Origin of the sequence: Agromyces italicus DSM 16388 (genome assembly GCF_000421545.1) — a bacterium.
GTDB classification, from domain to species: Bacteria; Actinomycetota; Actinomycetes; order Actinomycetales; family Microbacteriaceae; genus Agromyces; species Agromyces italicus.
Genome location: NZ_ATXF01000006.1, coordinates 455,639 through 511,427, shown reverse-complemented (window position 1 = coordinate 511,427; position 55,789 = coordinate 455,639). Strand labels below are relative to the sequence as shown.

General features: G+C 72.4%; 43 protein-coding genes, 2 rRNA genes and 1 pseudogene (1 of these 46 only partly in view). 31 read left to right on the top strand and 15 right to left on the bottom strand.

Annotation, left to right across the window (positions count from 1 at the left end):
• The 3 genes from H516_RS0110375 to H516_RS0110365 form a co-directional block, all read left to right on the top strand.
• Window positions 1-135: ribosomal RNA gene (locus tag H516_RS0110375) — 23S ribosomal RNA — on the top strand; the annotation flags it as partial.
• 188 nt (window positions 136-323) lie between these two features.
• Window positions 324-440, top strand: a 5S ribosomal RNA gene (gene rrf, locus H516_RS0110370).
• Window positions 441-625: 185 nt separating this feature from the next.
• On the top strand, window positions 626-2,557 hold the full coding sequence (locus H516_RS0110365; protein WP_022889653.1) for a thioredoxin domain-containing protein: 1,932 nt from the start codon (window positions 626-628) through the stop codon (window positions 2,555-2,557).
• Between the two features lie 64 nt (window positions 2,558-2,621).
• Here H516_RS0110365 and H516_RS0110360 read toward each other — a convergent pair whose 3' ends face one another.
• A complete protein-coding gene (locus tag H516_RS0110360) occupies window positions 2,622-3,308 on the bottom strand; it encodes a GNAT family N-acetyltransferase (RefSeq protein WP_022889652.1) in 687 nt (228 codons plus the stop codon).
• Between the two features lie 64 nt (window positions 3,309-3,372).
• Entirely contained in the window at window positions 3,373-4,413 is a 1,041-nt protein-coding gene (locus H516_RS0110355; RefSeq protein ID WP_022889651.1) for a LacI family DNA-binding transcriptional regulator, read from the bottom strand.
• Window positions 4,414-4,613: 200 nt separating this feature from the next.
• On the opposite strand from H516_RS0110355, the gene H516_RS0110350 reads away from it, so the two are divergent.
• From H516_RS0110350 to H516_RS19595, 5 genes are all read left to right on the top strand, one after another.
• Complete coding sequence (locus H516_RS0110350; RefSeq protein WP_022889650.1) at window positions 4,614-5,900, top strand: ABC transporter substrate-binding protein; 1,287 nt, start codon at window positions 4,614-4,616, stop codon at window positions 5,898-5,900.
• Between the two features lie 127 nt (window positions 5,901-6,027).
• Window positions 6,028-7,014, top strand: coding sequence for a carbohydrate ABC transporter permease (locus tag H516_RS0110345; RefSeq protein WP_022889649.1), 987 nt, complete (start codon window positions 6,028-6,030; stop codon window positions 7,012-7,014).
• Window positions 7,011-7,925, top strand: coding sequence for a carbohydrate ABC transporter permease (locus H516_RS0110340; protein ID WP_022889648.1), 915 nt, complete (start codon window positions 7,011-7,013; stop codon window positions 7,923-7,925). Before H516_RS0110345 ends, H516_RS0110340 begins: the two co-directional genes overlap by 4 nt.
• A complete protein-coding gene (locus H516_RS0110335) occupies window positions 7,922-9,859 on the top strand; it encodes a glycoside hydrolase family 35 protein (protein ID WP_022889647.1) in 1,938 nt (645 codons plus the stop codon). The genes H516_RS0110340 and H516_RS0110335 overlap by 4 nt, the downstream gene beginning before the upstream one ends.
• 127 nt (window positions 9,860-9,986) lie before the next feature.
• Window positions 9,987-14,285: an endo-alpha-N-acetylgalactosaminidase family protein gene (locus H516_RS19595; RefSeq protein ID WP_084620603.1), complete on the top strand. Its 4,299-nt coding sequence runs from the start codon at window positions 9,987-9,989 to the stop codon at window positions 14,283-14,285.
• 129 nt (window positions 14,286-14,414) lie between these two features.
• On the opposite strand, the gene H516_RS0110325 is transcribed toward H516_RS19595, so the two are convergent.
• Window positions 14,415-15,224: a helix-turn-helix domain-containing protein gene (locus H516_RS0110325; RefSeq protein WP_022889645.1), complete on the bottom strand. Its 810-nt coding sequence runs from the start codon at window positions 15,222-15,224 to the stop codon at window positions 14,415-14,417.
• 66 nt (window positions 15,225-15,290) lie between these two features.
• On the opposite strand from H516_RS0110325, the gene H516_RS0110320 reads away from it, so the two are divergent.
• Together H516_RS0110320 and H516_RS0110315 are read left to right on the top strand one after the other, a co-directional pair.
• Window positions 15,291-16,142: a phytanoyl-CoA dioxygenase family protein gene (locus H516_RS0110320; RefSeq protein ID WP_022889644.1), complete on the top strand. Its 852-nt coding sequence runs from the start codon at window positions 15,291-15,293 to the stop codon at window positions 16,140-16,142.
• A 53-nt stretch (window positions 16,143-16,195) separates the two neighbouring features.
• Entirely contained in the window at window positions 16,196-16,546 is a 351-nt protein-coding gene (locus H516_RS0110315) for a hypothetical protein (protein WP_157432218.1), read from the top strand.
• Between the two features lie 33 nt (window positions 16,547-16,579).
• Here H516_RS0110315 and H516_RS19590 read toward each other — a convergent pair whose 3' ends face one another.
• Complete coding sequence (locus H516_RS19590) at window positions 16,580-17,932, bottom strand: glutamyl-tRNA reductase (protein ID WP_022889642.1); 1,353 nt, start codon at window positions 17,930-17,932, stop codon at window positions 16,580-16,582.
• A 92-nt stretch (window positions 17,933-18,024) separates the two neighbouring features.
• Window positions 18,025-18,747 (bottom strand): hypothetical protein, encoded by a 723-nt coding sequence (locus H516_RS0110305; RefSeq protein WP_022889641.1) that lies wholly within the window; start codon window positions 18,745-18,747, stop codon window positions 18,025-18,027.
• A gap of 223 nt (window positions 18,748-18,970) precedes the next feature.
• Between H516_RS0110305 and H516_RS0110300 the strand changes: the two genes are divergently transcribed.
• The 21 genes from H516_RS0110300 (at window position 18,971) to H516_RS0110200 (ending at window position 45,543) form a co-directional block, all read left to right on the top strand.
• Window positions 18,971-20,167 carry a uroporphyrinogen decarboxylase gene (locus H516_RS0110300; RefSeq protein ID WP_022889640.1) on the top strand — a complete coding sequence of 399 codons (1,197 nt, stop codon included), beginning with the start codon at window positions 18,971-18,973 and terminating at the stop codon, window positions 20,165-20,167.
• Window positions 20,164-21,675, top strand: a complete 1,512-nt coding sequence (gene hemG, locus H516_RS0110295) for a protoporphyrinogen oxidase (protein WP_022889639.1) — start codon at window positions 20,164-20,166, stop codon at window positions 21,673-21,675. Before H516_RS0110300 ends, hemG begins: the two co-directional genes overlap by 4 nt.
• A gap of 103 nt (window positions 21,676-21,778) precedes the next feature.
• On the top strand, window positions 21,779-22,282 hold the full coding sequence (locus tag H516_RS0110290) for a hypothetical protein (RefSeq protein ID WP_022889638.1): 504 nt from the start codon (window positions 21,779-21,781) through the stop codon (window positions 22,280-22,282).
• A gap of 39 nt (window positions 22,283-22,321) precedes the next feature.
• Entirely contained in the window at window positions 22,322-22,729 is a 408-nt protein-coding gene (locus H516_RS0110285; RefSeq protein ID WP_022889637.1) for a phage holin family protein, read from the top strand.
• The gene (locus H516_RS21350) at window positions 22,713-23,021 is read left to right on the top strand and encodes a DUF3618 domain-containing protein (RefSeq protein ID WP_022889636.1); all 309 of its coding nucleotides are present in this window, start codon (window positions 22,713-22,715) and stop codon (window positions 23,019-23,021) included. Before H516_RS0110285 ends, H516_RS21350 begins: the two co-directional genes overlap by 17 nt.
• A gap of 23 nt (window positions 23,022-23,044) precedes the next feature.
• On the top strand, window positions 23,045-23,728 hold the full coding sequence (locus H516_RS0110275) for a GntR family transcriptional regulator (RefSeq protein WP_022889635.1): 684 nt from the start codon (window positions 23,045-23,047) through the stop codon (window positions 23,726-23,728).
• A gap of 237 nt (window positions 23,729-23,965) precedes the next feature.
• The gene (hemQ, locus tag H516_RS0110270) at window positions 23,966-24,715 is read left to right on the top strand and encodes a hydrogen peroxide-dependent heme synthase (RefSeq protein WP_022889634.1); all 750 of its coding nucleotides are present in this window, start codon (window positions 23,966-23,968) and stop codon (window positions 24,713-24,715) included.
• Window positions 24,715-25,818, top strand: coding sequence for a ferrochelatase (locus H516_RS19580; RefSeq protein WP_022889633.1), 1,104 nt, complete (start codon window positions 24,715-24,717; stop codon window positions 25,816-25,818). The genes hemQ and H516_RS19580 overlap by 1 nt, the downstream gene beginning before the upstream one ends.
• The gene (gene hemC, locus H516_RS0110260; RefSeq protein ID WP_022889632.1) at window positions 25,815-26,792 is read left to right on the top strand and encodes a hydroxymethylbilane synthase; all 978 of its coding nucleotides are present in this window, start codon (window positions 25,815-25,817) and stop codon (window positions 26,790-26,792) included. Before H516_RS19580 ends, hemC begins: the two co-directional genes overlap by 4 nt.
• A gap of 14 nt (window positions 26,793-26,806) precedes the next feature.
• On the top strand, window positions 26,807-27,607 hold the full coding sequence (locus H516_RS0110255; protein WP_022889631.1) for a uroporphyrinogen-III synthase: 801 nt from the start codon (window positions 26,807-26,809) through the stop codon (window positions 27,605-27,607).
• A 113-nt stretch (window positions 27,608-27,720) separates the two neighbouring features.
• Window positions 27,721-28,719, top strand: a complete 999-nt coding sequence (gene hemB, locus H516_RS0110250; protein ID WP_022889630.1) for a porphobilinogen synthase — start codon at window positions 27,721-27,723, stop codon at window positions 28,717-28,719.
• Window positions 28,716-30,047 (top strand): glutamate-1-semialdehyde 2,1-aminomutase, encoded by a 1,332-nt coding sequence (hemL, locus tag H516_RS0110245; protein WP_022889629.1) that lies wholly within the window; start codon window positions 28,716-28,718, stop codon window positions 30,045-30,047. Before hemB ends, hemL begins: the two co-directional genes overlap by 4 nt.
• Window positions 30,048-30,126: 79 nt before the next feature.
• Entirely contained in the window at window positions 30,127-30,507 is a 381-nt protein-coding gene (locus tag H516_RS0110240) for a hypothetical protein (RefSeq protein ID WP_026378657.1), read from the top strand.
• 194 nt (window positions 30,508-30,701) lie between these two features.
• The gene (locus H516_RS0110235) at window positions 30,702-31,841 is read left to right on the top strand and encodes a serine/threonine-protein kinase (RefSeq protein ID WP_022889627.1); all 1,140 of its coding nucleotides are present in this window, start codon (window positions 30,702-30,704) and stop codon (window positions 31,839-31,841) included.
• An 8-nt stretch (window positions 31,842-31,849) separates the two neighbouring features.
• The gene (locus tag H516_RS19575; RefSeq protein ID WP_157432217.1) at window positions 31,850-37,822 is read left to right on the top strand and encodes an Ig-like domain-containing protein; all 5,973 of its coding nucleotides are present in this window, start codon (window positions 31,850-31,852) and stop codon (window positions 37,820-37,822) included.
• 58 nt (window positions 37,823-37,880) lie between these two features.
• On the top strand, window positions 37,881-38,846 hold the full coding sequence (locus tag H516_RS0110225) for an AAA family ATPase (protein WP_022889625.1): 966 nt from the start codon (window positions 37,881-37,883) through the stop codon (window positions 38,844-38,846).
• Window positions 38,843-40,231: a DUF58 domain-containing protein gene (locus tag H516_RS19570; protein WP_022889624.1), complete on the top strand. Its 1,389-nt coding sequence runs from the start codon at window positions 38,843-38,845 to the stop codon at window positions 40,229-40,231. The genes H516_RS0110225 and H516_RS19570 overlap by 4 nt, the downstream gene beginning before the upstream one ends.
• Window positions 40,228-42,756, top strand: coding sequence for a transglutaminase domain-containing protein (locus H516_RS19565; RefSeq protein ID WP_022889623.1), 2,529 nt, complete (start codon window positions 40,228-40,230; stop codon window positions 42,754-42,756). The genes H516_RS19570 and H516_RS19565 overlap by 4 nt, the downstream gene beginning before the upstream one ends.
• Window positions 42,753-44,126, top strand: a complete 1,374-nt coding sequence (locus H516_RS0110210) for a DUF5684 domain-containing protein (RefSeq protein WP_022889622.1) — start codon at window positions 42,753-42,755, stop codon at window positions 44,124-44,126. Before H516_RS19565 ends, H516_RS0110210 begins: the two co-directional genes overlap by 4 nt.
• A complete protein-coding gene (locus H516_RS0110205; RefSeq protein WP_022889621.1) occupies window positions 44,126-44,968 on the top strand; it encodes a PP2C family protein-serine/threonine phosphatase in 843 nt (280 codons plus the stop codon). The genes H516_RS0110210 and H516_RS0110205 overlap by 1 nt, the downstream gene beginning before the upstream one ends.
• Window positions 44,965-45,543: a hypothetical protein gene (locus H516_RS0110200; RefSeq protein WP_022889620.1), complete on the top strand. Its 579-nt coding sequence runs from the start codon at window positions 44,965-44,967 to the stop codon at window positions 45,541-45,543. The genes H516_RS0110205 and H516_RS0110200 overlap by 4 nt, the downstream gene beginning before the upstream one ends.
• Window positions 45,544-45,558: 15 nt before the next feature.
• Here the strand turns inward: H516_RS0110200 and H516_RS19560 are convergent, their stop codons facing one another.
• The 10 genes and pseudogenes from H516_RS19560 to H516_RS19540 form a co-directional block, all read right to left on the bottom strand.
• On the bottom strand, window positions 45,559-46,734 hold the full coding sequence (locus H516_RS19560) for a winged helix DNA-binding domain-containing protein (RefSeq protein WP_022889619.1): 1,176 nt from the start codon (window positions 46,732-46,734) through the stop codon (window positions 45,559-45,561).
• Entirely contained in the window at window positions 46,735-47,562 is an 828-nt protein-coding gene (locus H516_RS0110190; RefSeq protein ID WP_022889618.1) for an ABC transporter permease, read from the bottom strand.
• Complete coding sequence (locus H516_RS19555; protein WP_022889617.1) at window positions 47,559-48,515, bottom strand: ABC transporter ATP-binding protein; 957 nt, start codon at window positions 48,513-48,515, stop codon at window positions 47,559-47,561. Before H516_RS19555 ends, H516_RS0110190 begins: the two co-directional genes overlap by 4 nt.
• Before the next feature lie 407 nt (window positions 48,516-48,922).
• Window positions 48,923-49,696: pseudogene (locus H516_RS20950) on the bottom strand (isocitrate lyase/PEP mutase family protein).
• A gap of 68 nt (window positions 49,697-49,764) precedes the next feature.
• Window positions 49,765-50,538 carry a siderophore-interacting protein gene (locus H516_RS0110175; protein WP_022889616.1) on the bottom strand — a complete coding sequence of 258 codons (774 nt, stop codon included), beginning with the start codon at window positions 50,536-50,538 and terminating at the stop codon, window positions 49,765-49,767.
• Window positions 50,535-51,371, bottom strand: a complete 837-nt coding sequence (locus tag H516_RS19545; RefSeq protein WP_022889615.1) for an iron ABC transporter ATP-binding protein — start codon at window positions 51,369-51,371, stop codon at window positions 50,535-50,537. The genes H516_RS0110175 and H516_RS19545 overlap by 4 nt, the downstream gene beginning before the upstream one ends.
• A 20-nt stretch (window positions 51,372-51,391) precedes the next feature.
• Window positions 51,392-52,390, bottom strand: a complete 999-nt coding sequence (locus tag H516_RS0110165) for an iron chelate uptake ABC transporter family permease subunit (RefSeq protein WP_051138762.1) — start codon at window positions 52,388-52,390, stop codon at window positions 51,392-51,394.
• Between the two features lie 4 nt (window positions 52,391-52,394).
• Entirely contained in the window at window positions 52,395-53,405 is a 1,011-nt protein-coding gene (locus H516_RS0110160) for an ABC transporter permease (RefSeq protein WP_022889613.1), read from the bottom strand.
• Window positions 53,406-53,412: 7 nt separating this feature from the next.
• Window positions 53,413-54,405, bottom strand: a complete 993-nt coding sequence (locus H516_RS0110155) for a siderophore ABC transporter substrate-binding protein (RefSeq protein ID WP_033197091.1) — start codon at window positions 54,403-54,405, stop codon at window positions 53,413-53,415.
• A 321-nt stretch (window positions 54,406-54,726) separates the two neighbouring features.
• Window positions 54,727-55,789, bottom strand: partial view of an FAD-dependent monooxygenase gene (locus H516_RS19540; RefSeq protein ID WP_022889611.1) — the 3' portion only. 200 nt of this gene lie beyond the right edge of the window; 1,063 of the gene's 1,263 nt are visible here — the last part of the coding sequence; the start codon falls outside the window, past its right edge — the gene reads right to left on this strand; the stop codon is at window positions 54,727-54,729.

Here is a 55,789-nt window from a genome sequence, read left to right as displayed (position 1 = left end):
GGCCTCAAGATGAGATTTCCATCCCCTCGGGGGAGAGGCTCCCAGCCAGACGACTGGGTTGATAGGCCGGATGTGGAAGACAGGACTAAAGACTGTCGGAGCTGACCGGTACTAATAAGCCGATAACTTGATAATCACTACACCCACACGATTTGAACTCATTCAAGTAAAGGCCGTGTGCGTGGCCCAAGATATCTCGCGTCCACTCTGTGGTTCCCTTCAGACGGAAAACACACAACAACTCAACACGACCCCCGCCACGGTGCGGGGTCCCACCGAGACCACCAACCCCACACCACGTGTGGCCCAGTTGGTTCTAGAGTTTCGGCGGCCATAGCGCGAGGGAAACGCCCGGACACATTCCGAACCCGGAAGCTAAGACTCGCAGCGCCGATGGTACTGCAGGGGGGACCCTGTGGGAGAGTAGGACACCGCCGGACAAACATTACGAAGAGCCGCCCACCACGTGGGCGGCTCTTCGCCTTTAACACCAACCCGAGCCGCACAACATCCCCGTCATGGGCGGCTCTTCGCCTTTAACACCAACCACCACAACTGAGCCGCACAGCATCCCCGTCATGGGGCGGCTGGGCGGCTTTCTTCGTGAGCACGTACTCTGGGGATCATGGGCGTTCGACTCACCGACGCCGTGAGTCCTTACCTCCGGGCTCACGCGGGGAACCCCGTCGACTGGTTCCCCTGGGGAGACGCGGCTTTCGCGGAGGCCCGCCGGCGTGACGTGCCGGTGCTGATCTCGATCGGCTACGCCACGTGCCACTGGTGTCATGTGATGGCCCGCGAGAGCTTCAGCGACGCCCTGACGGCGCACGAGCTCAACGAGCTCTTCGTCGCGATCAAGGTCGACCGTGAGGAGCATCCCGATGTCGACGCGAGCTATCTCGCCGCGGCATCCGCCTTCACCCGCGAGCTGGGATGGCCGCTCACCGTCTTCGCGACGCCCGGAGGCCGTGCGTTCTACGCCGGCACCTACTTCCCACCTCTCCCGCAACGCGGGATGCCGTCGTTCCGACAGGTGATCGCCGCGGTCGCTGAGGCGTGGCGCGAGCGTCGGGGGCAGCTCGAGGAGACGGCGTCGGCCGTGGCGAGCGCCCTGGCCGAGGCTTCCCTCGCGCCGACCGCCGGGCCGTTGCCGGGTGACGCGGAGCTCCGCTCGGCGGTGGCCGCCCTCGTGGCCGATGAGGATCGGGTGCATGGCGGGTTCGGCCGGGCCCCGAAGTTCCCGATCGCGCCGGTGCTCGGCTTCCTGGCGCAGCGCAGGGGCGAGGGGCGGGCGCTTGCGCGTCGTACGCTGCTCGCCATGGCGGGCTCGCCGCTGCGCGATGCCGTCGACGGCGGGTTCTTCCGATACGCGACGCGCGTCGACTGGAGCGAGCCGCATTACGAGCGGATGCTCACCGACAATGCGCTGCTGCTCGGCGTCGCGTCCGAGCTCGCCCGCGGTGCGAGCGGCGGTGACGAGGTCCTCGCGGTCGGGCGCGGAATCGCCGACTACCTGGTGGAGACGCTGCAGTTGCCCGGGGGCGGATTCGCCGCGGCGCAGGATTCGGAGAGCATGGTCGACGGCGTACGCACCGAAGGCGGCTACGCCACCGCCGACGCCGAGCGGAGGCGCACGCTCGAGCCGCCCCCACTCGACGAGAAGGTGCTCACCGGCTGGAACGGCCTGGCGATCGGCGCTCTCGCTCGGGCGTCGGCGCCGCTCGACGCCCCAGACCTGCTCGGCGCGGCCCGACGCGCAGCCGATTTCGTGCTCGCCGGCCATCTCGAGTCCGGCGGGGTGGTGCGCCGGACCTCGCGGGACGGGATCGTCTCATCGGCCCGAGCCGCGCTCGAGGACGTCGGGATGCTGGCCGACGGTCTGCTCGATCTCGCCGTCGCGAGCGGTGCGGCCCAGGATGCGGTCATCGCGCGCACCCTCATCGATGCGTCGCTCGACGCGGCCCGCGATGCAGCCAGAGGTCCAGGCGACGCCGGTGTCGGTGCCACTGAGCCGGATGCCGCGCCTCACGTGTTCGCAGTGCCGGGCGGTGCCGACCCGGTGCTCGCCGAGCGGGGGCTCGCGCTGCCGACCGATCCAGCCGAGGGGGCGGTGCCCTCGGGGATCACCGCATGCGCGAGCGCCGCTTGGAAACTCTGGCTTCTCGGTGCGGGGGAACGCTACCGTGCGGCGGCCGAGCGGGCGATGCGGCAGCTCGCGGGTGCCGCGCTCGAGCGCCCCATCGCCTTCGGCGCCGCACTCGAGCTCATGACGCGCTTCGCCGCACCCGTCGTGCAGCTGGTCGTCGTGGCACCCGAGCGGGACGGAGCAGGGAGGCCCCGAGGCGGCGACGAACTCGTCGGTGCGGCGTGGCGGACCGAGACATCCATCACCGTGATCGTCACCGCGGCGGAGGCGGCGGCCTTCGCCGACGCCGGCTTCGAGCTCTTCGCGGGGCGACGGCTGCTCGAGGGGCGAGCGGCGGCATACCGCTGCCGCGAGTTCGTGTGCGCGCTTCCCGTCGCTGACGCGCCGTCGCTCGCCGCGCTCGCGCGGTGATCCACCCTGTCGGGTTACATTCGAATGCGAGTTCGAACAGGTGTGGATAAGCCTGTGGAGAACTTCAGGAGGCCGTCGCGCCGCCGCGCGCCTCCCACTCGCCACGGAGCAACCCGAAGATCGCGCTGTCCTGCCAGCCCTCGTCCCACACGTCTTCGACGAGCGTCGCCTCGAGGCGCATGCCGAGCCGGCGGCAGAGGGCGGCCGAGGCCGTGTTGCGCACGTCGACGTGGGCGTTCAGCCGATGCGGGTTCAGCGACTCGAACGCGAAACGCACGACCTCGCTCGTCGCCTCCGCGGCGAGCCCGCGGCCCTGGAATGCCGGGTGCAGCACCCACCCGAGCTCGAGTTGGGCGTGCTCGGCACTCGTCACGCGCAGCATGATGTCGCCGACGACGCGATCGCGGGGCTCGGACCCCTCGCCGCGCGCCAGCGATCGTTCGCCGCGCAGCGACATGGCGAAGTGGAACGCGTCCCCGTCCTCGCCGAGCCGACGCATGCCGGCGCGCTTCAGCGTGTGCACGTGCGCCTCCTCGCGGCTGCGCACCGGCCAGGGGATGTAACGCAGCACCTCCGGCAGACGCTGGTACTCCCAGATGTCGTCGCTGTCGCGGGGTTCGATGGGACGCAGCGTCATTCGCGCGGTGCCGAGCGGGGCCGCGAGCGAGTCGGCGTCGAAGGGGAGTGCCATGGCGGGCCCGCGGGCCGCCGTGGCAGTGGTGGCGGCAGCAGCGCCGTGATCGTCGGTCATCCTCCGACGCTAGCGGCCCGAGTGAGCGGCGCGCCGGGCCGGTTCGCGAATCGATCGTGCGCGGTCAGCCGGCGAACGGCGCGGTGCTCGCGCGAATCACGAGCGAGGCCTCGACATCGGTCGACGTGGGCGGCGAGCTCGGGTCGTCGATACGACGCAGCAGGTGCTCGACGGCGAGGGCCGCGATCTCGCCGAACGGCTGAGCCACGGTGGTGAGGGCAGGGCTGCAGTAGGCCGCGAGGGCGATGTCGTCGACGCCGACGACCGAGACGTCGTCGGGCACACGGCGGCCGAGTTCGTGCAGTGCGCGGATCGCGCCGAACGCCATCTCGTCGCTCGCGACGAACACGGCGGACGCCTCGGGGATGCGGCCGAGCAGCAGGCCGGCCTGGTAGCCCGATTCGGGGGACCAGTCGCCGTGCAGCAGCGGGGGGATCTCGCGGCCCGCCTCGGCGAGGGCGGCACGCCACCCGGCAGCGCGCCCCGTCGAGTCGAGCCACTCGTCGGGGCCGGCGAGGTGCCAGACCGTGGGGTGCCCGAGTTCGAGCAGGTGTTCGGTCGCGAGTCGGCCGACCTCGAACTGGTCGATCGCGACGACCTCGCTCGACACGGTGCGCGAACCGTCGATCGTGACGGTCGGGATGCGCCGGGCGATCGTCTCGACGGCGTCGGTGCCGGTCGGAACGGGGACGACGAGCACGATGCCCTCGACCGACTGCTCGTCGAGGCGGGTCATCGCCGCGGCGATCGCGGCAGGGTCGAGTGAGCTCGCGGTCGAGATGTTCACGGCGTAGCCGGCACGACGGGCGGCGGACTCGACCCCGTGGGTGACCGCGGAACCGGAGTAGTCGGCCGTGGGCAGCACCACCACGCCGATCGTGCGCGTGCGACCCGACGACAGCGCGCGTGCGGCACTGTTCATGCGGTAGCCGAGCTGGTCGACCGAGCGCAGCACCCGCTCCCGGGTCGCGGACTGCACGTTGGGGTGGTCGCTGAGCACGCGCGAGACCGTCTGCGCCGAGACCCCGGCGTGATGGGCGACGTCGGCCATGCTCGGCGAACGTGTTCGGCCGCTCGCGTCGAGCCGCCGGGTGTTGGTCGTCACGTGGCCCCTCCCAGTGGTAGCGGAAACATACTATCGCCATCAGGAGCATTCGACAGTGAAGCTCCCATTTGAAATCAGGCTTGTTATCGATAACAACATGTGGCAGCATCGGAACACGCCCCGCGGAACCCGCACCCGAGACCGCGACGGTATGGATCGTTGCACGACGCATTCCGAGCTCATTCAAAGGAGAGGCAGCAGTGAAGAAGACAGTCATGCGCACGGTAGGCATCACCGGTGCGTTGGGCCTCGGCCTGGCGCTGGCCGGATGCTCCGGAGCAGCCGAGCCCGCGGCATCGGGCCCCAGCGAGGTCACGTTCTGGGGTTGGGCCCCGGGTTACGCCGACGCCGTCGACGCGTACAACGCCTCCCAGGACGACGTGGTGGTCACCTACGAAGAGGTCGCCCCCGGCGCGAAGGGCGGGTACGACAAGATGCTGAACGCGGTCACCGCCGGCAACGCCCCCTGCCTCGCGCAGGTCGGCTACGAGACCCTCACGAGCTTCGCCGCACAGGGCGCGCTCGAAGATGTGTCGGAGTTCGCGAACGCGAACAAGGACGAGTTCACCCCCGCGACGTGGTCGTCGGTCTCGATCGGCGACGGCGTCTACGGCGCCCCCGTCGACCAGGGCCCGATGGCGCTGTTCTACAACAAGGAGGTGTTCGACCAGCTCGGCATCGCCGTGCCGACCACCTGGGCCGAGTACCAGGCCGCGGGCGAGAAGCTCAAAGCCGCCGGCAAGTCGCTCTCGGCGAGCTACCTCAACTACGACTACGCCGGTTTCGACTGGCAGGCCGAGGCCCCATGGTTCTCGGTCGACGGCGACAGCTGGAAGGTCTCGATCGACTCGGCCGAGGGCCAGAAGGTCGCCGACTACTGGCAGGGTCTCACCGACGCCGGCCTCATCAGCCAGGCCCCCATGTGGGACCAGTCCTGGTACACCGGGCTCGGCGACGGCAGCATCGCGACGCACGTCGGAGCGGTCTGGATCGCGGGCATCCTGAAGGGCAGCGCGCCCGACGGTGCCGGCAAGTGGGCGGTCGCACCCATGCCGCAGTGGGAGGCCGGCGACGACAAGGTCGGCAACGTCGGCGGTTCGGCCACGGCCGTGCTGAAGGGCTGCGACAACCCCGAGGCCGCGTGGGCGTTCGCGCACGCGATGAGCACCGACCCCGACATCTACACCGGCCTCATCGAGGCGGCCGCGCTCTACCCGGCGGCCACCGAGCTGCTCGACCTGCCGGCGCTCACCGAGCCCGACCCGTACTTCGGCGACCAGGTCATCTTCGACGTCTTCGCCGAGGCCTCGCCGCTCGTCACCACCGGCTGGACGTGGGGCCCGAACATGCCCGAGACCGTCGGCTTCCTCGACGACGGGCTCGGCAAGGCCTGGTCGGGCAAGGGAACGTTCGCCGACGCGCTGGCGAGCACCCAGCAGCAGACCGTCGACGCGCTCGAGGCCCAGGGCCTCTCCGTCGCGGAATAACCCACCGAGGGCCCGGTCGGGGCGGCGCACGCCGTCGCCCCGGCCCGACCCCGGGGCATCCGCGCCGAACCCACGCAGCCCCCGACCCGACCCGGGCGGGCCCACCATCGCACTGACGCAGGACGACATGGACACCTCATCGACTCGGGCGGTCACCACCGCCGACAGCGGGCGCCGCGGCATCGGCCGCTCGGGCGCCGGCGCCCCGGCACCCGGCGGCACCACGCGCCGCTCCGGCGGCCGCTGGCGTACGCCGCTGCTGTTCCTGCTGCCCTTCGGCGTGCTGTTCATCGCGATGTACCTCGTGCCGATCGTGTTCGCGTTCGTCCAGAGCCTGTTCACGCTGCGGCGCTCGGGCCTCGGGCTCGAAGCGCCGACCCTCGACTTCACGCCGTTCGCGAACTACGCGCGCCTCTTCGGCGACACCGAGTTCCTCGCCTCGCTCGGCCGGGTCGCCCTGTTCGGCATCGTGCAGGTGCCGGTGATGCTCGGCCTCGCGCTCCTGCTCGCGCTCCTCCTCGATTCGCGCTCGGCCCGGGGCAAGGGCTTCTTCCGGCTCGCGGCCTTCCTCCCGTACGCGGTGCCGGGCGTCATCGCCGCCGTCATGTGGTCGTTCCTCTACTCGCCGGTGACGAGCCCCATCAACAACTTCCTCGAGAGCGCCGTCGGCGCGGGCATCCCCTTCTTCAGCCCCGAACTCGTGCTCTGGTCGATCGCCAACATCGTGACGTGGGGGTGGACGGGCTACAACATGCTCATCATCTACTCCTCGCTCCAGACGATCCCCGCGGAGACGATCGAGGCGGCCCGCCTCGACGGAGCGGGCGCGTTCCGCATCGCGTGGAACATCAAGATCCCGATGGTCCGCCCGGCACTCGTGCTCACGACCGTGTTCTCGATCATCGGCTCGGCCCAGCTCTACAACGAGCCCAAGGTGCTGCAGACCATCTCGGGCGGTGCGATCAGCAACACCTTCACCCCGCTGATGGCGGCGCAGGCGCAGGTCACCGCGCAGAACTACCCGTACGCCGCAGCCCAGTCGGTCGTGCTCGCCCTCGTCGTCGGCGTGCTCTCGTTCACCTTCTTCAAGCTCACGAATCGAGGCGAGCGATGACCGCCCCCACTCTGGCATCGGCGACGCGAACGCCGCGTTCAGACCGGTCGGATGCCTCGCGCCCCCGCCGCTCGAACCGCGACGCGAACCTCGCGAGCCGCCTCGGCGTCTTCGCCCTGCTCGGGCTCTCCGCGTTCTACTTCATCATGCCCATCTGGTGGCTCGTCGTCGCCTCGACCAAGCCCGCCGGGCACCAGTTCTCGGAGCCGGGGCTCTGGTTCGACGGGTTCGGCCTGTTCGACAACATCGCGCTCGTGTTCGCCGAATCCGACGGCATCTTCGGTCAGTGGATGCTCAACAGCGTCTTCTACGCGGGCACGTCGGCGCTCGTCGGAACCCTGCTCTCGGCCATGGCGGGCTATGCCCTCGCGAAGTACGACTTCCGCGGCCGCGGCGTCGTCTTCGGCGTCATCCTCGCCGCGGTGCTCATCCCGAAGGTGATGTTCACTCTCCCGCTCTTCCTGCTCTTCAACCAGGTGGGCCTGCTCAACAACCCGCTCGCCGTCCTGCTGCCGAGCGTGGTGAGCCCGTTCGGCGTGTACCTGGCGCGCGTGTTCGCCGCCCAGTCGGTGCCCGACGAGCTCATCGAGGCCGGGCGCATCGACGGTGCGGGCGAATTCCGCATCTTCTTCTCGATCGGTGTGCGCATCATGTCGCCGGCCCTCGTCACGATCTTCCTGTTCCAGTTCGTCGAGGTGTGGAACAACTTCCTCCTGCCGCTCATGGTGTTGAACGACAGCTCGTTGCAGCCGGTCACGGTCGGCCTCGTCGGCTGGGCGGGCAGCAACGGGCAGGTGCCCGCCGGCACCGTCGTGGTCGCCGCGCTGCTCTCGGTCGTGCCGCTCATCATCGCGTTCCTCGGACTCCAGCGCTTCTGGCGCGCCGGCCTCACCGCGGGGGCGGTCAAGTGAGCGCGGGCGAGACCACGATCGTGAATTCGGATGCGACGGGGCCCGCGCCGAAGCATCCGCAGCCGCTGCTCACGATCGTCGACGGCGAGCTCCACCGCGACGCCCGCCCGCACCGCATCCTCTCGGGCTCGCTGCACTACTTCCGCGTGCACCCCGAGCAGTGGCGCGACCGCCTCGAGCGGCTCGTCGCGCTCGGCCTCAACACCGTCGACACGTATGTCGCCTGGAACTTCCACGAGCGCCGTCGCGGCGAGCTCGACTGGAGCGACTGGCGCGACCTCGAGGGCTTCATCGCGCTCGCCGCCGAACTGGGCCTCGACGTGATCGTGCGCCCGGGCCCGTACATCTGCGCCGAGTGGGACAACGGCGGCTTCCCCGCCTGGCTCTCGGGCTCGCCCGGCATGCGCTTGCGGTCGAGTCATCCGGCCTATCTCGACGCGGTCGACGCCTGGTTCGACGAGCTGCTGCCGCGCCTCGTGCCCCTGCAGGCGACGCACGGCGGACCGATCGTCGCCGTGCAGCTCGAGAACGAGTACGGCAGCTACGGCGACGACGCCGACTACCTCGAGTGGCTCCGCGACCGTCTCGTCGCGGGCGGCATCTCCGAACTGATCTACACGGCCGACGGCCCCACCGAGCTCATGCAGGACGGCGGCAGCCTGCCGGGCGTGCTGGCCACGGCGACCTTCGGCTCGCGCGCGGCGCCGGCGGCGTCGATGCTCCGCGCGCGGCGCGACGGTGAACCGTTCGTCTGCGCCGAGCTCTGGAACGGCTGGTTCGACCACTGGGGCGACCCGCACCACGTGCGCACGCCGGCCGGGGCCGCAGGCGTCGTCGCCGACATCCTCGCCGAGGGCGGTTCGCTGAGCCTCTACATGGCCCACGGCGGCACGAACTTCGGACTCTGGTCGGGCGCGAACCACGACGGCGTGCGGCTCCAGCCGACGCAGACGAGCTACGATTCGCACGCGCCCGTCGCCGAGAACGGCGCGATCACCGAGAAGTTCCGGTTGATCCGCGAGGTGCTGGTGGATGCCGCGGGGCGGGTGCCGGACGAGGCATCCCCGACGCCGCCCGTGCTGCCTGCCGCGAGGCTGGCGTTGCGCCCGGTCGCGGGCCTCCTCGAGACGGTGCGGCGGGCGGGCCGCGAGCTGCGCACCGCGATGCCGCCGAGCTTCGAGGAGCTCGGACTCGACGCCGGGCTCGCGCTCTACCGGGCCGATCCGATCGTGCCGCGCGGCGGGGCGCTACTCACCGTGCGCGGACTCCGCGACCGCGCCGTCGTCTTCGCCGACGGCGTCCGCGTCGCCGTGCTCGACGCCGAGCAGGCGGCCGCGGGCGTGCGGATCGCGGGCGAGGGGCGGGCCGTCGTGCTCGAACTCCTCGTCGAGAACCAGGGCCGCATCAACTACGGGCCGCTGCTCGGCGAGGGCAAGGGCATCCTCGGCGGGGTGCAGCTCGACCGCAGGCTCGTGCAGCGCTGGACGACGCGGGCGCTGCCGCTCGACGAGTGGGACGCGGAAGTTCTGGAGGCGCTCGCCGAGCCCGCCCCGCATCTTGTTCCTCAGGATGCCGGCCCGAATTCTGCGGTTTCTCAGGACGAGTCCCGGCAAAATCCCGGCCACGGGCCAGATTCTCCTGAGAAACACGATGGGGCGGGGCTCGCGAGCGCGACGCTGCATGTCGACCAGCCGGCCGATGCGTTCCTCGCGTTCCCCGGCTCGGGCAAGGGCTTCGTCTGGGTGAACGGGTTCCTGCTCGGTCGCTACTGGGAGATCGGCCCGCAACTGACGTACTACGTGCCCGCGCCGCTCGTGCGCGCGGGCGAGAACACCATCACCGTGCTCGAGCTCGAACACCTCGGCGACCACGTCGAGCTGCGTGAAGCGGCCGAGCTCGGACCCGAACAGGAGTACATCGAGACCTTCGACTGAACTGCGCCGTCGGCGCGGGTCGATATGGACGCGTCGACTCGACGCGGGAATGGAGACGAAGATGCCTTCATCACGCCCACCGGGCCGCCTCTGGCGCCTCGGGCTCGCGTGCGCGGTAGCGAGTGGAATGCTCGTACCGATCGTGGCGACACCCGCCGCTGCGACCGAGACCGCCACGGCCGACGGGTTCAACGCGCCCGCACCGGGTGCCTCGTTCGGACTGCGGACGAGTGACCTCGCCGTCACCGCGGATGCCGCGTTCCCGCAGGTGATCGCGTACACCGACCGCGACACCGGCGCCGTCATGCGCGGCAACGACACGACGATCTCGTCGGTGACGATCAACGGCGAGGCGCGACCCGTCGAGGTGGTGTCGCAGGCCGACGGCGGCAGCGCGGTCGAATACGTGCTCACCCCGACGGCGCTGCCCGGCGTCTCGATCGAGGCGCGGTTGTCGGTCAAGGGCAACGTCGTCACCATCGAGGTCACGAAGATCGTCGACCCCGACGGGGTCGTCAAGACCCTGCAGATCCCCGACCACCGGCTCGTGACGGTCTCGTCCGACGAGGCCGGCGCGGCGGTCGCGGCGGCGAACCTGTCGGTCGACCGCGGCGTGTCGGGCGACGCGTTCATTCCCGTGACCGCGGACACCCCGCTCGACGCGGCCCCCAAGGGGTCGAACACCGTCATCGCCAACACCGGCGAGCTCGCCGCGGCCTTCGCCACCAATGCGCTCTACGACACCTCCTCGGGCCCCAGCAACAAGGACTCGGGCAACTTCTGGCGTCAGGCGGTCGCCGACGGCGACGGGGTCGAGGTGGGCATCGCGAGCGGCCCCTGGCTGTATCGCGCACAGCGGTCGGATGCCACGGAGGAACTGCCGTGGGTCAAGGTGGCGATCACGCCAGACGCCAACGACGACGACGTCGTCGACTGGCAGGACGGCGCGATCGCGATGCGCGACATCCGCATCGCCCCCTACAAGGGCGAGCAGACACCAGAGAACGTCATCACCCACATTCCGTTCAACTTCGCCTCGCAGGCCACGCACCCGTTCCTGCGCACGCTCGACGACGTGAAGCGCATCGCGCTGAACACCGACGGGCTCGGCCAGGTGGCCATGCTCAAGGGCTACACGAGCGAGGGCCACGACTCGGCGAACACCGACTACGGCGACAACTTCAACGAGCGAGCCGGCGGACTCGACGAGTTGAACGCCACGGTGAAGGCGGGCAAGAAGTGGAACGCCTCGTTCGGCGTGCACCTCAACGCGACCGAGATCTACCCCGAGGCGAACTCGTTCAGCGACGATCTCGCCGACGAGGGCGCCAAGGGCTGGAACTGGCTCGACCAGTCGTACTACATGGACCAGCGCTTCGACATCGTCTCGGGCGAGCTCGATGAGCGCATCGGCGAACTGGCCGAGGCGACCGACGACAACCTCGACTTCGCGTACATCGACGTGTACTACCAGTACGGGTGGCTCGCGCAGAAGATCCAGGACTCGCTCGTGAAGCACGGCTTCCGCGTCGGCTCGGAGTGGGCCGACAAGCTTTCTGAGAACAACACCTGGTCGCACTGGGCGAACGACGAGAACTACGGCGGCTCGTCGAACAAGGGGGTGAACTCGCAGATCCTGCGCTTCGTGAACAACACGCAGGCCGACGTCTGGAACCCGCATCCCCTGCTCGGCACGAGTCACATCGTCGAGTTCGAGGGGTGGACGGGCCAGAACGACCTCCCCGGGTTCCTCGAGAACGTGTGGACGGCGAACGTGCCGGCCAAGTTCCTCCAGCACCACGAGATCACGCGCTGGACGGCCGATCGCATCGACTTCGAGGACGGCGTGAGCGTGACCGGCACGAGTGCCGCAGACCGTTCGATCACCGTCGACGGCGCCGAGGTGCTGCGTGGCGGCACCTACCTGCTGCCGTGGTCGTCGAAGCCGGACAAGGACGCCGACAAGCTGTACCACGTCAACCCGGCGGGCGGGCAGACCAGCTGGCAGCTCACCGACGAGTTCGCGGATGCCTCGTCGTTGCAGCTCTTCGCGCTCGGCGACGCCGGACGCACGAAGGTCGCCGACCTGCCCGTCACGGACGGTGCGGTCACGATCGACGCCGAGGCGGGCCAGGCTTACGTGCTCGTGCCCGGCAAGAAGGCGACCGGGGCGTCCACGCTGCCGAAGAAGGCGTCGTTCGGTCAGGGCACCTCGGTCGAGGACCCCGGCTTCAACGAGACGACCCTCGACGGGTGGAACCCAAAGGGCGCCGCGACCGTCGAACGCGACGACCGCGGCCGCCGCGCGGCGGTGCTCGGCGCAGGGGAGGCATCCATCAGCCAGCGGCTCGGTGAGCTCGAGCCCGGCACCTACGCGGTCTCGGCCGACCTCGGCGTCGCAGCAGGCCAGACGCGTGCGACGACCCTCTCGGTCGACGTACGCGGCGATGACGGCGAGGATGCCGCGACGAGCGTCGACAGCTCGGGTGCCGTCAACCTCATGGCGGCCGACGAGTGGCGCGACACGACCCTCCAGCGCCTGCGGACGTACGTCACGGTGACCGACGACACGCGGCCGACGCTCACGATCGCCGCGGCTGAGGGCGATGCCGCGGTGCGCATCGACAACGTGCGCGTCGTCGCGACCGACGACCCGGCCACGGGCGAGGGAGTGCTCGTCGACGAGGACTTCGAGCAGGTCGACCAGGGCTGGGGCCCGTTCTTCAAGGGCGACGCCGGCGGTTCGACCGACCCGCGCACGCACATCGCGAAGCGCAACGAGCCCTTCACCCAGCAGGGCTGGAACGGTCGCAAGTTCGACATGGTGCTCGGCGGCGACTACTCGCTGATGGCACACGAGGAGAACCGCGGACTCGTGTATCGCACGAGCGAGTACACCGCGCCCTTCGAAGCCGGACACCGCTACCGCGTCTCGTTCGACTACCAGAGCGGCGTCGCGGGAGCCTACTCGTTCGTGACCGGCGTCGACCAGATCGCCGCCGGCGCACCGAAGGCCGTCGACCTCACCTCGACCGAGTTCGGGGCCGTGCACGAGACCACCGAGTTCGTGCACGAGTTCGACGCGCCGGCGTGCGGCGACCCGTTCGTGGGTCTTCGTCGCAACGCGGCCGGCGGCACCGGCTCCGACCTGATCCTCGACAACCTGCGCATCGTCGACCTCGGCGAGAGCGAGACCTCGGGCGCCTGCGCCCGGCTCACGCTCGCAGGTCCGGCCAGCGGGCTCGTCCCGGGCGAGGCCAACGCCTTCACGACGAGCTTCACGAACCATGAGGCCGAATCGGCCACCCAGGTCGAGACCACGCTCGCCGCGCCCGAAGGGTGGGAGGTCGCACCCATCGGTGCAGCTTCGTTCGAGTCGGTCGCGCCGGGCGCCACCGTGAAGACCACGTGGTGGGTGTCGGCCCCGGCCGACATCGAGCAGGGCGGCTACGAGGTCTCGGCCACCACCGGCTACGGCGTCGCGGGCGGAACACGGACGGTCGAGGCATCCGTCTCGGTGCCGACCCTGCCGCCGGGGTTGATCCCGCAGTCGCGACTCGCGATCGCGGGAGTCAGCGACGCCGAGCCCGGAACCGGCGACGGCAGCGCACAGGCGGCGATCGACGGCAACGCGGCGACGATGTGGCACTCGGCCTGGTCGCGGGTGCACCCCGATGCCCCGTACCCGCACTGGATCGCGCTCGACCTCGGCGACACGTACGCCGTCGAGGGGTTCGACTACCAGGTGCGCGTGGGCAACGGCTCGATCAAGAACTACGAGCTCTACCTCAGCGCCGACGGCACGAACTGGGGAACCCCGGTGAAGACCGGCGCATTCGCGAGCACCACGGGCGTGCAGCACCTGTCGTTCGACGCGACCGACGCGCGGTACGTCAAGTTCGTGGGACTCAGCGCGATCAACGGGGCGGCGTTCGCGGGAGCGAACGAGCTCAACGTCTGGGGCACCCGCGAGGCAGCGCCGACCCCGCTGCCGCGGGATGCGATGTCGATCGCCGACGTCTCCTCCGAGGAGACCGAGGGTGAGAACGGGGCCGCGGCGAACGTGCTCGACGGTGACGCCGGGACCATCTGGTCCTCCGAGTGGCTCGGCGGGTCGCCCGACTACCCGCACCACGTGTCGGTCGACCTCGGCGGCTCGCACGAGCTCCGCGGCATCTCGATCCAGCAGCGTCAGGGCTCGGAGCCCAACGGCCGCATCAAGGGGTACGAGGTGTTCGTGAGCGCCGACGGCACCGACTGGGGCTCGCCCGTCGCACGCGGTGAGCTCGGCGCCGGCAACGCGCCGCAGCAGGTCACCTTCGACGCACCGGTCACGGCGGGCTTCGTCAAGGTCGTCGGCACGAGTTCGCACAACGGGCAGCCGTGGGCCGCGCTCGCCGAGTTGGAGTTCTTCGGCACCGAGTGAACGACCGGTGCCGGGCGGGGCCGACTCGTCGCCCGCTCGGCACCATCCGGCGCGAACGCCCCGCGATCCTCACCGCGGGGGCGTTCGCGCGCGGCGCGGCGAGCGGCGGTGCGCCGACCGGGTGTGCGACTACCGGCGGTGCCGCTTGCGGAACTGCGCAGGTCCCATGCCGACGCGCTGCGCGAACAGTCGAGAGAAGTACGCGGCGTCGTCGTACCCCACGCTCGCCGCGACCGCCTGCACCGAGAGCTGCGTGGATGCGAGCAACCCGCAGGCGCGGTCGATCCGCGTGCCGATGACGAGTTCGTTGGGGGTGCCGCCGGTGACCTCTCGGACCTGGTCGCGGAGCGCGCTCACGCTGACGCCCGCCAGCGCGGCCCTGGCTGCGACTGAGCGGTGCAGGGCCGCGTCGGCCTGCACAGCTGCGACCGTCGCCTCGCTCGCCGTCGATGCGGCACGGTCGGCGACCGAGTCGGCGAGGAGCTGCTGAGTGAGCGTCGACGCCTCGACGGCGGCCCGCCAGCCGGGGCGGCCGAGGGCATCGTGCAGCCGCTCGAATCGACCGGCCAAGTCGGACGGGAGTCGCGCACCGTGCTGGACCGGCCGGCGCCGGTCGAGCACGCCCATGCCTTCGAATGCGGCGACGGTCGCGCCCGAGTAGAGCACCCAGTGCTCGGTCCAGCCGTGCGGCGAGGCGTAGTCGTGGGGGCGCTGCGGGAAGACCTGAATCGTCGCGGGCGCGTTCACGTCGAGGCGACCGACGAACGGATCGCGGTACACGCCCGTGCCGCTGGAGATGAAGACGATCGCGTAGTCACCGAGGCGGCGTCGGCCTCCGAACCCCGACGAAGGACCGGAGTGCTGCCCGGCGCCGAGGCACGCCAGGCCATGTTCGGTGAGCAGCCGATGCGACTGCGAGTAGATCGCCCAGTCGGTCATGAAAATCCAATTCTGTGGTTCTGGAAGTCTATTCCGCCCGGCGTGCGCCGAGTTCAAGATGGATTCATGCTGACGTCGAACGGGTATGTGCTCGAAGAAACTCCATCACGTCTGGGTGAGCTCGAGCCGGTGCCGACCGCGGAGCGCGGAGATCGAGACGCCCTCTGGACGAGACTGCGTCGCGACGGCTACCTCTATCTCACGGGGCACCTCGCGCCCGAGGAGGTCGTCGAGTTCCGCCGCTACTACTTCGAGGCGCTCTCGGGCGCCGGGCTCATCGCCGAGGGCTCCGACCCTGTCGAGGGCATCGCCGCGAGCGACGACGTCGACCGGGCCTCGTACCGGCGCATCCTGTTCGACCAGATCGTGCCGGGTGCCCGGTACGAGGCGCTCTGCCGGTCGCCGCGCATCGCCGAGTGGTTCGCCTGGCTCCTCGGCGACGACGTGCACCTGCACCGGCGCAAGATCATCCGTCACACCAAGCCGGGCGAGCGCGGCATCGGCACCGCCACCCAGGCCCACTACGACCTCGTGTACCTCCGCGAGGGCAGCGACCGGGTGCTGTCGATGTGGATCCCGCTCGGTGACATCCCGCTCGAACGCGGCGGGCTCGCCTACCTCGAGGGCAGCCATCGGCGGGTCATGGCGCAGGAGGCCGCCGGCGAGCTCCGACACCCCGCCGCGTCGATCACCGCCGACCTGCCGGGTCTCGCCGACGAGTACGACGCGCGCTGGCTCGTCACCGACTACGCCGCCGGCGACGTCATGGTGCACTCGGCGCACATGGTGCACGCCGGCCTCGACAACGTCGACGCGGGGGGCCGCATGCGCCTGTCGACCGACATCCGCTACCAGCGCAGGTCGGAGCCGATCGACTGGCGCTGGCAGGAGCACTGGCACCTGGACGACGGGTTGTGAGCGCGCCGGCCGCGTATCCGGGAGGCGCAGCGGCTCCGCCGCCGCTCGTGCTCATGTCGGACTGGGGGAGCGACCTCGAGCCGGCGGCGCTGCCGGCGGCCGCGCTGGCCGAGGGGTACGACGGGGTCGAGCTGTGGTGGCCGTCCGGCCGCCGCACGCAGGGGGAGCTCGCGGACGCCGCGGCGTCGGCCGGAGCCGTGCTCGCGCTGCTCGTCACGAGCCCGGCTGAAGACCCGAGGGCGCACGCCGACGAGATCGAGCGCCGGATCATCGAGATCGACGGGTCCGGGCTCCCGGTCGAGCACCTCACTCCACCTCGGGCGCGACCACTGGACGGGCGCGCCGTGGTCGACCCGGCGCGGTCGAACCGCTGGGTCGCGCAGGAGGTCAGGCGCCGGGTCTGAACGGCCGCCATCGCGAAGCTCGAGGTCGCGGGGTCAGTGCAGCTCGTCGGCGCGCACGCCGAAGACGGCCTCGAGGCCGTCGATCCAGGCGCGCTGCTCGCCCGAGCGGGCGTACTCGCGCGAGCGCACCATGGGGGTGTGCAGAAGCACGCCCGCCATGTGCCGCAGCGCCGCCTCGACGCGATCATCGGCCGCGGCGTCGCCGGTGCTCCGCGAGCGCGCCCGGGCGATCTCGGCGTCGAGCACCTCCTGCACGTGCGAGCGCAGTGCGACGACCGAGGGGGCGAGGTCGAGCTCTTCGCCGACCGCGCCGAAGTTGCGGGCCGCGCGGTCGACGATGACGCGGGCGTCGTCGGTCGCGCCGAGCTCTTCGAGCGGGGCGTGGCGGCGGATCGTCTCGAGATCGAGGAGTTCGACGCCGTCGACGCCCGCGACATCGGTCGCGACGTTGCGCGGCATGCCGAGGTCGATGACGAGCTGGCGCGCGTCGTGCGCGGCCTCGGGCACCGGGCACCAGGCGCGGAACTCGGCGAGCACGGCCGACGACGAGGCATCCGCTGCTCTGTGCGAGGCGGCGAGCGTCGCGCGCCCGCCCTCGAGCAGCACCCCGTCGACGACGTGGTGGTCGGCGGTCGTGCACGTGATGATGACGTCGGCGGCGGCCGCCGCGACCGCGTAGCCGGCGTGCGAGACGGCGGTGATCTCGTGGCTTCGGGTGAACTTCGCGGCCCGCCCCGAGGGCGAGTAGACGCGGACGTCGTTCGCGCCGCGGTCGCGGAGCGCGGCGAGCGTCGCCCCCGCGTACTGGCCGGTGCCGACGAGCAGCACGCGCGCCGCCGACCAGTCGCTGACGCGGCTCGACGCGAGCTCGAGGGCGAGGCGCACGAGCGAGCGGCCTGCGCCGCCGACGCCGGTCTGGTTCTTCACCCGACGCGAGGTCTGCGAGGCGCGCTGGAAGAGCCGCTCGAGCTCGGGGGTCGTGGTGCCTTCGGCGCGGGCGCGCTCGAGCGAACGGCGAACCTGGCCGGCGATCTCGCCCTCGCCGACGACGACCGATTCGAGACCGGATGCCACGGAGAAGAGGTGGCCCGCGACGGCGTTGCCGTGCACGAACCCGAAGGTCGCGCGCAGTTCGTCGGGCTCGAGGCCGGCGACGTCGCTCACGGCGCGGATGGCCTCGTGCACCGCGGGCACGGGGGAGTGCCCCTCGGGGGCGTCGAGGTCGAGGTAGGCCTCGAAGCGGTTGCAGGTCGCAACGACGACCGCGCCCTGGAGCGTGTCATGACGGTCGAGGATGCGCGGCGCGGCGGAGTCCGCGTGCGCCGAAAGACGCTCGAGTGTGGCGAACCCGGCGTTCTTGTGGCTCGCGGTCAGGCAGATGAGCACGCGAAGATTCTACCCGCCGTCGAAGGCGAGGATGACTCGGGGGGCAACGCTGCGTCGAACGCCCCGCTCGGACTTCGGTTCTCGGGCTTCGGTTATCGGGCTTCGGCGTAGGCCTGCCCGGGTCGGATCACCGGGATGGCCCCGGTCACGGGCGGCGGCTCGATGCCCTCGGCGCGCAGCGCCTCTCGGTGCAGCGCCTTCCAGCTGCGCACGAGCGCGTAGAACGGGGCATCCGTCAGCGCGTACGCACCCGGGCGCGGTGCGCTCAAGATGATCGGCAACTCGGCGCTGGTGCCGCCGCGGCGCACGCGGAGCACGAGCGCCGGCACGACCGAACCGCCGACGACGATCGAGTCGCTGCGGATGTTGCGCACCTCGCGCCAGGGGAACAGCGCCGCGCGGCGAGGCCGGCGCCCGCCGTTCCAGAACGAGACGCCGAGTTCGTCGACGACGATCGAGTACCGTGCGGCGAGACGGATCTCGCGCGGTTCGGCGGTGCGCAGCTCGTTGAGCTCCGCGACCAGCAGACGGGTGCGGATGCCGCAGCTCACGTGCCCCCGGACGCTCGCCTCGAGCGCTCGCCTGCGGGCCCGGCAGCGTGCGCTCTGCGCGAGCCGCACGAACAGCCAGATCGCCGCGCCGACGGCGACCCCTGCGGCCACGGTGGCGGCGGCGCCTCCCGTCGGAATCGCGGGCAGCAGCGGCACGAGGTGTTCGACGCGGCCGGCGCCGAACACGAGCCCGCCGACGACGAGCGCCGCGCAGAGCGTGATGATGACGGTGAGCGCAGCGCGATGGGGGGCGGCGGCGTTCATCGGGCGCCTCTCGGGGCGGGCGCGACGGGCAGGGCGGACGACATCGTTCGGGACATGCGGATCTCCGTGGGGGGCGGAGGCGCACCGCGGCGGGTGCGTCGCCGTGCGTGGGTGGCGCACAACGACTCCGACCTTAGCGCGCCGAGCGCCGCCGGGGGAAGCATCTGTGAGCTTTCCTTCCTCTTGTCGGTCGGTGGCCGCCCTCCCAGCCCGATGCGAGACAATGTCGGGCGTGATCCTCTCCCCGCAGCACCCGCTCTCCGCAGGCCTCACCTCCGACTCGCGACTCGTGCGGGCCTACCGCGGAGAACGTGCCGACACCACTCCCGTCTGGTTCATGCGGCAGGCCGGCCGCTCGCTGCCCGAGTACCGCGATCTGCGAGTCGGCACGCGCATGCTCGACGCCTGCCTCGACCCGGCGATGGCGAGCGAGATCACCCTGCAGCCCGTGCGGCGCCACCGGGTCGACGCGGGCATCTTCTTCAGCGACATCGTCGTGCCGCTGAAGCTCGTCGGCGTCGACGTCGAGATTCAGCCGGGCCGCGGGCCCGTCTTCGGCAAGGGCTACGGGGATGCCTCTGCGGTCGCCGAGCTGACGGCGATCGACCCCGCACGCCTCGACGAGGCATCCGGCCCGATCACCGAGGCGGTGCAGCGCACGATCGCCGAGCTCAACACGACTGCGGTGGCCGGGTCTCGAGACGCGTCCGACTTCGGCGGGCGCTCCTCGACCAGCAGTGGTACGACCCCGCTCATCGGCTTCGCCGGTGCGCCCTTCACGCTCGCGGCGTACCTCACCGAGGGCGGCCCCTCGAAGGACCACCTCGCCGCCCGGACCCTCATGCACGCCGACCCCGGCGCGTGGCGCGCGCTCATGGAGTGGACGGCCGAACTCACCGGGCGCTTCCTGCGCACCCAGGTGCTCGCAGGCGCCTCGGCCGCCCAGCTCTTCGACTCGTGGGCCGGCGCGCTCTCGCTCGCCGACTACGAGACGCACGTCGCGCCCGCCTCGGCGAAGGCGCTCAGCCACGTGCACGACCTCGAGTACCGGACGACGGATGCCGCGGGGCAGGCGCAGGCCGCCCGCCCGGTGCCGGTCGTGCACTTCGGCGTCGGCACCGGCGAGCTGCTCGGCGCGATGAAGGAGGTCGGGGTCGACGTCGTCGGCGTCGACTACCGAGTGCCGCTCTCGATCGCGGCCGAACGGGTCGGCGCGGACGTGCCGTTGCAGGGCAACCTCGACCCCGCGCTGCTGGCGGCGCCGTGGCCCGTGCTCGAGGCCGCGGTGCGCGAGGTGCTGCGCCAGGCCGAAGCCGCGCCGGCCCACGTCTTCAACCTCGGCCACGGCGTGCCGCCCGACACCGACCCGACGGTGCTCACGCGCGTCGTCGAGCTCGTGCACGAGGCGGGTGCGGCGTGAGCGACCCGGCGCCGGCGGGGGTCGAGCGGCGCTCGGCCGACGTCGTCGTGATCGGCGGCGGCGTGGCCGGCATGGTCGCCGCCCTCGAGTGCGCGAAGATCGGCCTCGCCGTCACGATCGTCGAGCGGCGCGACGAGCTCGGCGGATGCGTCGGCCGGATCGTGCTCGACGGGCTCACCCTCGACTCGGGCGCCGAGTCGTTCGCGACCCGCGGCGACGGGGTCGCCGGGCTGCTCGCCTCCCTCGGCCTCGCCGACGACGTCGTCGACCCGAACCGCGCCGGCGCCTGGCTGGTCTGGGGCGGCGGCAGCGGCCTCGACGCCGCACCGCTGCCGAAGACGGGCGTGCTCGGCATCCCCGCGAACCCGCTCGGCGACGACGTGCGCCGCATCATCGGTTGGAGCGGCGCGACCCGCGCCTACCTCGACCGGCTCAAGCCGATCCTCCGCATCGGCCGGGCGCACAGCCTCGGCGAGCTCGTGCGCTCGCGCATGGGCCGGGCGGTGCTCGACCGGCTCGTGGCGCCGATCTCCTCCGGCGTCTACTCGGCCGACCCCGAGCTGCTCGACCTCGACCTGGTCGCCCCCGGGCTCAACGAGGCGATGACCCGCACCGGCTCGCTCTCGGGCGGCGTCGGCCAGCTGGTGGAGCAGCGCAAGGCGGGCGGCGCCGTCCGCGGCCTCCGCGGCGGCATGCACACGCTCGTCGACGCGCTCGCGCGTGAACTCGAGCGCTTCGGGGTGACCGTGCTGACCGGGGTCGAGGCGACCGGGCTCGAACGCGACGGCGACGGGTGGCTCGTCCGCGCCGCCGCCCACGGCGAAGAGGGTCTCGAGACGCGTCCTCCTTCGTCGGGCGCTCCTCGACCGACGGAGGTCGAGCTCAGCGCGCCCGACCTCGTGCTCGCCGCCGCAGCGCACACCTCGCTCGGCCTGCTCGAGGCGGCCGTCGAGGGCTGGGAGTCGACGGCGGACTGGCCGCACGGGGCCTCCATCGAACTCGTGACCCTCGTGCTCGACGCGCCGGCCCTCGATGCGGCACCCCGCGGAACCGGCGTGCTCGTCGCCGCCGACACGCCCGGGGTCGCCGCGAAGGCGCTCACCCACTCGACCGCGAAGTGGTCGTGGCTCGCCGAGGCCGCGGGCGGGCGCCACGTCGTGCGACTCTCCTACGGCCGCGCGGGGCAGCCGAACCCGCTCGACGGGCGCAGCGACGAGGAGGTCACGGCGCTCGCGCTCGCCGACGCGGGCACACTGCTGGGCGTGCCGCTCGAGACGGGGATGCTCCGTGCCGCAGGCCGCACGGTCTGGCGCGACGCCGTCTCGCACGCCGCCCTCGGCCAGCACGAGCGGGTGCGCTCGCTCGAAGAGACGATCGCCGCCGAACCGGGCATCGAGGTGACCGGGTCGTGGGTGTCGGGCACGGGGCTCGCGTCGGTCGTGCCGCATGCGAAGGGCGCTGCGGCGCATGTCCGGCACCGGCGGGTCGCGCCCGACGGCACTGCATAGCCGAAACGGAATATTTCGACGCAACCCCCTTGCGCGGCCCCGCGCGGGGTCTACGCTGGAGAGGTCGCTGCATGCGCCGCAGCGCGGGAAGTCGGGGGTGCACATGAAGGGCAAGGTCCTCTTCGTCGTCGGACTCGGAGTCGGGTACGTCCTCGGCACCCGGGCGGGCCGCGAACGCTACGAGCAGATCAAGCGCGCCGCCGAGGGCGTCTGGAACACCCCGGCCGTGCAGCAGGGCGTCGACACGGTCAAGGGGTTCGCCGCCGACAAGGTCGGCGATCTCTCCGACACCGTGCTCGACGGCGTGAAGTCGTTCATCGGCAACGCGACCCGCGGCTCGGGCGCCACGAAGCGCGACGTCTCCGACGCCGCCGCGAAGGCCAAAGAGGGGGTCTCGAGCGGCGCGCGTGCGACGAAGTCGGCGGTCGACAACGTGGCCGACACGTTGAGCGAGGCGATCGACTCCGCCGCCGACGCGGCCGAGAAGGCCGCGAAGCCGGCGAAGTCCGCCGCGAAGCCGGCGAAGTCCGCCGCGAAGCCGGCGAAGTCCGCCGCGAAGCCGACCACCGCAGCCCCGAAGCGTGGCAGCACGTCGCGCGGCGCCTAGCCCGCGGCATCCGACTCAGAGAACCGAGGTGACCGCGCGATGGCCGCACCGACGAACGACGAACGCTCGCTCTTCACACTGATCGGCGAACTGCCCGACACGATCTCCAGCCTCGTGCGCGCCGAGATCGACCAGATCAAGGCCGAAGTCACGTACAAGGTGAAGCACTTCGGCATCGGCTCGGGCTTCTTCGTCGTCGCCCTGGTCGTGCTGCCCTTCCTGATCTTCACCCTGCTCGCCGCCGCGATCTTCTCGCTCGCACTCGTCATGCCGGCGTGGGCGGCGGCGCTCGTGGTCTCGGGGGTGCTGCTGCTGATCATCGCCGTGCTCGTGTGGATCGGCATCGTGAACTTCAAGCGGGGCTCCGAACCGCTCGAATCGGTCGAGAGCCTGAAGGCCGACCTCGACGCACTGAAGGGGACGGGTGACTATGACCGCCGCTACTGACGCGCCCCGGCCCTCGAAGCGCGAGACCGCGCAGCGCGAGCGCAACCTCACGAGGGTGCAGGCGCGCGTCGCCTCGCGCCGGGCTCGCGACGAGTTCGCCCGCACGCTCGACGCGCTCGAAGACAAGCTCAACGTGCCCAAGCAGGTCGGCATCAGGGTCGACCGGGCCAAGGTGTCGCTCAAGGCGTTCTACGACGAGCAGCCGGGCGTCGCGATCGCGGCCGCCGTCGGCGTCGCCGCAGCGGTCGGCGGCCTCGTCTGGCTCATCGTCCGATCGAAGCTCGGCGACTGAGCCGTACGAGAGAGGATGCCCCGGTGTCGCCGTCCTCCGCAGACACCGCCGTCGAACGGGTGGCTGAGGCGCTGCGCGCCGAGATCCTGAGCGGAGCGGTCGGGCTCGGCTCACCGCTCCGCGAGGAGGCCGCGGCCGAACGGTTCGGGGCGTCGCGGCACACGGTACGGGCGGCGTTCCAACGGCTCGTCGCCGAGCGGCTGGCGGTGGCCGAGGCGTTCCGCGGGGTGCGGGTCGTGAGCTTCGACCGCGACGAGTTCGTCGCCCTCCAGCAACTGCGGGCGGCGCTCGAGGGCGAGGCGGTGCGGATCGCGGGCGAACTCCATGGTGCGGTGTGGCCCGAGCTGGTGCTCGCGCCGGCGCTCGCGGTGCTCGAGCAGCTCGAGGGTCTCGATACGCGTCCTCCTTCGTCCGGCGCTGCGGATCCACCCGAGGGCGGCGACGGAGTCGACTGGCTCGAGGTGGAGCGACTGCACGCCGACTTCCACCGTGCGGTCGTGGCCGTCTCGGCGAGCCCTCGCATCATCGAGGAGCACGACGCGATCGGCAGCGAGCTGCTGCTGTTCCTGCTGCACATCCGGCCCCATCACACCCTCAGGGGGCTCATCGCCGAGCACCGCGAACTGCTCGAGGCCGTGCAGTCGCGAGGGGCCGAGCCCATGCGGGAGCACATCGCCCACTCGACCGAGCAGCTTCTCGAGAGCTGAGGGCGCGCGCACTCCCGTGTCGAGGGGGCTCGGACCCGCCACGGTTTCGGAGATCGCCGCAATCTCGGGGCGATGCCTGCCGGTTGATCCGAGATCGTGGCGATCGCCGAATGCATGGCGGGGGTCGGGCCTGCGGTGGGAGCCGGGGGGCGCCGGCGGCGCGGCGAACGAGCGGCGCGGGCATGCGGCATCCATGATGCTTTTGGCCGTTCGCTCCGAAAGGGGGAGACTGGAGTCATGTCTTCCCCCGCTGCCGAAGCGGCAGCCGACGCGTTCCAGAACCATTCCGATGCTGCAGGGGCCGACGGCCAGCCTCCAGAGGGCTACACGGTCTTCGCGGTGCTCCGTCGCGACCCCGCCCGCCCCGACGACTTCGACGGGCACGACGTGCGCCGCGTCGTCGAAGAGCTCGACGGCGTGATCTCGCTCGTCGAGAACGAGGGCGTGACCCTCCGCGGCATCTACGACGTCTCCGGCCTCCGCGCCGACGCCGACGTCATGCTGTGGCTGCACGGCCCGACCGCCGAGGGCCTGCAATGGGCGCTCCGCGAGCTGCGCCGCGCCCGACTCCTGAAGGCGCTGCTGCCGACGTGGAACGCCATGGGCGTGCACCGCGATGCCGAGTTCAACAAGGCGCACGTGCCCGGGTTCCTGCGCGGCATCGAGCCCAAGAGCTGGCTCACGGTCTACCCGTTCGTGCGCAGCTACGAGTGGTACCTGCTCGACCCGGCCGAGCGCAGCCGGATGCTCGCGGATCACGGCCGCAAGGGCGCCGCGTTCCGCGGTGCGATCGCCAACACCGTCAGCGCCTTCGCGCTCGGCGACTACGAATGGTTGCTGCCGATCGAATCCGACGAGCTCACGGAACTCGTCGACCTCATGCGCGAACTGCGCGCCACCGACGCGCGCAGGCACGTGCGCGAAGAGGTGCCGTTCTACACCGGTCGACGCATCTCGACCGCCGAGCTCGTGGAGGTCCTGCAGTAATGGCCCAGCAGCAATCGGCCCGGTACGACGCGATCCTGCTGTCGTCGTTCGGCGGCCCAGAGGGCCAGGACGACGTGATCCCGTTCCTCCGCAACGTCACCGCCGGCCGCGGCATCCCCGATGAGCGCCTCGAAGAGGTCGCCCACCACTATCGTCACTTCGGCGGCGTGAGCCCCATCAACGAGCAGAACCGGCAGCTGAAGGCCGCGCTCGAGGCCGAGCTCGCCGCACGCGGCATCGAGCTGCCCGTCTATTGGGGCAACCGCAACTGGGCACCGTACTTCGGCGACGTCGTCGCCCGGGCGTCGGCGGCCGGGCACACCCGCCTGCTCGGGCTCGTCACGAGCGCCTACACGAGTTATTCGGGCGTCGGCCAGTACCGCGAGGACTTCGAGAAGGCGACGGCCGGCACCGACGTCGCGATCGACCGGGTGCGCGAGTACTTCGATCACCCCGGCTTCGTGCAGCCCTTCGTCGAGGGCGTCGCGGATGCCACGGCGGAGCTCGCGGCGGAGGGCATCGCGCCCGAGCGCACCCACATCATGTATGTCACCCATTCGATCCCGAACACCGCGGCGAAGGCCTCGGGCGCAGGATTCGAAGACCGGGTGGGCCTTGGCGAGGGCGGCGCGTACGTCGCCCAGCATCTCGCCGTCGCCGCCGTCATCAGCGAGCAGGCGGCGCCCTCGTCGCCGTGGTCGCTCGTGTACCAGTCGCGCTCGGGCGATCCGCGCACCCCCTGGCTCGAGCCCGACATCAACGACGCGATCGAGGAGCTCGCCGAGCGCGGCCAGACCGACGCCGTCGTCATCGTGCCGTTCGGCTTCGTCTCCGACCACATGGAGGTCATGTGGGACCTCGACAACGAGGCGCTCGAGACGGCCGGCGAGCACGGCCTGAAGGCGCGGCGCGTGCCGACGCCCGGGGTGCATCCGGCGTACGTCGCCGGCCTCGTCGACCTCGTGCTCGAACGCGTGAACGACGTGCCCGACGCCGAGCGGCCCCACCTCACCGCGCTCGGCCCCTGGCCCGACCACGCGCGCATCGCGGGCGGCGCGGTCGTCGATCAGGCGGCCGAGTCGCTGGAGGCGGCGTCGCGATGACCGCCGTCATCCGGGTCGGAACCCGCGGCAGTGCACTCGCGATGGCGCAGACGCGTCAGATCTCCGAGCGGATCGCGAAGGCCGCAGGGGCCGAGATCGAGCTTGTTCCGATCACGACCCAGGGCGACACCTCGCGCGCCTCCCTCGCCTCGATCGGCGGCACCGGCGTCTTCGCCGCTGCACTCCGCGAGGCGCTGCTCGCCGGGGAGTGCGACCTCGTCGTGCACTCCCTGAAGGACCTGCCGACGGCGGAGCACGAAGGCCTTCGCCTCGGCGCCGTGCCGAAGCGGGTCGACGCCCGCGACGTGCTGTGCGCCCGCGACGGGCTCACCCTCGCGACGCTGCCCGAGGGCGCGCGCGTCGGCACCGGCTCGCCGCGACGCATCGCGCAGCTCGGCGCCGCACGGCCCGACGTCGTCGCGGTCGACCTCCGCGGCAACATCGACACCCGGCTCGGCCGAGTCTTCGGAGGCGACCCTTCGACGGGCTCAGGGCAGCGGCTCGACGCCGTCGTGCTCGCCGCGGCCGGGCTCGGCCGCATCGGGCGCCTGGATGCCGCGACCGACCACCTCTCGCTCGACGACTGGCCGACCGCACCGGGCCAGGGCGCACTCGCGATCGAGGTGCGTCGCGAGCGCGGCGGACCCGACCTCGAACGGGCGCTCGAGGCGATCGACCACGCCGCCACGAGGGCGACCGTGCTCGCCGAGCGCCTGGTGCTCGCCGGACTCGAGGCGGGTTGCGCGGCCCCGGTCGGGGCGACCGCGTTCCTCGAGGACGAACTTCTGTTCCTGACGGCGAGCGTGTACAGTGCCGACGGGACGCGGCGACTCACCAGTTCGCACGCGGCCACACCCGAAAGCCGCTCGGCCGCCGATCTGGCGGATGCGGCACGCGACGTCGCGGACCGCGTCGTCGACGAACTCCTCGGCAACGGCGCCGCAGACCTCGTTCCCCCTGAGGAGCAGCCGTGACTGAATTCGAACCGATGACGGGCGCCATCAGGCTGCCCGCGTCGGCCGGCATCGCCAAGCCGCTCGCCGGCTGGCGCGTGCTCGTGCCCCGTGGCGGGCCCTGGGGCGACGGCGTCGCCGCGGCACTGCGCTCGCGCGGAGCATCTCCGATCATCGCGCCGCTCATCAACTTCGCACCCGCCGACGACCAGCCGGCGCTCGAGGCCGCCCTCGCGAAGCTCGCCGCGGGCGGGTTCGACTGGCTCACCATCACCAGTGCGACGACGGTCGACGTGCTCTCCTCGTACGGCGCCGTGATCCCCGAGACGACGAAGGTCGCAGCGGTCGGCGAGACCACCGCTGCCGCGCTCGTCGCCGCGGGGTACCACGCCGACATCGTGCCGGCCGAGGACAACTCGGCGCGCGGCATGCTCGAGGAGTGGGAGGCGGCCACGGAGGGCGCCGACGGCCTGCGCGTGCTCGCTCTGCGCTCGGCCATCGCGAAGCAGGTGCTCTCGATCGGCCTCGAGCGCATGGGCCACCACGTGGAGGCGGTCGTCGCCTACCGTACGGTGGGCGTGCCCGTCACCGCGAAGGTCGCCGCCGATGTGCGGGCCGGCCTCGTGAACGCGGTGCTCGTCACCTCGGGCAGCGTCGCCGAACAGGTGCAGGATCAGCTCGGCCCCCTGCCCGAGTCGACGCTCGTCGCGGCGATCGGCCCGCAGACCAAGAAAGATGCAGGGGCCGTCGGCCTCCGTGTCGACGTCGTGGCCCGCGAGCGCACGGCCGAGTCCCTCATCGACGCGGTCGTCCTCGCCGCGACCGCGCTGGCCTGACCGCGACCTTTCCGTTGCGGGGGTGCTTTTCCGCAACTCCGGACGCGATTCGGAGCGGTTCGTTGCGGAAATGCACCCCCACAACGCCGCGCGGGTGCGCGTAGGCTGGTTCGGTGAGTTCCACGCCCGCGCCCCGCATCCGTCCGCGCCGACTCCGTGAGACCCCGGCGCTCCGCCGCCTCGTCTCCGAGACCCGCCTCGACCCCGCCGAACTCGTGCTGCCGATCTTCGTGCGCGAGGGCGCTGTGGCGCCACTGCCGATCGCCTCGATGCCGGGGGTCGTGCAGCACACGCTCGAGAGCCTTCCGCAGGCGATCGAGGAGGCCGCGGCGGCCGGCATCGGCGGCGTGATGTTGTTCGGAGTGCCCGAGGTGCGCGACGCCCGCGGTTCGGGCGCGACCGACCCCGACGGCATCCTGAACCTCGCGACCCGGGTCGCAGCCGGGGCATCCGCGGGCCGTCTCGTGGTGCAGACCGACCTCTGCCTCGACGAGTTCACCGACCACGGCCACTGCGGAGTGCTCGACGAGCGCGGGCGCGTCGACAACGACGCGACGCTCGAGCGGTACACCGCGATGGCGCTCGCCCAGGCCAGGGCCGGCTCGGAGCTGCTCGGCCTCAGCGGCATGATGGACGGGCAGGTCGCCGCCGTGCGCGACGCGCTCGACGACGCCGGCCACCGCGACGTCGCTCTCCTCGCCTACTCGGCCAAGTACGCGAGCGCGTTCTACGGGCCGTTCCGCGACGCGGTCGAGTCGACCCTCGAGGGCGACCGGCGCAGCTACCAGCTCGACCCCGGCAACCGCCGCGAGGGTCTCCGCGAGGCGATGATCGACATCGACGAGGGCGCCGACATCGTGATGGTGAAGCCCGCCGGCAGCTACCTCGACGTGCTCGCCGACGTCGCCGCCGCGAGCGAGGTGCCCGTCTGGGCGTACCAGGTCTCGGGCGAGTACGCGATGATCGAGGCCGCCGCCGCGCACGGCTGGATCGACCGCACGCGCGCCGTCATCGAGTCGGTGCGCGCGATCCGGCGCGCCGGCGCCGACGTCGTGCTCACGTACTGGGCCGTCGAACTGGCCGAATGGATCCGCAAGGGGGACGCAGCATGAACGCCACGAACGCCGAGCTCTTCGCCCGCGCGCAGGCCGCGATCCCGGGTGGGGTGAACTCGCCGGTGCGCGCGTTCCGCTCGGTCGGCGGCACGCCGCGGTTCCTGGTGAGCGCGCGGGGCGCCTACGTGACCGACGTCGAGGGGCGCGAGTACGTCGACCTCGTCGCGGGGTGGGGGCCCGCGATTCTGGGTCACGCCGACGCGCGCGTCGTCGAGGCGGTGGAGGATGCCGCGGGCCGCGGCCTCTCGTTCGGCTCGTCGACGCCCGCCGAGACCGAGCTGGCCGAACTCGTCGAGGCGCGCGTCGCCCCGGTCGAGCAGCTGCGGCTCGTGTCGACCGGCACCGAGGCGACCATGAGCGCCATCCGCCTCGCCCGTGGATTCACCGGCCGCGACCTGCTCGTGAAGTTCGCCGGGCACTACCACGGCCACTCCGACGGGCTGCTCGCCGAGGCCGGATCGGGCCTCGCGACCTTCGCCCTGCCGGGATCGGCGGGGGTTCCCGCCGAGATCGCCGCGCTCACGCTCGTCGTGCCCTACAACGACCTCGACGCGCTCGCCGCGGTGTTCGCCGAGCACGGCGACCGCATCGCCGCGGTCATCGTCGAGGCGGCCGCCGCGAACATGGGCGTCGTGCCGCCCGCGCCCGGGTTCAACCGCGCGCTCGTCGAGCTCGCCCATGCGCACGGCGCGCTCGTCATCAGCGACGAGGTGCTCACCGGGTTCCGTGTGTCGGAGGCGGGATGGTGGGGGCTCGAGGCCCGCCACGAGGCATCCGCGTACACCCCCGACCTCATGACCTTCGGCAAGGTCATCGGCGGCGGCATGCCCGTCGCCGCGCTGGGCGGCCGTGCCGACATCATGCAGCGGCTCGCGCCGCTCGGCCCCGTGTACCAGGCCGGCACGCTCTCGGGGAACCCGGTCGCGGTGGCGGCCGGCGTCGCGACGCTTCGGGCGGCGGATGCCTCGGTGTACGCCTCGCTCGATGCGGCAGCCGTGACGATCAGCGAGGCGACCTCGGCCGCGCTCGCCGCCGAGGGCGTCGCCCACCGGGTGCAGCGCGCCGGCAACCTCTTCAGCTTCGTCTTCGGCGAGGAACTCGCGGGCGCCGAGGTGCGCGACTACGCGACCGTGCTTCGGCAGGAGTCGTGGCGCTACGCCCCGTTCTTCCACGCGATGCTCGACCAGGGCGTCTCACTGCCCCCGTCGGTCTTCGAGGCCTGGTTCGTCACCGCCGCGCACGACGACGGGGCGGTCGCGCGCATCGTCGCCGCGCTTCCGGCGGCTGCGCGCGCGGCCGCCGCCGCAACCCGCCCCCGCCCCTGACCCTGCTCGTTCCTCCTGGTTCGGGGTAGGGGCGGCAGGGCGGGTGAGGCGCGGGCACGGATGCGGCAGTATGGAGGGCATGGCGAAGCTCCGAGTGCACAGCGACCGGGTCGAGGTCCACCTCACCGCGGCCGAGAAGTCGCTCGCGCTCCGCGCCGACGACCTCGTGGTGCGGCGCGACGACATCCGATCGGCGACGATCACCGACGACCCGTGGATCTGGATCCGCGGCATCCGCCGTCGCGGCACCGAGGTGCCGCTCGTCGTGGCCGTCGGCGTCTGGAAGTACCACGGCGGCAGCGACTTCGTCATCGTCAAGGGCAAGCGGCAGGCGGTGGTGCTCGAACTCGCCGACGGCGAATTCGCCCGCATCATCCTGAGCACCAACCACGCCGCAGAGCTGATCGACCGGCTGCGGCTGACACCGCTCGGCGAGCCGGCCGACCCCGCGGGCGAATAACGCGCCGCGTCACGTTCCACAGCCGATTCGGCGGCGGCATCCGCCTCGTTTAGGATGTCCCCCGGATGCCGCGGCTCGACCGCGCCGCCGCCGGGGGGCCTTCGCGATCCCCGCCGGTGTCGGCGAGGCATCCGAGACCCGAACAGCTCCCGGCGCGCCGGTGACCCGACAAGCCGGCAGGAGGCCCCCCGCTCGTGGCGAAGCGTCTGCCCTCCCCACCGCCCGTGCTCTCGGGCTACAGCTACGTCCGCCCCCTCGGCACCGGCGGCTTCGCCGACGTGTTCCTCTACGAGCAGGACCTGCCGCGCCGCGTGACCGCAGTGAAGGTGCTGCTCGTCGACGTCGTCGACGCCGAGGCGCGTCGCGCGTTTACGGCAGAGGCCGACGCGATGGCGCGGCTGAGCGGCCACCCGTCGATCGTGACCATCCACCAGGCGTCGATCTCCGCCGACGGGCGCCCCTACCTCGTCATGGAGTACTGCCCCGAGTCGCTCGGCGCCCGCGCCAAGCGCGGACCGGTTCCGGTGGGAGAGGTGCTCGACATCGGAGTGCGCATGGCCGGCGCACTCGAGACCGCGCACCGCTCCGGCCTGCTGCACCGCGACATCAAGCCCTCGAACCTGCTCGTCAACTCGCTCGGCGCGCCCGTCCTCGCCGACTTCGGCATCGCGGGAACGATCGGCGACGGGGGCGCCGGCGACATCTTCGCGATGTCGATCCCGTGGAGCGCACCCGAGGTGCTCGGCGAACGCACGACCGGCACGGTCGCCACCGAGGTGTGGGGGCTCGGCGCGACCCTCTACACGCTGCTCGCCGGCCACAGTCCGTTCGAGCTCGCCGAGCGCAGCCGCAACAGCGTCGACCAGCTCTCACGTCGGGTGCTCGGCGCGAAGTACACCCCGCTCGCGCCGCGAGGGGTGCCGGCGCGCATCGACACCGTGCTGTCCACGGCGATGCAGCGCGACCCCGCCCGCCGCTACCCGTCGATGACCGAGTTCGGCGGGGCGCTGCGCTGGGCGCAGTACGAGCTCGGCGTCGCCCCCACGAGTCTCGAGGTCGCCTCGCCCGAATGGGCGGCGGCTGCGCCGCTCGGCCTCGCGGATGGCGCGGAGCGAGGCCCGGTCGTGACCACCGTGAACTCCGACTCCCGTCGAGCGGGCCGAGCCGCGGCGGTCGCCGCGGCACGCCCGACCGGCCCCGTGGTCGACGACGGCGGGCTCGCCCCGGCCCGGGCACGCACCGGGTGGCTGAAGCCCGTGCTGATCGGCGCAGGATCGGCCGTCGCGGTGCTCGTCGCCGGTGCGGTCGGGCTCACGGTCGCGGGGGTGATCTGATGGCGGGCGTGGGCGTCGAACGCGCACGCGGCGGTCGCCGGCGCGGTCGGCGCGGAGCCGTCATCGCCTCGGTCGCGGGCCTCGCCGCGGTCGCGACCGTCGTCACCCTCGCGGTCACGGCGAACGGGTATGAAGCGCAGGAGATTCCCCGGCTCGAGACCTCGGTGTGGGTGACGCGCGACAGCGGTCAGTACGCCCGCGTCAACACCGACCTCGCCGAGATCGACCTCGTGCGCGACGTCGATGACCCGAGCGGCGTCGTCCAGGCGGGCTCCGAGACCTCACTCTTCAGCCAGGGCTTCCGCCAGCGGTGGCGCATCGATCCCGCCGGCCCGGTCGACCTCGTCGCCGAGGACGGCGGCGGATCGATGCCGACGCCCGTCGGCACGCGCGACGTCGTCGCCGCCGGAGACTGGATCGCCTACCGCACCGACACCGGGACGGTGCACGCGGGTCGCCTCGACGCCGACGACGCGTTCCCCGTCGACCCGTACGCCGAGGAGCGCGCGAAGGACGACGAGGAGAAGACGTACGCCGCCGCCGCCGTCGGGATCTCGCCCGACGGACTGATGGCCATGTACTCGGCGCGCGAGGAGGCGGTGCGGGTCTTCGACGTCGCGACCGGCGAGTTCGTCGGGCGCGCGTCGGCGATCGCCGAACCGCCCGCTGCGGACGCGCGACTCGAACTCACCGTCGTCGGTGAGCGCTGGGTCATGCTCGACGCCGCCGATTCGCGGGCGTGGGTCTCGGGTCGCGACGACGTCGTGCCGGTCGACGTGGCGGCCGACGCGCGCTTGCAGCAGGGCTCCGAATCCGGGGAGTCCGTGCACATCGCCGACTCGGCGGGGCTCGTGGAGCTGGCGCTCGACGGTGGTGGCGGCGAGCGCGTCGTCGATGCGAGCGGCACCCCGGCCGCTCCGATCGTCGTCGGCGGCGAACTCGCAGCGGCCTGGCTCGGCGTCGACGGCGGCACGATCTGGACGAGCGCGACCGGGGCGACCGTGCCGCTCGAGGCGCCCGAAGGAGAGCGCGATGCCGAGGGGCCGCAGGCGATCACGCCGGTGCTGCGCGGCAACGGCGACCGCGCCGTGCTCAACGAGACCTCCTCGGGGCTCGTCTGGACGGTGCCCGACGGTCGGATGGTGCCGATCGAGGAGTGGGCGCTCGACGACGAGGTCGAGGATCGCGTCGGCACTCGCGAGGTCGAGGACCTCGCCCGGCAGGAGCCGCCCGTGGCGGTCGCCGACGGCTTCGGCGTGCGCGCCGGGCAGCAGGTCGAATTGCCCGTGCTGCTGAACGACCACGATCCGAACGCCAAGGACGTGCTCACGGTCGACCCGGCGTCGATCTCGGAAGGACTCGCCGACGGTGGCTTCGGCGAACTCTCACTCACCTCGAACGACCAGACGCCCGTGGTCCGCGTGCGGGCGACCTCGGGTTCGACGACGTTCAGCTACGCGGTGACCGACGGCGCTGCGACGTCCGCGCCGGCCACCGTGACGCTCACCGTCGTTCCCGACGAGGTCAACAGCGCGCCCGTCTGGTGCGGCGTCGCCGATTGCGCCCAGCGCTGGCCCGAGCCGCAGCTCATGCCCGGAGGGACGGCGCTCGTGCCCGTGCTGCCCGGCTGGGTCGACCCCGAGGGCGACGCCTTCGTGCTCGCCGATGCGCAGCCGATCGACCCGAGCGCGCCGGTCTCGATCGTGCCGATGTCGGACGGCCGTGTCGCCGTCAGGCACACAGACCCGAACGCCGCCGCGGAGAAGGTGCAGGTGCGCGTCACGGTCGCCGACGTGCACGGCGCCGAGGCCGAGGCGACCCTCGACCTCAGGGTGATCTCGAGCGCATCGCTCGCCGTCACCCCGGTCGCCGTCACCACGGGCGCCGGTGAGACCGCCATCGTCGAGATCGTCGAGCATGTGAGCGGCGGATCGGGGTCGGTGCGGCTGCTCGACGCGGTTCCGACGGCGGCGGCGGCGAGCGGCGGGCTCGTCGTCGCGCCGAACGCGGCTGCGGGCGAGGTCGAGCTCTCGGCCGCCGAGCCAGGCGCCTACCTCGCGACCTTCACCGTGCAGGACGTGGTGACGCGCGCCGAGCAGACGGCGACGATCCGGGTGACGGTCGCCGCTCCGGGTGCACCGCTCGCCCTCGCCCCGATGACGGCGTTCGTGCGCGTCGGCGAGGACGCCATGGTCGACGTGCTCGGTGCAGCGCAGAACACGAGCGGGCGCGTGCTCGTGGTGACCGACGCCGTCGCGATGACGCCCGAGCTCGGCGTCGGCGTGGTCGCGCAGTCGCAGGTGAGGGCGACGGGCGTGACGCGCGACGGCCGGCCCGGGCTGGTCGGCCGTGCGAAGGTGACCGTCGCAGACGGGGCCGGTGCGACCGCGGTCGGCGACCTCAACGTCTTCCTCGTGGCTCCCTCGGCCGGTCTCAGCCCCATCGCGATGCCCGACACCGTCACGATGCGCGCGGGCGAGCTCATCTCCATCCCGGTGACGGCCAACGACGTGAGCCCCCGGGCCGAGCGGCTCGTCGTGCACCCCGAGGTGACCTCGTCGGGCGCCGAGGGCGAGCTGGCCTTCGCCTCCGGTGACGAGGTGCGCTACCTCGCCCCGACCGCGCCGGGCACCTACGAGCTCGGCTACGCCGTCGGGCTCGAGCAGGCGCCCGAGCGGCTCGACCACTCGACCGTCACGGTCACGGTGCTGCCCGAGGGTGCGAACCGCGCGCCCGAGCCGCACCCGCTGGTCGCCCGGGTGCTCAGCGGCCAGAGCGTGCGCATCCCCGTCGCCGCGACCGGCATGGACCCCGACGGCGACCGCACGGTGCTCGCCTCGGTGACGCAGCCGAAGGCCGGGCTCGGTACCGCGACGATCTCGGCGGAGGGCGATGCGATCGTGTACACGGCGCCCGAGAACGCCGCGGGCGAGGTGCAGCCCGCGTTCGAGTACACCGTGCGCGACGCCTCAGGTGCCGAGGGCACGGCCCGCGTGCGCGTCGGCGTGCTCGCGGCCGCCGTCACCGACACGGCGCCGGTCACCTTCAGCGACTACGTGCGGGTGCAGCAGTCGGCTGCCGCGCCCGTGACGGTCGAACCGGCCGGCAACGACCTCGACCCCGCGCAGGGTGAGCTCGAGCTCGTGAGGCTCGTGCCGAACGCGCCCGAGGGCAGCGCCGAATACCGGCGACTCGAGGCGCTCGTCGACGAGACGACCTCGCTCGAGGACGGCCGTGCCGTGCTGCGCCCGGGCGACGTGGTCGGCGCCAATTCGTACCGCTACACGGTGAAGTCGTTGCGCAGTTCGAGCACCGCCGAGGGGCTCGTCGTCGTGAACGTGATCGAGGGCGAATCGCCGGATGCGCCGATCGTGACCGACACCGTCGTCACCGCGCGGTCGCGGGCCGACCTCAGCACCGAGGGGCTCGACGTCGTCGCCGGCCACGTCGTGTGGGCGTCGGGCGAACTCGGCGACCTGGAGCTGGAACTCTGGGGGGAGAAGACGGGCGACTACCGGGTCGACGGGCACCGCATCATCGGCCCGCTGCCCGATGACGGCGCGCTCGTGCCGTTCCGCCTGCACGGCGAGGATCGGGCCGGCCGTGAGGCCGAGGCGTTCGGGTTCCTCGTCGTGCCGGCCGCCGACGATCTCCGGGTGCAGCTGCGCGCCGACGTCGAACAGCTCGAGGTGAAAGAGGAGGCGCAGCTCGAGTTCGAGGTGCGCGAGCTCCTCGACCTGCCGAAGGGCGATCGGGTCGAGATCGGTACCGAGGGGTACACGGTGCAGCGGGCGGCGGCGAGCTGTTCGCCCGCCTCCGGCGGTCGCGCGAGCTACTCGGCGGGCGCGGATGCCCCGTGGAGCGACAGCTGCCTCATCCCCGTGCGTCTCGACGGGCAGAAGACCTGGTCGTGGGTCGGCGTTCCCATCGCGATCATCCCGAAGGACCCGCAGGCGATCCTCTCCCCGGTGAGCCGGACGGTGGCGCCCGGCGCGACCGAATCGGTGAAGCTCTACGACGAGATGACGACGTGGGAGGGCGGGCGCGAGGGCGACCGATCGAAGCTCGACTACTCGGTCGAGTACTCGGGCAGCGCGTTCACCGTCGTGCAGTCGGGCGACCGCGTCAGCTTCGAGGCTCGCGCCGACGCCCGCCCCGGCACCCGTGAGACCGCGACGGTCGGCATCAGCGCCTTCGGCGGGATCTCCTCGGCCATCACGCTCGTCGTCGGCCAGGCCCCGGCCGACGCGCCTCGCGGAGCCGTGTTCACCCAGCAGTGCTCGGTGGGCGACGGCGCCTCCTGCACGGTCACCGTGATCGGCGTGGCGGGCGAGTACGACCCCTTCGCGGGCAAGACCGGTGCAGGGCTGAAGCTCGAGGGCCTCGGCGCCGGTGCCAACAGCTGCCAGGTCGCGACCGTGCGCGCCGTCGACGACCGCTCGATCACCGTCACCTGGCCGAGCGGCCAGAACGCCTTCGGCGGCGAGTGCGTCGTGCCGTACATCGTGGCCGACGCGCAGGGCCGCCCGGGCGAGGGGCGTCTGACGGTCGACCTCCTCGGGCTCCCGCAGCCGCCCGCATCCATCTCGACCGCGGACTTCACCGCGACGAGCGTGACCCTCGAGGTCTCGCTCGGCGAGGCGTTGCGCGCCCACCCCGCGATCACCGGCCTCGAGATCCTCGAGGGCGGCCGCACGGTGCCCGCCGACTGCTCCGCGGGCGCCCCGGGCGTCTGGTGGTGCACCGTCGGCGGGCTCACGCCCGGCGAGCGGCACGACTACTCCGCGCGTGCGGTGAACAGCGTCGGCACCTCGTCGCCGACGAATGCCGTGACGACGTGGTCGTACAGCGCGCCGAGCGTCGGGGGCGTCTCGCTCACCCCGGTCTACCGCGAGGGCACGACCTCGCCGTCGGCGGGGGTCGTCGAACTCGTGGTGACCGCGAAGGCCGACGCGCGAGCGTTCCGGGTGGTGGAGACCGGCCAGACGATCGACCGTCGAGGTCAGGAGACCCGGGCCGATCTCGTGCTCGCACCCGGACCGCAGACGGTCACCCTCGTGCCGATCAGCGTCTTCGAACCGCCCACGGGGCGCGGCGGCAGCGAAGGCGGCTCGGTCTCGACGCCGGTGACGGTGGCCGGCGGGCCGTTCTTCGATCCGAACAGCATCGGGGCGACCGCGACGTCGAACAGTTCGCTGATCGTGACCGGGGTCACCCCGAGTGCGAACCACAGTCCGCGAGCCGCCGAGACCGTCTACTTCGCCTGGCGCCAGAACCAGGGCGCGCCGCAGTGCTGGGCCGATGCGTCGGGCGCGCTCGGCTACGACGCCGGCAGCGCGACCGTCGGCAGCAGCCCCAGCATCGGCGGCCTCGAGCAGCGCAACTACCGAGTCATGGCCTGCACCTCGAACGGCTACGGCGTCGCGGTGTCGGGCGAGGCGCGGGTGTTCGTATCGAGCTGGATCGACGAGCCGCAGGCGAGCTCGACGACGTACACCGTCGGCCCGGCGGTGGGCGGCGGCGGCAACTCCTTCACGTACCGCCTGACCGCGACGCCGTCGCTGACCCCCTCGCCGAACTTCCACCTCGAGTACCTGTTCGACGGCACGCCCGTCGCAGCCGATGCGTTCGCCTCGGGCTTCAGCACGTCGTACGCGCCGTCGATCGTGGCGCGGCAGTGCCACGACGAAGACGCCTGGCGCTGCTCGTCGGGCATCCCGATCACCCCGGCCGGGGCGCCCACCATCGTCGACGTCGACTTCGCCGACAGCTGCGTCGTCGTGCCGAAGAAGCCCGACGACGAACGGGGCGTCGTGGTCTCACCGGCCGCGGCCGGCTCGGCGGTGCTCTCCGACGTGACCGCACCCGACACCGCAGGAAACGTCTCGTTCACCGTCTCCTTCACCGGTGCGTATGCGAAGCTCACCCCGATCACCCGCACGGGCGTGCCGTGCACCGCCGGCGAACCGCCCACCCCATGACCCGGGCCCGAGACATCCGGCCCCAGACAACCAGCCCCATTCGAGAGGACCACCGACCGTGACGATCGCCCCGGAGCAATCCGCCTGGTTCGCCGAGACGTTCTCGCTCATCGCCGACAACGTCGAGCAGGCCGTGCTCGGCAAGCGGCACGTGGTCGAGCTCGTGCTCGCGACCGCCGTCAGCGGCGGCCACCTGCTGCTGGAGGACGCCCCCGGCACGGGAAAGACCGCACTCGCGCGGGCCATCGCGCAGACGATCCACGGCACGAGCTCGCGCATCCAGTTCACGCCCGACCTACTGCCCGGCGACGTCACCGGCATCACGGTCTTCGACCAGAAGGCCGGACGGTTCGAGTTCCACGCCGGGCCCGTCTTCGCCAACATCGTGCTCGCCGACGAGATCAACCGCGCCAGCCCCAAGACGCAGTCGGCGCTGCTCGAGGTCATGGAGGAGGGCAACGTCACGACCGACGGCGTCACGCGCCCGGTCGGCAACCCCTTCCTCGTGATCGCGACGCAGAACCCCATCGAGCAGGGCGGCACGTACCGCCTGCCCGAGGCGCAGCTCGACCGCTTCACCGTGAAGACCTCGATCGGGTACCCCGACGAGGCCTCGACGATGCGGATCCTGCAGGCGGTCGGTGCCCCGAAGCCGCAGCTCGAGGGCATCGTCGGCACCGACACCATCGTCGCGATGGCCGAACTGTCTCGCGGCGTGTACGTGAATCCGCTCGTCTCCGACTATGTCATGCGCCTCGTCGATGCGACGCGCCGTGCGACGGAGGTGCGCCTCGGCGTGAGCGTGCGCGGGGCGATCGCCCTCTCGCGACTCGCGATGACGTGGGCCGCGGCGGCGGGGCGCACGTACGCGACCCCCGACGACGTCCGCGAGCTGGCCGTCGCGGCCCTCGCGCACCGGCTCGTGCTCGAGCCCGAGGCGGAGTTCGACGGAGTCACGGCGGTCGCGATCGTCAACCAGATCCTCCTCGACGTGCCCGCTCCCCGGGAGAACGGGGTGGCGTGACCGGACCGACCGATCTCCTCACGAAGCCCGCGACCACCGACACGGTCACCTCGACCCGTGGCGCCACGGTCACGCGGCTCGCTCGCACGCGCCGCGGCCCGGTGGCCGAGGGCGCGGCCCGCCTTCGTCGCGCCACGCGCTCGGTGGGCGGCGCGTTCGCGCGCGCGGTGGGCTGGGTGCGGGAGACGGTCTCACCGGCGGGGATGCTCCTCGTCGGCCTCATGATCTCAGGCGCCGCCGCCGGCGCGGCATTCGGCTGGTTCGAGGGATGGGTGGTCGCCGCGATGGCGGGCGCGCTGCTCCTCGTGTGCGTGCCGTTCCTCCTCGGCGCGCACGACTACCGGGTGAAGCTCGAGCTCGACCGCGACCGGGTCGTCGCCGGGTCGGAGATCCGGGGCACGCTCGATCTCGTCAACGGCGGAGCCCGCCCGGCGCTGCCCGGCGTCGTCGACATCCCCGTGGGCGACGGGCTCGTCGAGGCCCACGTCCCGCTCCTCCGCGGCGGCGGGCACCACCGCGAGGAGCTCCTCATCGCCGCGCAGCGCCGCGGCATCATCGACGTCGGCCCGATGACGGTCTCGCGAGGCGACCCCCTCAGGGTGCTGCGTCGCGAGATGCGCTGGCCCGAGGTGCAGCGGGTGCACGTGCATCCCGTCACCGTGGCGTTGCCGCCGTCGAGCGCCGGGCTCATCCGCGACCTCGAGGGGGCGCCGTCGAATCAGCTCGTCGACGCCGATCTCTCGTTCCACGCGGTGCGCGAGTACGTCGCGGGCGATTCGCAGCGGCACATCCACTGGAAGTCGACCGCGCGCACCGGCCGGCTCATGGTCCGCCAGTACGAGGAGTCGCGCCACGCGCGCATCGCGGTGCTCCTCGACCTCGACCTCGACGGCTATTCGGGCGACGACGAGTTCGAGCAGGCGGTCAGCGCCGCCGCCTCGCTCGGCGTGCAGGGCGTTCGCGAGGGGCGCGACGTGCTCGTCGGCGTGAGCGCAGAACTCGACGCAGCCGACCGCGGGGCGGTGCAGTCGATGCGGGCGCTGCCGACCGTGACGTCGCGGGTGCTCCTCGACGGGATCTCGGGCCTCGAGGGCGCGTCCGCCGCCGGCGCGGGCGCCGGGGTGATCCGACTCGAGTCGGTCGCGGCCCTCGTCGCCCAGTCGTTCGGCGACCTCTCGATCGCCTACCTCGTCACCGGATCGCTCGTGCCCCTGCAGCGACTCCGTCGCGCGGCCGTCACGCTGCCGCCGGGCATCGCGGTCGTCGCCGTGCGGTGCGATCCCGGTGCGGAGCCCGCGGCCCGTCGCTCGAAGGAGCTCACCGTGCTCACGCTCGGCGAACTCGGCGACCTCGGGCAGCTCCTCGCGAGGGGGGCCCTCCGGTGAGCGCGCCCGTCACCCGCGGGCGCAGCGATGTCCCCGTCACCGAGATCGATCCGCTGCGTACCACGCTGGGCATCGGCTACGTCGTGGTCGCGGCGGCGCTCGCGACCGTGGCCGCCTGGCCCGTCCACGCCGCCCCCCGCATGATCCTGGTCGCCGCCGTCGGGCTCGTCGCCGGCGTCGGCCTCGCGCTCGTCACGCGGCTGCTGCGTCTGCGGGGGGCGCTCGCGGCGTTGTTCGTCGTCGGTGCGACCGCCGTCGTGTACGCCCTGCTCGTGGTGCCCGTCGCCGTTCCGGGTTCGGTCGGCGACGCCCCGACGTGGATGCGCGGCATCCGCGACGGCTTCGTCGGCGTGATCGTCGGCTGGAAGCAGCTGCTGACCCTCTCGCTCCCGCTGGGCGAGTACCAGGCCGTCCTCGTGCCGTTCTTCCTCGTGATGCTGGTCGGCACGCTCACCGCCGCGCTCCTCGTGGTGCCCGACCGGCGCAGCTCTCCGCTCGCGGTCGTCGTCGGCTTCGCGATGTCGGGGTTCGGTCTCGCCTTCGGTTCGAGTTCGCTGAGCGCATCGCTCGTCGTCGGCCCCCTCGTCGTGCCCGCTCCGCGCGAACTCGCCGTCGGCATCGGCGGGCTCGCGGCCGCGCTCGTCTGGCTGCTGCTGCGCTCGCGGTCCGCCCGCGCGCTCGCGCTGCGACGCGCGACCGCGGGCACCGTGCAGCGCGCCGGCCTGTCGGGCTGGCCCGCGCTGCGCCGACGCGGGCTCGCGGCGGTGCTCGTCGCGATCGCGCTCGTCGTGGGTGCGGTCGTCACCCCGGCGGCCGCCCAGTTCGCGGACCGCGGGGCGTTGCGCGACCGCATCGAGCCCGCCGTCGTCCTCAGACAGACGCCCACTCCGCTCGCGAGCTTCCGGGCGGCGTTCGAGGCCGACCGGATCGACGAGCCCTGGCTGGTGCTCGATGGCGACTCCGGTGGCGTCGACCGCCTCCGTCTGGCGACCCTCGACACCTACGACGGCGAGACCTTCCACGTCGCGGCCTCGCGGGGCGACGCGACGTCGGGCCGATTCAGCCGGCTTCCGCGCGCCGCCGTGCGGATGCCGGGCGACGTCGTCTTCGGGCTCACCGTCGACGACGGCTACGCCGGCGTCTGGGTGCCCGCCCCGCTCGGGCTCCGTGCGGCCCCCGAATTCGACGGCCCTCGTCGAGCGGCGCTCGCCGACGGCTTCCACCGCGCCGCGGACGGCGCGACCTCCATCGACATCGCCGCGGTGCCGGATGCCTCGGCGTCGGCGTCGGCCGCCGAGCGGGGTCTGCTGCCGGGCGATGCGTATTCGCTCGTCTCGGCACCCGATGCGCCGGCCGCGCTCGGCGAGCCGGGCTCGGCCGCCCGACTCGACCTCGACGAGTACCCGGCACTCGCGGAGTGGCTCGAGATGCAGGAGCAGCCCGGCACCGCGGCCGGCTTCACCGAACTCGTCGAACGCCTGCGAAGCCGCGGGTATCTCAGCCATTCCGCCGTCGACGGGCCGGATGCCGCCGAGTGGATCACCCGCCTCGGCGCCGGGTACACCTTCCTTCCGAGCTATTCGGGGCACTCGGCGGCACGAATCGAAGCCCTCTTCACCCAGCTCGTCGACCAGCAGCGACTGGCCGGGCCCGAGGCATCCGACGCCGCGCTCGTCGCCGCCGTCGGTGACGACGAGCAGTTCGCGACCGCTGTCGCGCTGCTCGCGCGTGCGCTCGGCTACGAGTCGCGCGTGGTGCTCGGCTTCCGGCTCGCGGGCGCTGAGGAGGTGTCGGGCGCCGTCGCGTGCACCGAGGTCTGCACGGGCGGCGCGTTGACGGTGTGGACCGAGGTGGCGGGCGAGCACGGCGCATGGACGCCGATCGAGGTGACGCCCCAGCACGAAGTCGCGCCGAGCCTGATCAAGGAGGGCGAGCAGCTTCCCGAGCACCCGACGACGCCCGACCGCGCCGACACAGCGACCGTCGACCCGCCCGCGGCGCAGAGCGAGTCGAGCGACACCGCGGCGACGTCGCCGGACGAGGCGGACCTCGGCCTCGTCTCGCTGTTCACGATTCTCAAGTGGATCGGACTCGGCGCCGCAGCACTGCTGTTGCTGCTGCTGCCGTTCATCGCGCTGATCGTGGCGAAGGGCGCGCGCTCGCGCCGCCGTCGGCACGACCCGGTGCCCGAACTGCGTATCGTCGGAGCATGGGACGAACTCATCGACCTGTACGCCGACCACGACGTGCCTTTCGGGTCGAGCGCGGATCGCGCGGCGATCGCACGGGCCTCCGGCCGCCGGGCGGCCGTCGAACTCGCCGCGAGGGTCGACGGCGCAGTGTTCGCCGGTGACCCGCCCGGCGCCGCCGACGCCGACGCGGCCTGGGCGATCGTCGACGCCGAACGCGCCGAACTGCGTGCCCGGTCCCGAGCCCGCCGCCGGTTCGCGGCGATGCTCTCCCTCGCCTCCCTGACCCGCCCCCTCCGCCCAGCTCGCGCACCATTCGAGGAGCCCGCACGATGACCCCAGTCGACTCCCAGCAGCTCATCGCCGCCACGTTCATGACGGTCGGTTTCTCGCTCCTCATCGGCATCGGGCTGTACGTCTGGTACGCGGCGATGCTCGCGAAGGTCTTCGCGCGCTTCGGCCAGCCCGCGTGGTCGGCCTGGGTGCCGGTGTACAACGAGATGCAGCTCTTCAAGATCGGCCGGCAGCAGCCCTGGCTCGCATTGCTGATGTACCTGCCGCTCGTGCAGATCGTCGGCCTCGTGTTCAAGGTGTTCGCACTGCACCGCATCAGCACGCAGAGCTGGCGGGGCGTCGGCACCACGGTGCTCGGCGTGCTGCTGCCGCCGGTCTGGGCGACGGTGCTCGCGACGGGCCCCTCGCCCGACCCCGAGCTCGGTCGCATGCCGATGCGGGCATCAGGCACCGGCGAGATCCCGCCGGTCGCGCCCGGATTCCCGGGCGGGCCGTTGGCCGCGCCGCCGGTCGCCGCCGCGCCGCAGCCCGCGCCGCTCATCGCGCCGTTCGTCACCGCCGCACCGGTTGCGCCGCCGGTCGCGACCCCGCCGGCCGCGACGCCGTCTGCAGCGCCCGCGACCCCGCCGGTGCACATGTCGGCGGCCGCGCAGGCCTGGGCGTCTCCGCTGAACGACGCGCCCGACGCGCCCGTGCCCCCCGCGCCCGCCGTGCCGGCGGCGCCTCCTGCAGGGCCGGCCGATTCGGTCTCATCGCTCTTCGCCCCGCCGAGCGCCCAGCCGCCGGTGGCACCGACCGCCGGCCACGAGGTCGCGGCACCGCGAGTCCCCGGGCGGATCGAACCGCTCCCGCCGCTCCCTCCCGCGCCCGCCGCGCCCGTGCCGCAGGCCGGCGGCGCGGCGGCCGCCTACGCCGCACTCGCCGCCCCCCGTGAAACACCGCCGGCCACGGCCGCGGTGCCGAACCCCGGGCTCGACGCATTCGAACCGGCGGACGCCCCGACCATCGTCACCGGCGAAGGCGATGACGACGCGTTCGACCGCACCGTCGTCGTCCAACGGCGTCCGCTCGTGCGCTGGCGGCTCGTGCTCGACGACGGCAGCGTCCTCGAGCTCGATGCGCCCGTCGTCGTGCTCGGCCGCAATCCGCGTGCCGCCCTCACGGGCGAGCAGCGACTCGTCGTGCCCGACCTGAGTCGTACCCTCTCGAAGACGCACGCGGTGCTGCGCCTCGACGGCGAGCAGTGGAGCGTCACCGACCTCGATTCGACGAACGGGGTCATGGTGCCCGACGCGGGCGGTGTCGACCGCCTGATCGACCCGGGCGTGCCCACGCCGGTCGCAGATCGGCTGGTGCTCGGCACCCTCGCCGTCGCGCTCGAGCGCGACGGTCAGCAGGGGGCTCCACGCTGATGCCGGAACACCGCGTGAAGCTCGCCGCGGCCGCCGCGAGCGACGTCGGGCTCGTCCGGCGCACCAACGAGGACGCCGCCCTCGCGGAGTGGCCGGTCTACCTCGTCGCCGACGGCATGGGCGGGTACGAGGCGGGCGACCGAGCCAGTGCTGCGGTCGTCGAGGCGTTCCGCGAGCACGTCGTCGGCCGCCCGGTCGCGACGCTCGTCGGCGTGCGCGAGGCCCTCGCCGGCGCGAGTGGGCGCGTCGCCGAGGTCGCGGCCGGAACCGATCGGGGGGCCGGCAGCACGGTCGCCGGGGTCGCGCTGGTCGAGGACGAGGGCGAGCCCGCCTGGCTCATCTTCAACGTGGGCGACTCGCGGGTCTACCGGCACCACGGCACCGAGCTCGAGCAGCTCACGGTCGACCATTCACTCGGTCAGGAGCTCGTCGACGGCGGCTCGATGCGCGCCGAGGATCTCGCGACCTTCGAACGCCGCAACGTCATCACGCGGGCGATCGGCGCTCCCGACAGCACCGCCGACAGCTGGCTGCTGCCCGTCGTGAACGGCGAGCGGCTGCTGATCTGCAGCGACGGCCTCACCTCCGAGGTGAGCGACGAGGGCATCAGAGCGACGCTCACGATGAGCGGCCGCCCCGAGTCGGCCGCTGCGGCGCTCGTGCAGCGGGCGCGCCAGGCGGGCGGGCGCGACAACATCACGGTCGTGGTCGTCGACGTCCTCGCCGGCGGTCTCGACGAGCATGCGGATGCCACGACCGGCGCTCCCCGGAGGGCGCCCGACGAGGGCGGCTCGCCCGAGGCCGACGATGAGACGACGATCCCCGTGCGGAGGCGTTCGTGAACGACGATCCCGCCCGTGCGATGCTCGACGACCTCGAGTACGCCGACCTCCATGACGAAGCCACCGTGGTCGTCTCGCGGACGGACGACGAGACCGTGGTCGTCGACCGCACCGTCGTGCGCGCCGACGCCGCCGCCGATGCGACCGTGGTCGTGCCGCGGTCGTCCGGACCAGACGAGGCCACGGTCGTCGTCGATCGGGCCGACGCGTCGAAACCCCGCCTCACGCATCAGGGTGCGTCCGTCATGCGCGCACCGACCCGTCGCGATCGTCGCCGGCCGGCACCCGCACCCGTCTCCGAGGAGGTGCTGCGCACCGCAGAACCCGGTGCCGGCCCCGGAGTGCTCGACCGCTACGAGGCGCGGGCGCCCGAGGCATCCCCGCTGCCGTCGCCCCCTCGATTCGCGGCCGGGCCGCCGCCGACCCGCGACACGACGGAGGCGCTGCCCTCGGTCGCGCGCCGCTCGCGCCGCACGGCGATCGTGTCGATCGGCGTGTTCGCGGGCGCGTGCCTCATCAGCGTCGGCGGGCTCGTCGCCCTCGTGGTGACGGCGCTCGGCGAGCTGTTCGGCTGACGAGCCCCGCGCGGCTCACGCCGGTTCGACGGCCCCCACCGGCTCGACGTCGATCTGCGAGGGAAGCCCGAGGAACTCGGTGACCTCGGCGAGTCGTTCGTCGAGCGAGCGGCGTTCGGCGCGCGAGAACTCGCGCCACGGCACCACCCTGAGGGTGACGCACGCGCCCTGCACGACGGGGGCCCACCGGCCCACCATGGTGCCCCCGACGAGCATCGCATGCAGCGGGAACTCGGGAATGACCGGGGTGGCCACGCCCGGCGGCTGAAGGTAGGCGCGCGGCATCGCGTACCCCATCACGTACTCGTCGTAGCCCTGGAGCAGGTCGACGCGTGCGGGGTCGTCGTCGACCACCGCGCGCTCGCCGCTGCGCGACGTCCAGGCGGCCGTGACGGCGGCGTCGTGCCAGAGTTCGGATTCGTCGGGGTCGTCGAGCTGCTCGATGCGACCGGCCGTGCGAGCGGATGCCTCGACGAGCGCCGCACGGAGGTCGCCGAGCGTGAATCCGGACCAGGTCGCCAGGTCGCGCGTCGTCGCCGGCCCGCGGCTGAGCAGTGCGCGTTCGGCGAGCTCGGCGAGCGCCTCCTCCCTGGCGCGCGGCGGGGCCGCGGGCACCCGCTCGTCGAAGGCCGCGTAGCTGCGTTGCCGGCCGGCGCTCGCACCGGAGATCGCGACGAGTTCGAGCTCCGCGAGGAGCAGCACGAACATCAGCCCATCCCTCGGGAGACCCGCATCCACGAGCGCCTCGCCGAGCCGGCCCCGGGTGCGGTGGCCGCCCGCGAGTTCGCGGGCGACGACGTCGACGGCCCTGCGGCCGGCCTCACCATCCCAACCGGCCCTGCGGATGGTCCCCGCCATCTGCTGCCGCACCCGCGGCGCCGACAGCTCGAGCAGCCATCGGGCGTCGGCCGGCGTCACGAAGTGCCAGGTGGGTCGCAGCACGTGCGTGCGGAGGATCGCGCCGTCGTCGATGCGGGCGGCAACAGCGGCCGCGTCGGGTCGCGCCGGTAGGCGCTGGGCGAGTCCCCACTGGGCGGGGAGGTACTCCTGCGACTGCACGGCGAGCGCCCTCGCCACGACGGCGTCGGGCGTCTCGGGCAGCGCCGACCACGTGGCATCCGAGCCGCCCTGAACCGTGCCGCGCAGGCCCTGCGCGAACAGCCGGCGCGAGCGCAGCTCGGCGGCGTCCACCTACGAGACGTCCCTTCGCCAGGTCGTCGCCCCGCCGATCGCGGTGGTCGCGAGGGCGATCGCGAGCAGCACGAGCCCGCCCTGCCACCAGTCGAGCGCCTCGGTGCCGCCGAAGGAGGCGACCGTGTAGAACGACGCCCCGACGAGGGCGTCGCTGGCCGCGCCCGGCAGGTACCGGCCCACCGCGGCGGTGACGTCGTTGAGCGACGCGGCGAACCGCAGGATCGGTTCGAGGAACTGGGTGAACGCGATCACGATCACGACCGCGGCGACCTGGTTCGTCACGAGCACGCCGAGTCCGACGCCGATGCCGCCCCAGAGCGCCATCGCGAGGATGCCGCGGCCGATGAGCGCCCAGGTGTCGCTCGAGTCGAGTCCGGTCTCGAGGCCGAAGCCCGAGAGGGCGGCCGCTGCCGAGCCGACCGACACCGCGTAGCCGATCACGCCGAGCACGGCACCCGCGATGAACTGCGAGACGAGCTTGGCCGACAGCACGACGGTGCGGTGCGGGTCGGCGAGGAACGTGGGCGTGAGGGTCTTGTGCCGGAACTCGCTCGTGACCGCGAGCGCCCCGAGGAGCAGCGGGAACACGTAGCCGATGCTCGAGGCGAAGCTGTAGAGCAGCGGTGCGAGCTCGACGTCGGCCGGCAGCGGCGTGCCGCCCGATGGCGCCGCGGCGTCGGGGTTCGCGGCGAGCCAGCTGAACAGCGCACCGAGGCCGCCCGCCATGAACGCGACGTAGGCGGCGAGCAGGATCGCGAGCAGCCACCACATGCGGGTGGTCAGGAGCTTCTGGAATTCGGCGCCGAGTGCGCGGAAGAAGGTCATCGCGCGCCCTCCTCGTCGGATGGTGCTTCGTCGACGGGCGGGGCTTCGCCGGGTTCATCGCCGGGTTCTTCGCCCACGAGCGAGAGGAACGACTCCTCGAGGCCCGACTTCAGGCGGTGCAGGGCGCTCAGCTCGACCCCGCCGACGAACGCCGCGTGGCCGACCCGCGCCGGGTCGGGCTCATCGACGATGAAACCGCTGCGGCCCGCGTCGTACTCGAGGCCGGCGTCGTCGAGAGCGGTCGCGAGTGCCGCCCGGTCGGGCGAGTCGACGATCGTGCGCGGCGCCGAGTCGAGCTCGAGGCTCGCGAGCGTGCCGCGCTTCACGAGACGCCCGCGCGAGATGATGACGACCTCGTCGACCGATTGCTGGACCTCGCTGAGCAGGTGGGAGGAGACCAGCACCGTGCGGCCCTCGCGGGCGAGGGTCTGCAGGAACACGCGGATCCAGCGGATGCCCTCGGGGTCGAGGCCGTTGATCGGTTCGTCGAGGACGAAGACGCCGGGATCGCCGAGCAGCGTGTAGGCGAGGGCGAGGCGCTGGCGCATGCCGAGCGAATACCCGCCCACGCGGCGGTCGGCGAACTCGGCGAGGCCGACCTGCTCGAGCACCACCGGGACGCGCGCCGACGGGAGGCCGGCGGCGGTGGCGTACACCCGCAGGTGGTTGCGCGCGGTGCGCCCGGGGTGGAAGTTCGCGTCGAGCGCCGCGCCGACGGTCTCGAGCGGGCGCGGCAGCGCGCGGTACGGCGTGCCGCCGAAGGTCGCGGTGCCGCTCGACGCGTGCACGAGCCCGAGCAGCACGCGCAGGGTCGTCGTCTTGCCTGCGCCGTTCGGCCCGAGGAACCCGGTGACCCTTCCGGGTTCGACCGTGAAGCTGAGATCGTCGACGGCCGTGACCGCGCCGAAGTGCTTGCTGAGCCCCGTGATCTCGATGGGGATGCCGTCGGCCATGCGCGCTCCTCACATCGGGGGCCGTCGTGAGCCGCAGTCGGGCCGCGCCCCCGCACGACCCGAGGCGGCCGGGCCGCCTCACGCTCACCCTAGCGAGCGGGGCGGGCCCGTGGCATCCATCACGCGGGGGATTCGCAGATCAGCGCAGAAGTCTCGCATCGAGCCCATCGCCCCGCGAGGCGATTCGCCTGCATGGCCATCCCGGTCGGCGACCCGGTTCTCCCGGACAGTATTTCTCTCGGGGCTATGCCAGTTCCGCCTCATCCGTTCTCGAGATGAGGCGGAACTGGCATAGCCCGAAGGGAAGCCGTCATGCCATCGTCGCCGACCGGCCGCCTGCTTCTCGAGCGTCTCGCGCGGGGTCGCCGAGACGAGGTGAGGCGAGTCGATGTGCGTCGAGATCGGATTCAGTTGAGCGGGCGGATGCCGTCGGGGAGCACTCCGCCGGCGTAGAGCTCGGCGGCGAGGTCCTGCAGGGCGCCGAGCGCGATGCGCTGAGTCGTCGGACCGTACGAGACGCGTGCGACCCCGAGGTCTTCGAGCCGGCCGGGCGCGGGCACGCCGGGCAGGCCGATGAGGTTCACCCGCTGCCGGCCGATGCCGTCGACGAGCTCGGCGACCTCGGTCTCGCCGAAGGCGCCGGGAACGAACACGCTCGTCGCCCCCGAGGCGAGGTAGGCGCGGCCGCGCTCGATGGCGTCGGCGATCCACTCCCCTCGGGGGCGGTCGTGGCCGCGCAGCCACGCATCGGTGCGGGCGTTGAGGGCGAACGGCACCCCTTCGGCCTCGGCCGCGGCGACGGCCGCCTCGACCGCGGCCACCGACTCGGCGAGCGGCTTCAGCTGGTCTTCGAGGTTCGCGCCCGCGATGCCCTCGCCGATCGCGCGGCGGATCGTCTAGCCCGGGTCGCCGTAGCCGGCCTCGAGGTCGGCCGAGACGGGAACGTCGACGGCGCGCGCGATCCGGCCCGCCATGTCGAGCATGAGCTCGACGGGGATCTGCTCGCCGTCGTCGTAGCCGAAGGTCGCGGCGATCGAGTGGCTGGCGGTGGCGATCGCCCGAGTCTCGGGCAGGGCGGCGACGGCGCGCGCGCTCACGACGTCCCACACGTTCACCACCTGGAGGAGTTCGGGGGCGGTGTGCAGGCGGCGGAGTTCGGCAGCGGTTTCGACGAGGGTCATAGTTTCCACACTATGGGAGATCGCTTCCGATTCGGAGCGTAACGCGGATGAACGGGCCACTGCGGTGCTCAGTGCGGGGCGTGGTACCCGGCATCACCGCGACGCCAGTAGCCCTTGATCACGGCGCGCTCGGCGTCGAGACCCCAGCGGGCGAGCAGCTCGCGTCCCGGCTTCACGATCGCCTGCTCGGCGGCGACGAACGCGAAGACGTCGCCCGCGGGGCGCTCGTCGCCGGTCAGGGCGCCGAGCCGGGCGGCGAGTGCCGCGGCGGGCGCCGTTGCGTCGCGCCGGAGCCACTCGATGCGCACGCCTTCGGGCGTCTCGAGTTCGTACTCGGTGCCCGCCCCGCTCGCCTCGATGACGACGAGCCCGCGCGCACCACGCGGCATCCCGCCGATGTGGCGACGGATCGCGGGCAGCGCAGTCTCGTCACCCGCCAGAAGCCACCCCTCGGGCTCGCCCTCGATGACGAGCGAGCCGCGCGGACCGCCGACGCCGACCGAGTCGCCGATCGCGGCGTCGACGGCCCAGCGCCCCGCGATGCCCTCGTCACCGTGCACGAGGAACTCGAGGTCGAGCGTGCCGGCCGCGGCGTCCCACGCGAGCGGCGTGTACTCGCGGCTCGGTGCGGCGCGCAGCTCGTCGACGGAGAGTGCCGCGGCGTCGGCGCCCGGGAAGAACACCCGGATGTGGTCGTCTGCGCCCGGCGAGTCGAAGCCGCGGAGCGCCTCGCCCTCGAGCCGGACGCGCACGTAGTCGGCGGCGAGGAAGCGCCGCTCGGCGAGCCGGGCGGCCCGGAAGACGAGCTCTTTCGGGCGGCGGGCGAGAGAGAAGGCGGTCATCGGGTCTCGATTCTGGTCGGTTCGGATGCGGTCGGTTCGGATCTGGACGGGTCGGATCCGGTCGGTACGGGTACGGGCCGGTAGTACACCGCGAGGCGCTGGCCGGCGTGCTCGACGACGTCGACGGGGGTGTCGAACACGCGCGAGAGCACCTCGGGCCGCATGATCTCGTCCGGCGTGCCCGAGGCGACGATCTCGCCGTCGGCGAGGGCGATGATGCGGTCGGCGTACACCGAGGCGAAGTTCACGTCGTGCACGACGAGCACGATCGTCTTGCCGAGCACGTCGGCCGCGTCGCGCAACTGCTGCATCATGCGTGCGGCGTGCCGCATGTCGAGGTTCGACAGGGGCTCGTCGAGCAGCAGCACCTCGGTGTCCTGCGCGAGCACCATCGCGACGAAGGCGCGCTGGCGCTGCCCGCCCGAGAGCTCGTCGAGGAAGCGGTGCTCGAGGTGCGCGAGATCGAGGAATGCGACGGCCTCGTCGATCGCCTCGTGATCGGATGCCGCGAGCCGGCCCTGCGAGTGGGGGAACCGCCCGAACGCGACGAGCTGGCGCACGGTGAGGCGGGCGACGAAGTGGTTCTCCTGCTTGAGGATCGACACGACCTTCGCGAGCTCGCGCGGCTTCGCCGTCGCGACATCGAGCCCGCCGACCCGCACGGCGCCCGCGTCGGCGCCGAGCAGCCGCCCGATGATCGTGAGCATCGTCGACTTGCCGGCGCCGTTCGGACCGACGAGCGCGGTGATGCCGCCGTGGGCGATCTCGAGGTCGACCGGCCCGAGGGCGCGGGTCGAGCCGTAGCCCTTGGCCACGGCGTCGAGGGTGATCATGGGCGCGGGGGGAGTGGTGCTCATCTGAGCCCCTTTCGCAGGATGACGATGAGGAAGGCGAGGCCGCCGACGAACTCGATGACGACCGTGACGAGGCCGGCCGCGTAGAACACGTGCTGCAGCACGAAGTACGCGCCCGTGAGCGAGGCGAGCCCGATGAGCACGGCGAGCGGCAGCACCGCGCCGTGGTGGTCGGCGCGCACGAACTGGTACGTCAGCGTCGCCACGAGGAACCCGAAGAAGGTCATCGGCCCGATCATCGTCGTCGAGATCGCGATGAGCGCGGCGACGACGACGAGGAGGCCGACGACCTCGCGACGGTATGCGACGCCGAGGTTCACCGCGGTGTCGCGCCCGAGCGCGAGCACGTCGAGCACCCTGCGCCGGCGCCACACGACGACCGCGATCAGCGCGACGAGGAGCGCCGCCCACGGCAGCACCTCGGGGTTCGCGTTGCCGATCGAGCCGTGCAGCCGCGAGGCGAGCACGTCGAACTCGCTCGGCGTGAGCAGGCGCTGCATGAAGGTCGACACCGAGCCGAAGCCCACCCCGAGCACCACGCCGACGAGCAGCAGTACGTGCAGGTTCTGCCGCCGGCCCGAGAACAGCCAGCCGTACAGCAGGGTGGCGAAGAGCATCATCGCGACGCTCTGCACGACGATCTTGCCCGGGCCCTCGACCTGCGTCGCAGCCATGCCGAACACGAACACGAGCGCGGTCTGCATGAGCGCGTAGAGCGCGTCGAAGCCGAGGATCGACGGGGTCAGGATGCGATTGCCCGTCGCCGTGTGGAACAGCACGGTCGCCATCGCCTGGCAGATCGCGACGAGCGCGATCGTCGCGACGGCGACCGCCCGCGACTCGACGATGATCCAGAAGCCCGGCAGCCCGAACGGCACGGGGTTGTCGACGAGGAGGATGCCGGCGATGAAGGCGAGCGCCGCGGCGCCCGCGATGATCGCCCCGAGATGGCGCCGCGTGCGGGTCGCCGCACGGGGCATCCGGCCCGCTCGGCTCATGATCTCAACCACGCGGCCTCCGCAGGAGGAGGGCGATGAACACGGCGCTGCCGACGACACCGAGCACCATCGACACCGGGATCTCGAACGGCATGCGGATCGTGCGGCCGATGAGGTCGCACACGGTGACGAGGGCGACGCCGCCCACGCACACCCACGGCAGGTTGCCGCGGAGGTCGTCGCCGCGGATCATCGAGACGACGTTCGGCACGACGAGCCCGAGGAAGGGCAGGAACCCGACGACGACGGTCGTGACGCCCGTGGCGATCGCGACGAGCGAGGTGCCGACGACGAGCACGGCCTCATAGCGCACGCCGACGGTCGTGGCGACGTCCCTGCCGAGGCCCGCGACGGTGAGACGATCGGCGACGAGGAAGATCAGGAAGGTCACGATCGCGACCACCCAGAGCACCTCGTAGCGGCCGCGCACCACGCTCGTGAAGCTGCCCATGAACCAGGTGCCGAGCATCTGCAGCGAGTTCGTTGATGCCGCGAGGTAGGTGGTGAACGCGCTCACCACGGCACCGAGCATGATGCCGATGAGCGGCACCACGAGGGTCGTGCGGATCGCGACGCGGCGGAGGATCGCGAGGAAGGCGAGCGTGCCGACGAAGGCGGCGAGGCTCGCGGCGACCATCTGGGTCTCGAGGCCGGCGCCGGGGAAGAGCAGCACCGTGAGGAGGAGGCCGAGCGCAGCCCACTCGGTCGTGCCCGCGGTCGTCGCGTCGACGAAGCGGTTCTGCGTGAGCATCTGCATGACCAGGCCGCTGACCGCGATCGCGCAGCCCGCGAGCATCAGGGCGATCGTGCGCGGCACGCGGGTGATGGCGAACATCTCGGCACCGCCGTCGGCGCCGACGACGTCGTAGACGCCGACGAAGAGGGAGAGCGTGAGGAGGCCGAGGGTGGCGAGGATCGCCAGGGGGAGTGCGGCGCGGCGCGCGCGCCCGAGGCGCGCACCCGGTCGGGTGCGCGCCTCGGGCCTCTCGGCGGATGCCACGGACTGCTGCGACACGCGAGGACTACGCCGCGTCGGAGAAGGCCTTCGCGAGCTGCTCGTAGAGGGCCGTGTACGACTGGATGTCCTCGGTGAGGTAGAAGGCGGGGTCGACGTAGAGCACCTGGCCCTCCTTCACGGCGGTGACGTTCGCGAGCGCCTCCGAGCCCTCGATGAGCTCTTCCGCTGCCACGTAGCCCTCGGCGTCGGTCATCGCGCCCTCGCGGTCCATCACGACGATCCAGTCGGGGTTCGCCGCGGCGATCGCCTCGACGCTGATGTCGTCGCCGTGCGAGGTGTCGTCTGCCGCCTGCTCGATCGCCGGGGTGAGGCCCGCGGTCGGGTAGAGCACGCCGAGGCTGCGGCCGGTCACGGGGGCGATGTACGAGATCTCGCCACCCGAGGTGAGCAGGGTCGCGACGGTCGAGGTGCCGTCGTAGGCGTCTGCGGCTGCGGCGGTCGCGTCGTCGAAGGCGGCGATCAGCTCGGCGGCCTCGTCCTCCCGGTCGAAGATCTGGCCGAGGATCTCGATCTCACGGGTGAGCTCGGCGTTCGGGTCCTCGCCCTCGCGCGGGGCGATCTCGATGACGGCGGCGTCGGGGTTCCGCTGCACGATCTGGTCGTACGACTCGGCGAAGCGGTAACCGCCGATGACGAGCTCGGGCTGCGCGGCGACGATCGACTCGAGGTTCGGCTCGAAGTGGGCGCCCACGTCGAGCACGGCCTCGTCGCCCGTGTACTCGGGCCAGATGTCGGTGCCCATGATCTGCTTCGGCGCGGCCGCGAGCGGGACGTCCCAGGCCGAGAGCGTCTCGAAGACGTGGTTGTCGAGCGCGACCACCCGCTCGGGGTTCACCGGCACCTCGATCTCGCCGTGGTTGTCGACGATCGTGACCGTGCCGCTCGCGGCGGCGGCCTCGGGTTCGGCCTCGGCGGAGCTCGCGCAGCCGGCGAGTCCGAGGGCGGCGATCGTGAGGAGACCGGCGGTGGCGGTCAGCGCCGAACGGCGTCTGGGCATGGTGAACACTCGCTTTCCAGGGAGGGAGGAGGGCCGCGGCCGTGCGGCGGCTTAGGGAATCCTAAGCAAGGTAAGGCTAACCTTAAGTGGCCGCGAATGACCAACTGAGTGTTCCTCGCTCCCGGCGGGTCGAGGAGGAGGAGCGCAGCGACGGCTCGAAACCTGCCCGCCCAGGAGCATTCCGGCATGGGGGACACGTCGGCCGAGTCATCCGCGGGCCGACGGCACCTTCGAGCGGGCCGTCGGCCTGCTGCTGCTCGCGCTCGAGCCGCAACGCGCGCCCATGCCCGCCCCCCGCTGGAGTGACCGCTGCCCGTCGCATCATGCTCCGGCGTGGGCGCCGGCGTGCCGTTCGGCAGCCCGCCCGATCGGCAGCGCGGGTTCGCCGCTCCCGGCCGCGAACATGCGCCGCACGATCGGCCGGAACGGCCTCGACAGCATCACCCCGGTCATCGCCCGCGAGATCGCCGCCCCGAACCGGCTCGCGGGGACCATGCGCTCGATGCCGCCGCCGGGGATCCGCTTGCCCAGCTCGGCGAACGGGGCGATGTCGGCCGCGTAGTGGGCGAGGGCGTCGGGCAGTGCCTCAGGGTCCTCGGTGATCCGCTCGGCGAGCAGGTAGGCGCCGATGATCGCCGTCGCCGTGCCCATGCCCGTCATGGGCGACCCGCACGACGCCGCGTCGCCGAGGAGGGCGACCCGCCCCTTCACCGGTTCGTCGAGGTCGATGCGCACGAGTTCGTCGAAGTAGAAATCGGATGCCCCGGGCATCGCGCGCAGGATGGTCTCGGCGTGCCAGCCGGCACCCTCGAGCGCCCGATGGATGAGCGCCTCCTGCGCGGCGCGGTCGCCTCGGAGGCGGGGGTCGCGATCGACCCGCAGCGTGACGATCGCCTTGGAGGTCGCGGGGTCGAGGTCGGGTCGGAGACCGAAGGTCGCGCCAGGCACGAAGCGCATCGCGAACCAGCCGGGCTCGAGGTCGGTCGGAGTCGGCAGGGTGAAGAACGCGGCGTACCCGCCGAGCGGGGTCGCGTACAGCTCCTCGGGCCCGACGGCGAGGCGGCGGGTCGCCGAGTGCACGCCGTCCGCGCCCACGACGAGGTCGAACGAGGCGGATCCGGCGTGCTCGAATTCGACGTCGACCCGCCCGGTGTGCTGCTCGAGCGCGGTGATGCGGTCTCCGTAGCGCAGTTCGACGAGGCCGGGGGAGGCCGCCGCCGCCTCATCGAGCGCTTCGCGAAGCACCTCGGCGAGGTCGCCGCGGGCGATCTCGATCTCGGCGACGGCGCCCTCGCCGTCGAAGTCCTCCATCGACATGCGGCCGAATGCGCGGCCCCGGCCGTCGACGTAGGCCATGCCGAGCTCGTGCACCCGGCGCGGCTCG

What these genes read in the sequence shown, in the direction of transcription:
- H516_RS0110360 (WP_022889652.1), bottom strand. Translation starts at nt 3,308, where the DNA reads ATGACCGACGATCACGGCGCTGCTGCCGCCACCACTGCCACGGCGGCC.
- H516_RS0110325 (WP_022889645.1), bottom strand. Translation starts at nt 15,224, where the DNA reads ATGACCGACTGGGCGATCTACTCGCAGTCGCATCGGCTGCTCACCGAA.
- H516_RS0110340 (WP_022889648.1), top strand. Translation starts at nt 7,011, where the DNA reads ATGACCGCCCCCACTCTGGCATCGGCGACGCGAACGCCGCGTTCAGAC.
- H516_RS0110155 (WP_033197091.1), bottom strand. Translation starts at nt 54,405, where the DNA reads ATGCCCAGACGCCGTTCGGCGCTGACCGCCACCGCCGGTCTCCTCACG.
- H516_RS19580 (WP_022889633.1), top strand. Translation starts at nt 24,715, where the DNA reads ATGGCCCAGCAGCAATCGGCCCGGTACGACGCGATCCTGCTGTCGTCG.
- H516_RS0110175 (WP_022889616.1), bottom strand. Translation starts at nt 50,538, where the DNA reads ATGACCGCCTTCTCTCTCGCCCGCCGCCCGAAAGAGCTCGTCTTCCGG.
- H516_RS0110255 (WP_022889631.1), top strand. Translation starts at nt 26,807, where the DNA reads ATGACGGGCGCCATCAGGCTGCCCGCGTCGGCCGGCATCGCCAAGCCG.
- hemQ (WP_022889634.1), top strand. Translation starts at nt 23,966, where the DNA reads ATGTCTTCCCCCGCTGCCGAAGCGGCAGCCGACGCGTTCCAGAACCAT.
- H516_RS0110190 (WP_022889618.1), bottom strand. Translation starts at nt 47,562, where the DNA reads ATGACCTTCTTCCGCGCACTCGGCGCCGAATTCCAGAAGCTCCTGACC.
- H516_RS0110300 (WP_022889640.1), top strand. Translation starts at nt 18,971, where the DNA reads ATGTCGGGCGTGATCCTCTCCCCGCAGCACCCGCTCTCCGCAGGCCTC.
- H516_RS0110365 (WP_022889653.1), top strand. Translation starts at nt 626, where the DNA reads ATGGGCGTTCGACTCACCGACGCCGTGAGTCCTTACCTCCGGGCTCAC.
- H516_RS0110285 (WP_022889637.1), top strand. Translation starts at nt 22,322, where the DNA reads ATGGCCGCACCGACGAACGACGAACGCTCGCTCTTCACACTGATCGGC.
- H516_RS0110210 (WP_022889622.1), top strand. Translation starts at nt 42,753, where the DNA reads ATGACCCCAGTCGACTCCCAGCAGCTCATCGCCGCCACGTTCATGACG.
- H516_RS0110345 (WP_022889649.1), top strand. Translation starts at nt 6,028, where the DNA reads ATGGACACCTCATCGACTCGGGCGGTCACCACCGCCGACAGCGGGCGC.
- H516_RS19545 (WP_022889615.1), bottom strand. Translation starts at nt 51,371, where the DNA reads ATGATCACCCTCGACGCCGTGGCCAAGGGCTACGGCTCGACCCGCGCC.
- H516_RS19555 (WP_022889617.1), bottom strand. Translation starts at nt 48,515, where the DNA reads ATGGCCGACGGCATCCCCATCGAGATCACGGGGCTCAGCAAGCACTTC.
- H516_RS19595 (WP_084620603.1), top strand. Translation starts at nt 9,987, where the DNA reads ATGCTCGTACCGATCGTGGCGACACCCGCCGCTGCGACCGAGACCGCC.
- H516_RS0110165 (WP_051138762.1), bottom strand. Translation starts at nt 52,390, where the DNA reads ATGAGCCGAGCGGGCCGGATGCCCCGTGCGGCGACCCGCACGCGGCGC.
- hemL (WP_022889629.1), top strand. Translation starts at nt 28,716, where the DNA reads ATGAACGCCACGAACGCCGAGCTCTTCGCCCGCGCGCAGGCCGCGATC.
- H516_RS0110305 (WP_022889641.1), bottom strand. Translation starts at nt 18,747, where the DNA reads ATGAACGCCGCCGCCCCCCATCGCGCTGCGCTCACCGTCATCATCACG.
- H516_RS0110205 (WP_022889621.1), top strand. Translation starts at nt 44,126, where the DNA reads ATGCCGGAACACCGCGTGAAGCTCGCCGCGGCCGCCGCGAGCGACGTC.
- H516_RS0110315 (WP_157432218.1), top strand. Translation starts at nt 16,196, where the DNA reads ATGTCGGACTGGGGGAGCGACCTCGAGCCGGCGGCGCTGCCGGCGGCC.
- H516_RS0110290 (WP_022889638.1), top strand. Translation starts at nt 21,779, where the DNA reads ATGAAGGGCAAGGTCCTCTTCGTCGTCGGACTCGGAGTCGGGTACGTC.
- H516_RS0110320 (WP_022889644.1), top strand. Translation starts at nt 15,291, where the DNA reads ATGCTGACGTCGAACGGGTATGTGCTCGAAGAAACTCCATCACGTCTG.
- H516_RS21350 (WP_022889636.1), top strand. Translation starts at nt 22,713, where the DNA reads ATGACCGCCGCTACTGACGCGCCCCGGCCCTCGAAGCGCGAGACCGCG.
- hemC (WP_022889632.1), top strand. Translation starts at nt 25,815, where the DNA reads ATGACCGCCGTCATCCGGGTCGGAACCCGCGGCAGTGCACTCGCGATG.
- H516_RS0110240 (WP_026378657.1), top strand. Translation starts at nt 30,127, where the DNA reads ATGGCGAAGCTCCGAGTGCACAGCGACCGGGTCGAGGTCCACCTCACC.